Below are 57,671 nucleotides of genomic sequence, written 5' to 3'. Positions count from 1 at the left end.
TGATAACACCCGGAATGATGAGGTTCATGGAGTCTTTGACTAACTTACCAGCGACTTCATTTTCGACAATTCGCGCCCATCTTTGCTTTTTCAGTTTGGAGAGCAAAGGAACAGCATAGATTGGCAGGGTTAAGCCAACAAAGGTCAACAGAATAGAACTGGCTTGATACTCATAGCCCAACACTTTTTCCGCCACTGCAACGTAAGAGATGCAGAGCACCGCAATCGGAGGTCGGGGTAAACGCCACTGAATCGCAAGCATCATGCTAATAGATGCAGCAAAAAGGTATGGATAAAGGGAGGTCAGTGACAGTCTCAGTAGGTTCAGTTCGTGTATAAAAACGGGTGCATCCACATGAAGGAATTCGAGCATGCTCGCCACAAATCCCAGGATGCTTGACACTATTAAACAAGGGACAAGCCACAACATCCCGTCTCGCATTGCTCTGAGCGATCGCGTCACCGCCTCAAACCGATACGGATTGAGCCAATGTAAGAAAGATTGGTTGTTTAATTTTTGCTTCATTTAATTCACTGAAAGAAGGCCAACGACATTGTTGCCCATTGTCGCGATGAAAATTTAGAGCGAGTAAATATGCTAAAACAGCGATAATTTGCCGGGTATTGTAGTGTCTAGAAAACCTAAATCAACATCTCCCATAAATAAAATCGATTTTTACCAGCCATTAACATTCACCCTGCGAATGCAATATCAAATTTCATCCATTGGATCACTCATTACCAATCGTTTGCGCTGGGAACTTATTCACGTTTTCGGCAGCTTACAGCCAGAAATTAAGAGCTTGAAAGAAAAAATGAGATCTTGAGTCCAATATCAAAACATCAATTAACAACAATATTAATAATGTTATTTGTCTCGATGATTGAAAAATTATTTATTAATTATCTTTGGTAAATCGACGTTTACGATTAATTCCAATTGGAATATTTAATTAACATCCATCAAAGCATTTGATTTATGGCGTATAATTAAGTGGTTATTACCTTTATGCCTGCGAGAGAAGATGACCAATAAATCAACAGCTCACCCGCGTTTCGGGATTTCAGTCGTATTACTGACATTTCTGTTGATCCTGTCAGGCCAGACTGTCCAAGCTATGGGCAAGAAAAAGCCACATTTTGTCGATACATTGAAACTTCATGGATACATTGATAACTATGGTAACGTTCGATTAAACAATTCGCCCTTGACGGAATTACCCGAGCCTTTCGATGTGGAAGGATTTCTAGACATCGAAGGTAGTCAGATCGAACGTTTGCCCGACGGCTTAACCGTGAAAGGTTATGTCAACGCTTCCAATACAAGGCTGACCCGATTCCCTAAAATTGATGTAGGCGGATACATCAACCTCACCAACTCAAAAGTCGCTGTTTTGCCACAAGGATTTAAAGTAAACGGCGATCTCAGCTTGAGCGGTACACCAATCGCTGCCTTGCCAAGACGATTAAACGTGAAAGGAAATCTTTACCTAAGCAACACACGCGTGAAGTCGCTGCCACCTGATTTAAGCGTTGGCGGGGATCTATATTTAAGGGGCTCTCCGGTTAGTACCATTCCGGAAACCGTTCGGGTGGGAGGAAGGATTTACCGCTGAGCACTTGTGACATTTCTCCGTCAACGTTTGTGCTCAAGCGGCGCGTTTGATTTGAGAGAGTTGGACTGCATGAAGTTTGCGGCGTAGGGCGAGTCCATAGCGATAACGTACACGACCGCCAATCTTTACTTCCCCTTTATGCTTGATTTCGACACGGAGTTTCGGCATGGAGTTGATTTTCAGCTCACCAATGCCCTCTTCCAGCTTCCACTCTGAAGTAAAACCCATACCCCGTTCTGAGATATCCGTAATTTGAATACTCACCTTCGGGAAAATTTTATGTGCCCAATACAGGGTTCCTTTCACCCTAGATTGGCACTTGTATCTTTGCCAACGGCGTACTTCGCTCATCGCCCTACTTCTCTCTCATATAAATACTCAATGAGATTCACTAAACCTGAGTGAATCACTCAGATATAGTACGGACGAGGACGATAAAATTTCGTCTTATTTTAGAAACAACTTAAGTTTAACTTACGGAAGCTCTCGTTAGTGAGGCACTTCATAGAGTTCCAATGGCAAACCATCAGGATCCTGAAAGAAGGTAAAACGGGCTTGAGTATAAGGGTCGACACGCACAGGCTCGCATTGAACACCCTGCGATTCCAGATAGGCGGTAGCCTCATCGATATTCTGCGTGGAAAAAGCAAGATGTCGCAGCCCTTGAGCTTCAGGGAAAGAAGGACGTGAAGGACTTTCCGGAAAAGAAAACAGCTCCAGCTGTCTGCCATCGGGGAGTTGCAAATCAACTTTCCAGGAATTCCGCGCTTTACGGTAATTCTCCGCCAGAATTTCAAACCCCAGCACCTCATGATAAAAGCGCTTTGACACGACAATATCGCTGGCAATCAAAGCGACGTGATGAATTCCTTGAATCATTGGCGAAAACTCCTATTAGTTAGTCATTTTTGCCAACCATTATTAGGTTGACTGACCGACACGTATCTAACTCTTTGAAAATACGGCTATCATAATTGGCATCAGATTTGCTGAATAGTACGTTAAAGCAATAACAAGGATAGAAATGATGACGCTAACAGCAAAACGTAAGAACCAGTATAAAGCAGGTTTTTCAGTGTTTATGTTCGGCTTTTCCTTTGGAGTCGCGCTTCTCGCGTCCGTTTGTTAAGTACAGTTATACCCGAGAAATGCCGTATCACTGCCTGTCGGCATTTCTCCTTTTTCTTCCCCATCAAGCTTATCGACAATCCTGCCTTACAGCGCTAAGGTTATGAAAATACGTTGCTTCCGGTAGGGTACCCATGTCTCACATCGATTTCAGGAAGAAAATCAGCCTCGCCCGTCCCAGACCTTATGGCACCCATCTCCAACGGGCTCTTGAAAGTGACCGTGGGCGCATTATCAATTCCGCCCCCATTCGCCGCCTGCAGCAAAAAACGCAAGTCTTCCCACTGGAACGAAACTCTGCAGTACGAAGCCGACTCACTCATTCCATGGAAGTGCAGCAAGTTGGCCGATTTATCGTCCACTCTATTTTGATCGCCTCTCAGACAATGAAATCAAAGCCTATGGCTTGGCGGAGCTTGAGCGTCCGATTGAATCTTTGGTGGAAATAGCCTGCCTGATGCATGACATGGGCAACCCGCCATTCGGGCATTGCGGTGAAGACGCGATTAACCGTTGGTTTAGCAAACACCTCAACGATCTCGCGCCCATGCGTCGGCTTCTTGAGGAACTTCCAACGTCAACAACAGACCCCATTCTCCATGAGCTTTGTCATTTCGATGGCAACGCGCAGGCAATCCGTCTGGTGCAATCACTGCATCGCTTCAATCTTACCTACAGTCAGGCAGCGGCAGTGCTGAAATACACCCGTCCAGCGACTGAGCGCGCCGAGGAAGTGCCGGTAGATAAAAGCTATCTCACCAAGAAAGTCGGTTACTACATCACTGAAAACCGCTACGTGAATGCTTTAATGGACGAGTTGGAAATCAGTAAATATTGCCGTCATCCTCTCAGCTACATCATGGAAGCGGCAGACGACATTTCTTACTGTCTGGCTGACTTGGAAGACGCGGTCGAGAAACGCATTCTTTCTCTGGAAACCCTGACTGAACATCTCAAACGCACGTTTGCCGAACTTGAGCCGGATAACCGCCCGATAAAAGGCAGACACTGTTTCGACGCCCTGCTCGATAACGTTTATCGTGATGCGCAAAACGACGAGATCAGCCCTACCCACAAATTCTTCATCAAACTTCGTGTGGAAATGGTTCATCCACTGGTCAATCACGCGTCAGAGCAGTTCACGCAGAACCTTGAAGCGGTATTCAATGGAGATCTGAACCGTGCGTTAATCGAAGACAACAGCCAGTTCCACGCATTGGCGAAGACTTTCAAACAGGTGGCAATTAATCACGTATTCAACGATCCCGAAGTCGAAAATCTGGAACTTCAAGGTTACAAAATCATTGGTGGGTTATTGGAAGAATATCGACCCCTGCTGGATTTAGACCAAGATACCTTCCAGAAAATCGTTCGCGGTGAAGGACGAAAATTGCCCGTGGAAAGAAGGTTATTCAACAAGCTTTCCAGAAAACATGTAGCGGCATACGAAATTGCCCTGAAGGAAGAAGCACCAGTGAATCATCCGACGCTTTGGGAGTTCTACTTGAGATGCCGATTACTGCAGGATTACATCAGTGGCATGACCGATCAGTTCGCGTTTGATGAATACAAAACCCTGCTGGTTAGCGATTAAAGTCTCTCAGTTGGATAGCCGTATCCTCGCAAAAACAGATCCACGCAGGAATGCACGTAAGTGCGTCGTGTTTCTGCGTCTTCTTCTGAGTCAAACCCCAGTAACGCCCAATACACCGCACGACCGTGCAACATCAGCAAGAGCTGCATAGCCGCAGATTCAGTGTTGTCACACAGGGGCAGCTCCCCCCTTTTGACCAATAGGGAAAGGTAATCGCTGATTCGGTTGATGTTGCGGATAGGACCCTGTTCTAGAAAGATGCGGGCGATTTCAGGATGGGTACCAGACTGACGAATCGTATTCTGAAACGTATTACGCGCCTCTTCCCCCAGCAGCATGTTTTGGAACAGCCAGCCAAACTCACGGAGCACGACGTGTGCAGCACGTGATTCGTGTTCCAGATCCAGCTCCAACCCCGCCGAGATGCATTTTTCAATGATGCAGGTTTCGAACAACTGATCTTTACTACTGAAGTGCGCGTAAACCGTTTGTTTACTGACATTTGCATGCACTGCAATTGCATCCATAGAGATGCCATAGCCTTGCTTGGAAAAGAGCTCAACAGCTGCCGAAAGGATTTGTTGGCGCTTTTGCTCTTTTCGCTGCGAGATATGCGTTGTCATAGTCTTCCCTGGTTGAGTTGCTGTGCATTTATTAGCCTAATCAAACTGGACAGTCTAGTTTGATTGCTTTATTTTTAATCTAATTGGACTGGACAGTCTAGTCCACTAAATAATCGTAACGGACGACGAGAAATTTTCCATGCAAAAGTGCATTCCATCTGTCGCTATCGCGGCCACTATCACTCTCCTCACTGCCTGCAATTCGCAGACAGAAGAAGCCGCGGCACAGCCTGAGCATAACTTACCGACCGTTAATGTACTGACCGTAGAACTTGCGCCGGGTTACTCCGTTAACCGCGAATATGTCGGTACTGTTCAGGCGGGTCAAAGTGCCAACCTGGGTTTTGAACTCGGCGGCAAGGTGAACAGCTTATTTGTCGACGAGGGCGATACTGTTGTTAAAGGCCAGCCCCTGATCAGACTGGATACCCAGTTACTCGAAACCGAAGCCCAGCAGTTGGGCGCGCAATTGGAACAACTCGACGCCCAACTGGACCTCACCCGTACCAACCTACAACGCCAACGCCAGTTGAAAAAGAAAGGCTTCAGTGCGGATGCAGAAATCGATTCACTGATCAGCCAACGTGACGCCCTGTTGGCAAATGTTCGACAACTCAATGCGTCACTTTCCTCGAATAAACTTCGTCAGGAAAAATCCACCATCTACGCCCCTTACAACGGCAAGATAAGCCAGCGCTATGTCTCCCAAGGGGACGTTGTGAATGTCGGTGCTCCGACCCTCACCCTATTGGCAGATGATCTAAAAGAAGCGCGTATTGGTGTGCCTATCAAATACCTCGAAGCACTGACTGCCAATTCATCCGCCAAGGTCCGTGTCGCTTCAGATGTTTATCCAGCGACGTTACTGAATCCCGGCGCTGCACTGGATATGCGCTCGCGCACCGTGACGCTTCGTTACCTGCTTCCTGAAGGCTCAAATGCCCTCGACGGCCAACTCGCTTATTTGCAGTTTTCCTTTGAAACACCGCAAGAAGGTTTCTGGATGCCATTGACAGGACTGACTGATGGACTACGTGGAACTTGGAATGTCTATGCTGTGGTACCGGGCGATTCGGGCAGTCAGTTTGTATCACGCCGTTCAGTGCAAGTTCTCCATGCTGATGAGAAGAAGGCCTATGTCTCCGGTGCAATTGGCGACGGTGACAAAGTATTAGTGGATGGCGTTCACCGCGTGGTTTCCGGTCAATCCGTAAACGTAGCGGCGGAGTAACTTCCATGGAAAAGTTACTCAAAAACACCCGATTATTGGTCCTGTTTACTGTCCTGTTGTTGGTTTCAGGGCTTTCAGCGCTCTCTACTCTTCCCCGCGCAGAAGACCCTGCACTCATCAATCGCTGGGCAACGATTACGACGGCTTATCCTGGCGCCAGTGCAGAGCGTGTAGAAGCCTTGGTCACAGAGGAGCTTGAAAACGAGCTACGTGCACTCGATGAAATTAAGTTGATTGAATCCCAGTCGCGCCCTGGTATTTCTGTCATCACGATAGAACTTCATGACGAGCTCACCGAAACTGAACCGGTTTGGTCAAAGGTACGTGACAAAATTGGAGATGCGTCGCCTAACCTGCCTTCCGGCGCTCAAGAACCCGCCTTCGACAATGATCATTCTAATGCTTTCACCTACATCACTGCCCTGCAGTGGGATGACGATAGCGATGTTGACCCACTGATCCTCGGCCGTTATGCCAAAGAGCTTGCCAAACGTTGGCGAAACCTTGCTGGTACCGAATTTGTGGAAACCCACGGTGCGCCGGACGAAGAGATTCTCGTTACTCTCGACGTGGCATCTGCCAGTGTGCTTGGGCAATCTGCCCTTTCCATCTCGAACGCCATTTCAGCAGCCGATGCTAAAAACGCGGCAGGTGAACTTCACAATGAACGTAACCGCTTCCAACTGGAAGTCGCAGGCGAACTCGACTCAGTTGATCGGGTAAAGCGTGTTCCTGTCGCGATTGATGAGAATGGCTTTCTTGTCCGGTTGGAAGATGTCGCTTCCGTTGTGCGGGCGCAGGCTTTGCCACTCAAACAAATTGCACTGATTGATGGCAAACCCGCGGTATTGGTTTCTGCACGGATGCAAGGAACGATTCGGGTTGATAACTGGACGGCGTCTGCCGATGCACTTATCGACGGATTCCGAGCAGATCTCCCCTCCAACATCAGCATCAAACCCATTTTCAAGCAGGCAAAATACACCGAAACCCGACTGTCAGAGTTGGTCGATAGCTTACTGCTCGGTTTCGGGCTGGTATTAATTGTGCTGTTTATCACTTTGGGCTTTCGATCTGCGATTTTGGTTGCCCTGTCCCTACCCATCGCCTCTGCTTTTACGCTGGCATTAATGAGCTTTACGGGCTTGCCTATAAACCAGATGTCTGTCACGGGTCTTATCGTGTCACTCGGCATCATGGTCGATAACGCCATTGTCATGGTCGATACTATCCAGCATTACCGCCAACAAGGTGTGAAGCGACTGGAAGCGGCAGTGAACGCCATCAAACACCTTTGGTTACCGCTGCTGGGTTCGACATTGACGACGATCCTCGCCTTTGCGCCCATCTTCCTCATGCCGGGGCCTGCAGGTGAATTCGTCGGCGCGATTGCCATTACCGTCAGCTTCTCGCTGATTGGCTCCTATATCGTTTCGCATTTTCTGGTGTCGGGCTTTGCTGCGCGCTGGTTGCCTTCTGGCGAAAGCCACAACCATTGGTATCAATCAGGCTTGACCATTCCTTGGTTAAGTGAGGCTTTCCGCGCGTCAGTCCGAGCCGCGGTTAGGTTCCCGTGGCTTGCGATCCCAATTGTGTTTATGGTGCCATTTTCCGGCTTTTGGGCTGCTGGTCAGCTCACCGAACAATTCTTCCCACCATCAGACAGAGATATGTTTGAGATTCAGGTGTTCCTGTCTCCTCAAGCGAGTATTAATGCAACATTAGAAACCACGCGACAGATTGAAGCGCTGCTAGAAGAAACCGAAGGCGTTGAGCAAGTAGGCTGGGTGGTTGGTGAGAACTTCCCATCGTTTTACTACAACATGATGGGACGCCAACGTGGCGCGCCTAATTTCGCGCAAGCCATGGTGAAAGCCGAAGACTTCCGTGCCGCGAATGACATGATCCCATTACTTCAGGGGCAACTTTCCGAGCAATTTCCCCACGCGCAAATTCTGGTGAGAAAGCTGGAGCAAGGCCCTCCTTTCAATGCGCCACTGGAAGTGCGTGTGTATGGCCCGAACCTTGACCGTCTTCGGGATATCAGTGAGAACATTCGCCTGCTGATGGCTTCCACACCTGATGTCATTAACACCCGCGAAACCCTGCAACCTGGCACCCCTAAGATCGCCGTTAAGGTGAATGAAGAAGCCAGTCAACTCACAGGCATGTCACTCAGTGATATTGCCATGCTGCTTAATGCCTCCATGTCGGGCATTGTTCAGGGAAGCGTCGTCGAAGAAACTGAATCCATTCCTGTCCGTGTGCGCGTCGCTGATGACTCACGCACCAGCATCAACGAATTGAACAAACTGAGATTGCCTTTGGCTGGCAGTGAAGGTCAGGCTGACTTGCCTATCACCGCCATTGCAGATTTGGCGATCGAGCCTAGCCGTGGTGCCATTCCCCACCGCAATGGTGAACGTGTCAATGTGATTGAAGGTTACATCACTGCCGGCGTGCTACCCCAAACTGCATTGAACGCTTTTACTGAGAAACTGGAAAACGCTGACCTGCGTTTACCGCCGGGTTATCGCCTCGAATTTGGTGGCGAATCTGCTGAGCGGAACGATTCCGTCAATCAGCTTTTGGCCAATCTCACCATCGTTATCACCCTATTAATTGCGGTCGTCGTGGTCTCGTTCAATTCATTCCGTCTGAGTGGGATTATTTTCTTGGTCGGCGTTCAGGCTGCAGGTTTGGGTCTGTTGTCGGTTTGGGTGTTTGGCTACCCATTTGGCTTTACGGTGATCATTGGATTACTTGGTTTGGTCGGTCTGGCGATCAACGCCTCGATAGTGATTCTGGCAGAGCTAAAATCCTGCCCAGAGGCCAAATCGGGGAAACGAGAAGCCATTGTTGAAGCGGTAAGCAGTTGTGGCCGACACATAACCTCCACGACCATCACAACAATTGGCGGTTTCCTGCCGTTAATCCTGGCTGGCGGTGGCTTCTGGCCACCTTTCGCTATCGCCATTGCAGGCGGCACATTGCTGACAACCCTGTTGTCATTCTACTTCGTGCCAGCAGCATTCAGGATTGCAGTTGCGTTTCGCCCTTTAGACAAACCCAACTCTCTGGAACCCACTGAGGCATAAGGTGAACAGTAGGCATAAAAAAACAGCCACCTCCCGGTGGCTGTTTTTTTCTTCAATGGTTGAATCGTATCCGCAAAAGCTAAAACGCAGAAAGAACAGGGCTAGCCATTAAGCCCATCAGCAGCAAAATTGGAAACATGATCTTAATGATGAACGGAATCCGCATTATCACATTCCTTTTCTAATAGTACGGCTTTAGCAACCCGCGACTCTCCCACACGGTTTGCACTCCGCCAAGCCAACAGCAGCAAAGCTTGTTAATTATAGACGCAAACTTTTAACAAGACATACAGCATTGCATACCTTTTTGGACAAAAACTTAGACAACCAGCAGTTCTATATGAAATATAAGGAATATTTTCTCCGAATTTTTTTGCGACTCATCACGCTTTTATAGCAGATACCATACAAAATCGGATGCTCATTACCTTCGATGCGCTTCTATTAATCTGGCCAGTACCAGTTTGGTGTGTCTAACAATCCCTGACCTTGCACTTCGGTTTGGCCCAAGATTTTTTCCAGCTCGATGGCATGACAATCTGGATGCTGGTTCAGGGCATTGATCAAGCGGTTCGCATGGGAAATCACCCAAACCTGCGAATGCTGTGAGGCGTGGGTGATCAGTCTTGCAAGCGCAGGCAAAAGATCAGGATGCAGACTGGTTTCCGGTTCGTTGAGCACCATCAGCGCTGGTGGCCTTGGCGTCAGCAATGCAGCGACCCAAAGCACGAATCGCAATGTTCCGTCAGAAAGCTCGGCACCACTCAAGGGACGCAACAAGCCTTTCTGGTAGAATTCGATGGAAAAACGACCATCATCCTTAGTCACCACACGCAGCTTACAACCTGGAAATGCATCTTCGATGGCACGGTCTAGCGCTTCCTTGTCACCGATTTCGATAACGGTTTGAAGTGCGGCAGCAACATCCCTTCCATCGTGATGAAGCACCGGCGTTCGGGTGCCTAACTGAGGTTTCCTTGCAGGTGCATCGGCGTCTGTGCGGAAATGATCGTAAAACCGCCAGCTCCGAATCATTTCGCGGGTATGAAAAACTTCGGCAGCAGAGCTTGGATCAGCATGAGCATCAAACATGCTGTCATAACTAGGTATATGCTGGGAGGCCACTTCCCAGCTACGTCCATTGCGAATTCTAACCATGTTACCTTTTCGCTCTACCAGAGAGCTGGCTGGACGATAGTACGGGCCATTGAAAATGCATTCACGCTTGATTTCGGGATCGAAACAAAATGCACTTTGCTGGGGTTCAGGTAATCCAAGCGAAATCGTATACCCAAAGGTTTCACTCGAGAACCCAAGTTTTAACCTTATCACATCTTTACGTACCACTGGCTCCACTTCGACATCCCCACGGCGCATCGCCTCAGAGATTTCTTCGGGACCTGCCCAGAAGGTCGATTGCAATCCCCCTTCTTCCGCAAGCGAGTTGACCACGCCCCCGGATGCAGTTTTCGCCAGCAACCGAAGCGCCTTGTACAAGTTCGATTTGCCACTGCCGTTCGGCCCGGTGATCAGATTTAACGGCCCGAGGGGGATAGTGAGAGACTGGATGGAGCGGTAGTTGGCAATGGAAAGCGTGGTAAGCATGGCGAGCCCGGATAAATGACTAATGCGCTCATGTTATCAATTGACTACACCCAATCAACCCAGAGTACACAGTTTCATATCCAAAGCTCCTTCCAATGGATGATTGAGGTTTCATCACTGTAAGTCGAAAATATGCGTTCGAACATGGAGGTTAGTGCAATGCAGAATTGCAAGAATGCAGACCCATTATGGAATGACCTGAAAATCTATAACGCTGTCGTGTGCGAAGGATCGTTATCGGGCGCATCAAGACGATTGAGCATCAGTCATTCCACAGTGTGCCGCAGAATTTCGCGTCTCGAAGATATCGTCGGTGTCCCGTTAATCCGAAGGCGGTCTAATGGCATCGCATTTACCAAAAATGGAGAGCAGTTGGGTGGCTTTGTCAGGGAAATGGATGAACGCGCCAACGACATCATGTTCTGGATTAAACAGAAGAAAGATGACCTCGCTGGCGTCCTGTCACTCAGTTGCTGCGATATCGCCTTGCAGAGCCTGTCGCGTATCGTAGGAGATCTTTCCGTCTCCAATCCCGGCATTCAATTCGATATTAAAGTCAGCGCGATGAATGCAGATTTACGGCTTGCCAGCACAGATCTCGCCATTCGTGCCACCACCTCTCCCGATGAGTCGCTGGTTGGCGTAAAGCTCAGTCACTTTCAGTTCCAACTGGCGAAATGCGCGGGAGTGAACTCTCCTTCCCATGCGAACTGGATTTGCCTGAACGACGCGTTTTCCCACCTTCCTGCTGAACGTTGGCTAGGGGAACAAAAATCAGAGAGCCAAAGCCAAATCAAAGTCGACAGCTATATGAGCGCGGCGGAATTGATTCGCACCGGGACAGGCATTGGATTGTTGCCAGATTTCGTGGTGGAAAATGATCCCTACCTTGAAGCCATCGACGTTGAAGAAACACTCCCCACTTGGGATTTATGGTTGGTTTATCACCGTTCTCAAATCAACAACGGTCTGGTAAAAGCATTTACTAATCACCTGAAAAGTCATTGGTGCGAAAACCAATCCATCCCCCTACCTCCGGAAGTAAGCAGCACCGATCTTTCTTGGCAAAAGTGAATTGCGCTCTCATTCTTCGTTCAAACTGGACGGCAGCCCTCACACTAGGCTCAATGGATAGGAAGCAGACACAAGTACTCACCTATTGTTAAATAGCGTGGATTGTTTTCAGGGAAGGAAACATGAAAAGGGAAGTCATCACAGCACTAGAAGGCATTGTCGGCAGCAAATTTGTCATTACCGACGAAGAAACCATGCGCCCCTATGAATGTGATGGCCTCTCGGTCTATACCGAAATACCAGTGTGTGTCGTGCTTCCTGCATCGACAGAAGAAGTCATGGCGGTCATGTCGCTCTGCTACAAGCACAAGATCAACGTCGTCGTCCGAGGTGCAGGAACCGGCCTTTCTGCTGGCGCCTTACCGCTAAGCGACGGCCTGCTGCTTTCCCTCGCCAGACTCAATCAAATACTGGATATCGACAAAACCACCTCACTAGCCGTGGTTCAACCCGGCGTTCGTAACCTGGCTATATCAGAACAAGCCAGCCTTGAAGGTTTGTATTATGCGCCTGACCCTTCTTCCCAGATAGCTTGCTCAATTGGCGGGAACGTCGCCGAAAACGCAGGCGGTGTGCATTGCCTGAAATATGGCTTAACCGTCCACAATGTGGTGTCTGCTGTGGTCGTCACCGTCGAAGGCGAAAAACTGGTTTTAGGCGGCGCTGCGTATGACTTACCCGGTTTCGATTTGATGGCTTTAATGACTGGCTCTGAAGGCATGTTAGGCATAGTCACTGAAATCACCGTGCGCTTACTTCCTCTGCCCGACGTGGCCCGCGTGATCCTTGCTGGTTTTGATTCGGTGGAAAACGCTGCAAATGCAGTGAACGATATCATCGCCAACGGCATTATTCCCGCTGGTTTAGAAATGATGGATGCTTACGCCATTTCCGCCGCTGAAGACTTTGCCAAAGCGGGTTATCCCAAAGAGGCCGATGCCCTGTTGCTTTGCGAGCTGGATGGCAGCGAAGAAGATGTGAATCACCAGCTTTTACAAACTCAGCAAATATTGCAGCAGGCAGGTGCAACAACTCTCAAGATCTCGGAAAGCGAAGATGAACGGGCAAGAATGTGGAAGGGCCGCAAATCTGCATTCCCTGCTGTAGGGCGTATTTCACCTGATTATTACTGTATGGATGGCACCATTCCGCGCAGTGAACTTGCCAGCGTGCTAAATCAAATCCACCAGCTTTCACGATTCTATGGCCTACGCGTCGCCAATGTCTTTCATGCAGGGGACGGTAACCTCCACCCTTTGATTCTGTTTGATGCCAATGTGCAGGGGGAACTTGAAAAGACCGAAGAATTCGGCGCGGAGATACTCAGAATTTGTGTGGAAGCCGGCGGCTGTATCACTGGGGAGCATGGTGTTGGCGTAGAGAAAATCAACCAGATGCACCACCAGTTTAATGACGCTGAGTTAGCGCAGTTTCATCGCGTAAAAGCAGCCTGGGACGCGGAAGGATTGCTCAATCCCGGCAAAGGAATTCCCGAGCCAAAGCATTGTCAGGAACACAAAACGCTTATCCACTCTCACAATACGGAGGGGAGCTCAAATGGCTGATATCACCTCCAACCTGATTGAACAGGTCAACGATGCGATAGCGGATAAAACAGCATTAAATTTGATTGGCGGAAATACAAAACATTTCATCGGCCGTCAGCCTTTCGGTCAGGCAGTTTCCCTGAAAAACCATACAGGCGTGATTTCCTATCGCCCGAGCGAGCTTGTGATTACCGCCCGTGCGGGCACGACCATTGCAGAGATCCAGGCACTGCTGGCGAATAACAACCAGACCTTAGTGGGTGAACCACCGGCCTTTAACGGCAAAGCCACGCTCGGAGGTTCTGTTGCTGCTGGCATCAGCGGTGCTTCACGCCCTTTTTGGGGCTCACTGCGCGATGCCATACTGGGGGTGAAACTCATCAATGGCTACGGGGAACATCTTCGCTTTGGCGGACAAGTGATGAAAAACGTCGCTGGTTACGATGTTTCCAGACTGCAAGCCGGGGCGTTTGGTGCGTTTGGCATTGTCACTGAAGTCAGTCTGCGTGTGCGTCCAAAATCAGAAAGCACCACCACCCTGGTGTTTGAATGTGATGCGCCCTCTGCTATCGGGCGAATGCGCGATCTTTCGGTATCGGCACTTCCTTTGTCGGCCATTGCTTGGTGTTCAGGCCAACTCTTCATCCGGCTTTCCGGCAGTCAACTGGCTATCAATCACAGCATAGAAACGCTTGGTGGAGAACGGCTGGAAAATCAGGATTTGTTCTGGCGGTCCATCAGAAATTTCCGTCACCCATTTTTTTCTCATCGTGCGCAGCCGTTATATCGGCTCTCCCTCTCTCCCGCCGCACCGCACTATGAGCAATTGGGCGATACACTGATCGACTGGGCAGGTGGCGTCCGATGGGTCTATTTGGACCAATCACTCTCCACCCTCGCCAATCTTGCTGCTCTGCAAGGTGGACATGCCGCTTGTTATCGTCCCATTGATCGTCATGCCGAGTGTTTTCATCCGCCGTCGGACACAGCCAAACGCATACACCAGAACCTGAAAATGGCTTTTGACCCACACAGTCTGTTTAATCCCGGCCGCATGTATTCATGGTTAGGGCGAGATGAAGCTCAGGGAGACAATAGCCAATGAAGACATCACTGAAAGATGAGTTTCTAAGCACGCTGGATGGCAAAAAGGCCGAAGAAATCCTACGCCGATGCGTTCATTGCGGCTTCTGCAATGCTACCTGCCCAACCTACCAAGAACTCAGCGATGAGCGGGACGGACCGCGCGGGCGAATTTACCTCATCAAACAAATGCTGGAAAACGGCGAAGCCACAGAGAAAACACGAACGCATCTGGATAGGTGCCTGACTTGCCGAAGTTGTGAAACCACCTGTCCCTCCGGCGTCGAATACAGCCAGCTGTTGGATATCGGCAAGCAGCACATTGAAAAGCTTGTGCCGCGTTCGTTTAGCGATAGAACACTACGTTACGGCGTCACACGAATCCTACCCAATGCTTCATGGAACAAGGTAATGTTCAGGCTCGCACGCCAGTTTACGTTTCTCATGCCGGACACTTTCCGCGAGCAAATTCCAACGGAGCAACCGCTAAAGTCCTATCCTTCCGCAACGAAAACCAACCGCACCATGATTGCCTTCAGAGGCTGCGTGCAGCAAACCGCTACGCCCAATACTGTCAAAGCTGCCAAAGCGGTGTTAAGTCATTTGGGGATTGAGCTGATTGAAGTGGCTCAGGAAGGCTGTTGTGGCGCAGTCAATCTTCACCTTTCAGAACATGAACGCGCCGTACAACAAGCCAAACGAAACATCGATGTCTGGTGGCGCTATCTCGAACATGGTGCTGAAGCCATTGTCATGTCTGCATCAGGCTGTGGTGTCACTATCAAGGATTACCCGCAGCTTCTGGTCGAATCCCCTTACTATCGAGAGAGGGCTTTGGTTATTGCGGAAAAAGCCAAGGATTTGAGTGAAATCTTACTCGCGGAAGATCTCACCCAATTGCCGCTTAAGACCAGCAACGAGCGAGTTGCCGTGCACTGCCCCTGCACGTTACAACATGGCATGAAAAACAAGGAAACCTATTACGAGGTATTGAGGCGACTAGGTGTCGAACAAACCCGTAAGTCAGAAGACCATCTTTGTTGTGGTTCGGCCGGCACCTACTCCCTCTTCCAACCAGAGCTGAGTCAACAACTCTTGAAACGCAAGATGAAGGCACTCAGTGAAGGGGATCCTGAAGGGATTGTCACAGCCAACATTGGCTGCCAATTGCATTTGGGCTCGAAAGCCCAAGTGCCGGTGAAACATTGGATTGAATTGATTGCGGAACGTTTGGAAAACTGAGCGGTTAAATCCAGCGTCTTACCTTGGTCATGTATTCAGGAAAAGCATCTGGGAATTGACCCGCCAGGTACTCTTCTTCCGGCTCAATCTGAAAGCGGTTCATGTAAAACACAAACGCCAAACAGCCCAACGCCGTGAACACGTTAGCCCAATAGAAAACGCCACCCACCAACGCCAGCAGCATTCCAAGGTACATAGGGTTTCGGGTGATTTTGTATATGCCACCGGAGACAAGTGCTGTGGCTTCCGTCGTCAGCATGGGGTTTACTGTGGTTTTATGGCGACGAAACTCGACCACACCGCTCACAGCAACAAACGCACCAATAGCCACAAATAACAGCGGCAACCCAGAAGGAAGGGAAGCCAGCCACTCGCTGGCAGGGGTAAACAGGGAAATGACCTTCATTAATACGAGTACCAGTGCGACAACAATGACAGGGGGGATTTTCAGTTTTAGGCTATTCATTACATCTTATCCATGGGCTAATTTCATTAGCTCATACTAACGTTTTGTGTAGCCCTTAGCGCTCCTACCAGACATTAACCTGTTGAAATAAATCTGCTTACGCGAGGTAACTCAAGTGTTTGGATTTACGTAATAAAAAAGAGTGAAGAAAAGCGCCAGAATGAAGTTCACCTGCCACAGTCCGTTTCCCCAGAACGTCAACGGCTCTTCAGACCATATCCGCAATGACAATACGAACATCTCTCCTTTGACCGTGACAACAAGCAATGCGGCAAGATAGGTTTTGATAAAACTCGCCACACCCAGCCGAGCGTAACCCAGAAGCTTCTCCACCCCCGTCACATTCATAGTATTGGCAGGTAGATATCAGTGATCATTTCGCGCTCTGGCACTTCAGGGAACAAGTTGATTCGTTCAAAAAACACAGGAAAGTCACGAAGCTTTTCACCCGATTGCTCCAGCCACGGGGAATACAGGTAACGAACAGCAACACCGATGGCATCAGTGCTGCCAATAAACCGAAGCTTTGCGCATCGGCCGCCTTCAATGGTTTTCACTTTGATACGTGGATCGGAAAAATCCGCTTTTTCAGGGAGCTCACAGCCAATGTCAAAGCGAAAAGAAGAGTCGGTTACCGCATCAGGGTCATCAAAAACCAGATTGAAGGTGCGATATTTCGACGGCGGACAATGATTGGCACGTCGCCACTCAATAAACTCACCTACCGTTCCACCCAGTCGATTAGGTGAATCTCGGTGCTCGATAGCAGCAATCGTGACGCTCGGGACATCCACAATCTCTACCTCAAAGTCAGCACCATTCATATAAACCTCATTCCTTACCCGAACAATGGCATCAAAATGGGTTTCCCATGACGCCCAGTCTGGATCCTGTCTGAAAGCTGAAGGGGAAACACCAAACACTTTCCTGAACGCGCGGGAGAAGGATTCACTGTTTTCGTAGTTACAGTCGAGTGCAATATCAGTCACAGAGATATCAGGGCGATAGACCAATTGATAAGAGGCTTTTTTCAGGCGAAGTAGCCTGACGTAGGTGGCAACGTTGACGCCATAGCGGATGGAGAACTGACGGTGGAAGTGAAACTTAGATAAGCATGCAACGCCGGAGAGTGCATCTAAATCAATGTCGCTATCAAGGTTGAGTTCAATAAATTCGCGCGCTCTTTCCAGTTTTTCCGCTAAGTGATGCATCTTGGTTCTATTTGCCGTTTCATCCATGTTCAGTGTCATTCTGAGTCTGCCATTTGCACGGCAAACCAGTCAGACCAAACTATCCTGAAACCGAAAATAAAACATGACCAAAATTGCTGAGCTTCGATCCACACTGGGCTTTATCATGCATCGGAAATGGAAAGAGCAGAGTCTCCCCTGCTCTTGTCGCACTATTTCAGATGTTTATTGATGGCAGCTTCTGCGCAGGCAACATCGAGATGACCGCCAGGCGCACCGCCAACACCGATCCCACCAACAATCATGTCTTTCTCTTTCAGCGGAATACCGCCAGCCAAAAACAATAGGTTTTCATCCATATATTGAAGGGGCTGCAGAATGGGCTTGTCATTGATGGTTTTCATCAGATCCGCCGTTGGGCGTTTCATGCTGACGGATGTGAACGCTTTCTGGCGCGAGCTCTCCAGTGTATGGGTCCCTGCTTTGTTATCACGAACCTGCGCTAACACCCGTCCGGTCGGGTCAACCACGGTTGCCGTCACCGCGTAGCCGTCTTTCTTACACTGATTCATCGCTTCCACTGCAAGGTTAAAAGCGACAGAAGAAGAGAGTTCTGATTTCTGAATGCTGACGTCCTTGGCCATTACGCCAAAGGAGGTAAAACAGGTTGCGCCAATAACCAGTGCCAAATGTTTCATTGAGAATTTCATGAGCATTTTCCTTTCTGTTCATCCTAGATGAACAAGGTACCCAGAACCCAATTACCCAAAACTTTCCAAACCATTACATACTTGTAATGAAAGCCAATTCACCAACACGCTCTGATAAATTACAGAAAAGACAAATACGGAGTCATGGATTGAATTTACTGATCGTCGAAGATGACGCGCACATCCAGCAGTTTCTCCAGCAAGGGTTCGAGCAGGAAGGTTGCTCAACCACGCTGGCAAAAACTGGCGTTGAAGGTCTCCACTACGCCACTCTGGAACATTACGACGTCGTGATTCTGGATTTGATGCTGCCAGAAATGGATGGCATGACCTTGCTCCGCCAACTACGGGGACAAGGCCACAACGTGCCCGTGATCATTCTCAGTGCGAAGCATTCGGTTCAAGAGCGCGTGACTGGATTACAATGTGGCGCAGACGACTACCTCGTTAAGCCCTTTGCCTTTACCGAACTGATGGCAAGATGCCAGTCTATTTCACGTCGCGGAGCCCGAGAACCCGCCTCTCCCACATCATTGAGTTTTGACGAACTCAGCCTTGATTTGATCCGACGCGAACTGGTCAGGGGCGAAGAACGTATATCCCTCAATAAAAGAGAATTTGCACTCGCAGAGCTTTTTCTCAGAAATCCAGAAAAAGTGATGTCGAAAACAGCCATTCTTGAACAAGTGTGGGGCTATCAGTTCGATCCCCAAACTAACGTGGTTGATGTGCTCGTTTGCCGGCTGAGGAACAAAGTCGACAAGTCCTTTGACCATTCGCTGATACACACGATACGAGGAGTCGGCTATGTCCTCAGAAAAGAGTGTTAGCCAGTCGCTATCCAAAACACAGCGCCACTTGTTCTTGCGCTTTGTCCTGGTGCTTACGCTGTGCTTGGTGTTCGTTCAAATCACCATTGCAGTGATGTTGCTTTATGGGTCTTATCGCAATGACGTAAAGCTACTCAGCTCAATGCAGGCCGAGTATCAACGGATTATCACTTTCAACGACGACAAAAAATTCCTTCATGTCATCACTTCCAACCCACAGCGATTGGAAGAAAATCAAATTGCCATTTTCTGGCAGGCCGATAATCAAAAAGAGGTAAAAAGAATCGGAGGGTTTGACCTGCTAGCCCCAACCAAACCCTTGAATACCTATCTAGCTAATGGAAGAAGCTGGATAACCCAAGTGACCAGCGTGCCTTATATCTCCTTACCTATGCAGGCAAAAACAGGAACCTATTGGATGGTGCAGCCTACCTTGGTACATTTTCCGACCGTGTTCAGCGAATGGACGAGGATTGGCATGGCCTTAGCCTTGTTAGCATTCGTCTGTACGGGCTTTGTCTGGAAGCTGATCCACTCAACGCTTGCTCCGCTTTTCTCGCTTGCCCACCAGTTGGATGAAGCCAGTATTGCGTCACTCGACACTTTATATATTGCTTTTAATGTCTCTGAAGGAAACAAATCAGGGCAGCTTTCTGCGATGAGCCAAAGCATCAACAAACTGTTGACCAGACTGAGCATGGTGATTGAAAGCATGGAAAATACGCTTCACGCCATTGCCCACGATCTACGAACACCGCTGTCACGCATCAGGCTATCTGCAGAAAGCGCGCTGATCGGCTCCAAGTCCCAAACCGAGAACGAAGCAGCTTTAAAAGCTGCATTAACGGACTGTCTGGAATCATCCGAAATTGCCAGTCAAATGCTGACAACCTTAATGAAAATTAATGATGAAGCGGCAGGTCGAAGCATGCCCTCTTTTCATTCCATTGATGTCAAACACACCTTAGATAAGGTGGTGGAATGGTACGAGGAAGCCGCGGAGGAAAAATCAATTACGCTCATTATTGACTGCCCAAAAGGTCAACAGTTGGTGAGTGATGAAAGTAAATTGATTCAGGTGCTTGTAAACCTTCTTGATAACGCCATTAAGTTCACGCCTGAAGATGGAACCGTTGTGCTCGCATACGAGGTGGACGCTAAATCTGCACGCATTACGGTCAGCGATACGGGAATGGGGATTGCGGAAGAGCATCAATCGCTCATTTTTTCACGATTGTTCAGAACAGAACAAAGCCGCTCAACAGAAGGCTATGGACTTGGGCTGTCGTTAGCCAAAGCAATCACGACGACAATTCGAGGAGAACTCAGTGTTACCTCAGAATTAGGAAAAGGCAGTATTTTTACCCTCTGTTTCCCACAAAAAAGAGCAGCCTAAGCTGCTCTTTTCTTCAAATTACTCTTTCGTGAGTCAAGCAAGAACACCCTCACCCTTTTCGTTCATTGACTCCTGATGGATAGCCATCAGTTTCTTCGAAGACTCGCTGATCATTTTCACTGGTACGGTAGCAAAATAAACCGAAGCCAGAATCACCATCATTGGGTCGGCATACACCGCATATTCTTCCAGACCACTCATCATCAAACCTGCGGCCACCAGGAAACCCAACAACACGGCAGCACTGATCACTGTATCCATCAGCCATTGGCTTGATTCTGCTTTCAGAATCGCTGAAGGACGTTTACCGGATTGTTTGCGCACCGCCATGTAGGTTGCCAGACAACCCACCACATTGATCACACCAAACACCAGCGCAAAACCTGCGTTGACTTCACGGCCACCGTCAAACATGGCCTGCATTGCTGAAGCGAATGACACCAGACAAACAATGCCCACCACAAGGCCTTTAGTGAGAACCACCAGCGATTCAATCACTGCAGCCTTTCGCGCAGATACTAGCTTCTCATTTTTACCTGATTTTTTCACAGGCTTACGAATGTACATGGTTGCTGCAAGCGCCATCAGAGAAAGAGCCAGACTGACAAGAGAGTAAGCGCCATCGAACACAATAACCATAGATCCCGCCCAGATGCCCAGGCCGATACCCATCGCTGCGAAACCTAAACAAGCAAGGGTAGAAAACTTCAATAAGTTACGTTCTTTCGTATATTCACAAGACATAAATCCCCACAAAGTGACAAAAATTTTGACAGTAGCGAGAATAACCAAACCACCTCTTACCATTTAGCGCAGTTCTTATTGGCTTAAAACAGCCGTTTATACGAGGTAATTTGGGTATTCCTTAACGCTCTGGAAACACAATAACCGCTTTGGACAAAATCAAAGAGTTGCTGAGCGACAACTTTTTCGTCACCAGGTCTTTTCACTGAAATATTTAGGCGTAGAATCAATTTCCACAAGATTAATGAAACGGTATGCAGATATGCGTAGCAGCCAAATAGAAATGTTTCTTACCGCAGTTGAAGAAGGCTCGATTGCCGGCGCTGCCCGAGAGCTCGACAAAAGCCGCACCACGGTGAGTGCGGCGATCAGCGCCTTGGAAGACAGTTTAGGTGTTGAGTTACTTGCCCGTTCCGGTAACAGCGTAAAACTGACGGATGTTGGCCGAATGGTGCATGACGATTGCGAACGCCTTTTGCAAGCCGCTGTGGATATCGAAGCAAAATGCCGACAATTCGAAAGTGGCATTGAATCTGCCCTCCGCATCGGCCGTGATGATGCACTGCCGGAATCATTCTGGCGCGCCACCATGCGGGAAATTCAGCAGCAGTTCCCCGATTCCAGCGTTTCGATTTACGTGGCTCCCCCACCAGAGCTTTACGAAATGGTGGATGAAAACATGGTAGATGTGGCTTTCGGCCTGTTGCCAGAAACCCGCGCCTTTGGCCGCATTAACTCAAAGAAACTGGGTCAGGTACGCATGATGTCTGTGGTGCGAAAAGATCATCCATTGGCGTCGATGAAACGTATACAACGTGCAGACTTGGAACGGTATACCGAAATCACCCTCGCTTACGTGGATGACGAAGGCCTTAAGGCGCTCGACCCAATCTCACCACACTACATCGCATTGCCATTTTACGAGCACCTTCGAGATGCGGTGTTGGACGGTTCAGGTTGGTCAAATGTGCCATCTATGCTGTTGAGGAAGTATCTTCGTAGTGGCACGTTGCAGGTCATGCGCCATTCCAACGCGATGCAATGGCAACCTTATGGTGAAATTACCGCCATGGATGCACGTGGCGGTGCACTGACAGCCTGGCTTTCAGACAGGTTGGAAAGTTTTCTCGTGGCAGATGCAGAGTAAATAAAACAATTGTCAGTAGATAAAACAATTGTCAGTAGATAAAAAGTTTGCCTCAAAAGGGGAAGGTGCGAATAATCTCATCGACAAAGTAACAGGAGAACAGTAACAAGCATGTCTAACGCATACCCGATCGGTACACCAGGTCAACCTTGGGGCAAAAAAGAAAGAGTTCAGTGGTTGCACACTGTAAGCATCAAACGCAGCTATCAAGAAGAAGTGCTTGGAAAAATCAATGCACTAAAAGATCGTTTCGATGTCGAGCAATACGGCGCGCTATCTTACAACAAGGCTCGCTATCCACAGTTCGGTATTCGCAGCCGGAATTTCGAGACTTCCAAACCTACCATTTTGATCACGGGTGGCGTGCATGGCTATGAAACCAGCGGTGTTCATGGCGCACTGAAGTTTCTTGATACAGAGGCACTAAACTACACCGAGCATTTCAACTTGGTGGTTGCGCCGTGTGTCAGCCCTTGGGGTTACGAAACCATCAACCGATGGAACCCGCAAACCGTCGACCCTAACCGCTCATTCTATGAAAACAGCCCTTCAGAAGAAGCGGCGAATGTGATGGCTTGGGTAAAAGGTCTGGGTGTGGAAATCTTCACCCATATCGATCTGCATGAAACCACAGATACCGACGAGTCTGAATTCCGCCCTGCGCTGGCTGCGCGTGACGGCAAGGAATATGAACCAGATACGGTGCCAGACGGTTTCTACACCGTTGGCGACACTGACATGCCGAACACGGAATTCCAAACCGCCATCATCAATGAAGTGCGTAAAGTCACTCACATTGCGCCAGCCGATGAAAATGGCAATATCATTGGCACTCCGGTAGAGCAGGAAGGCGTGATTAACTACCCAACAAAGAAATTGGGCCTGTGTAGTGGCTTTACCAATTGCCAATACGGTACGACCACAGAAGTGTACCCAGACAGCCCGAAAGTGACCGACGAAGAATGTAATGATGCGCAGGTTGCTGCTGTTCGCGGTGCGTTAAACTACCTGCTTTCTGTTCGATAACAGCCACTTCAAACGCTCCTCATAATCGCACTCCTTCAATATTGAAGGGGTGTGCTCTTGTCAATGAGACGGCACAGCTGTAAAGCTTCTCGCTACACTGCCATTTTACCCAAGGATGGTGGTGAAAATGCCCAAGAACAAAAATACGTCTAAAGTCATACACTTTATGGAAAACTGCGTGCTGGTACTGATTGTGATCGCCACAATCTATGCCATTGGCGAAGAAATCCATTTAGTCATCGTTAACCGCACCGTATCAGTCGGCGATCTTCTGCTGATGTTCATCTACCTCGAAGTACTTGCCATGGTGCATAGCTTCTTCGAATCTGGGAAAGTACCCGTCCGCATGCCACTTTACATCGGAATAGTTGCACTGGCGCGTTACCTTATCCTCGACATGAAAAACATGGATGACTGGCGGATCCTGTCTATCACTTTTGCTGGTCTTATCCTCGCCATTACCGTGTTTGTTATCAGAATCGGCCATATCAAATTCCCCTACCCCAAAGTGCCGGGTGGTGAGGAATAGAAAAACGCCTTTTCTGATCGAGTTCGCTCGCATAGCCACAAGAGCATGTTGAAAGCCTCATGTGGCTATGCATAACTGATTTTTCTTAATCCACGCTAGGGGCTGTTGACCTTTGGTGATGATTTTTGCAGCAGTTTGTGGGGGCTTTATACAAGGCAGAGGCTTCGATGTGTAGCTAGCCTACATGAGAAGCCGATAACGCAGCAGAAATTCCCCACAAACGCTGCCCGAAGGGTTCTGCCCTAAGCGTTTTATGCTTTGTTGAGGTGTATTTGCTTAGAATAACTAGGCGGCACACACCTCGCCGCGCCTAAAACGCTTAGGGTTAGAACAAAATTTAACCACCAAAAGTCAACAGCCCCTATCCACTCAACAAGGCTCAATAAAAGAAAAATCATTGATGAATGTTTTGGTAAGGAATGCATCGCTCGAGGATGCCAGTAACATCGCCCAAGTCCATGTTGACGCATGGATACAAACCATCGAGCAATCAACTTTTACAACAAGCTTGGTTTTGAAGCGACAGGGAAATCCAACAAGGAACGCAGTGGGAATAGCACACTGAATGATTTAGAAATGGTCAAACGGCTAGATATCTCTTGAGAAGCTCGCTGTAAAGCAGCGAACCAAAAGGAACTGCAATGCAAATTACCCTCCGCAAAGCCACTGAATCTGATATGGATTTTCTTTTCGAATTCAGAGACCTGACGATGCGAAAGTACCTCGAACAAGTCGGTATGCCAACGTCCAGAGAGAATTACGAAGCACGGATTCGCTACCAGTTCGACTGCGCAGAAATCATCGAGTATTCAGGCAAGCCGATTGGTTTGATAAAAGCCGCGTATTGTTTAGAGACCAATATGTGGAAGCTGATTCAGATCCAGGTTCACCCTGACTATCAAGGCAGGGGTATTGGAGAGAGTGTAATTAAAAACCTATTGGGTGTTGCTAAAGAAACGAATACGACTGTCCAATTAAGTGTTATCAAAACCAATCCAGCACAACAACTCTACTCAAAGCTCGGCTTTATTCGTATTGAAGAACTTGAACAAGAATTCATAATGATATGTAAGCCATAATTCGTGTTCATCTCTCTTATTAGTGCTTTTTATTGACCTAGCCACACAACACTACCAACTCGAATTTGAAGCAATTTCTAAATTCAAGTTTACAATTCTTTTATACACTTGACTTCCACCTCAAAAAAACCACCAAATTATTCACCCAATCAAAGCGACACCTATCTTTTGCTGTATGGAATAATAGACATAAGAATTAACTAAACCAGCGAAAGAAAAAGCCAAATTCTACAAGACGTTATCTAAAGATAGACTCTATGGCGACCAGAACTCCAACCTCAATGAGCCATAAAATATTTTAATTCAACTACTTATATAGACAAGCAATTATAATCCTCCCCCATTGATTAAAATAAATTATCACCGCCGATTAGAATAAGTTGTCACCTTTAAAAGTAAAAATTTAAAATTAACAATTTACAACCCAATGCTTTATTAATGAAACACAAATGAATTTAAATCCTCGTTCTCAAAATAAAAACAAGAACTACCCATCTCGATTGTTAATTTAAACCCTCTACATCAGGACAATAATAATCAGGAAGAAAATATGCCTTCAACTATGTTGGATTCTACAGATAATTCATCAAAAACCAGTGATGAGACTTCAGCGCAAACACAATTTCTCTATTCAGCGGATACCATACTCTCTCAGTCCGGTACTGAAGGTGCCGATGCCATCGAAGGCACCGATGGTAACGATTTCTTATATGGGCTCGGTGGCTCTGATTTACTATCTGGTAATGCTGGAGATGACTTTATTGATGGTGGAGCAGGCCACGATAGTATTCGCGGTGGGTCAGGAAATGACCAAGCTTATGGCGGCGAAGGAAATGACCAAATCACAAACAGCGAAAAGGCTGTCGGCGGTGCGGGCAACGACATGTTAATCGGCAATGTCGACGCTAGCTACACTTTGATAGGCGGCGCTGGCAGAGATTGGATTGAAGGTTATGGAAACGACACGCTCCGCGGTGGCTCAGATAACGACGTTCTGATCAGCCTAGGGAACCAGGACAAGGCATTAGGTGGCACGGGAGACGACGCGTTACTTGTTGTCGGCAGCCTCGGTCAGGGCACCCACCTTTGGGGCGGTGATGGTAATGACTTACTGGCTGGTAACCACAACGACCAACTGCTGTTTGGAGGTTCTGGAAGCGATACTTTCTTCTTTGGAGCTAACGTCTTAAATAGAGATTTGTACTTTACCTTAGAAAAAGGTACCGATATTTCGATAAGCTCAGGCCACGATCGAATTGTTGATTTCGAACTCGATAAAGACGTGATCAGTATCGATAATCAAATTGCCTCGGACTTTAGCGAACTAACGATCGACCAGGTAGGTATGACTACTGTCATCACGCTTTCTGAAGATTCAACAATCACCTTAAATAGCACTGATGCGACTTCTCTGACTTCTGCACACTTTTCGTTTAATGACGCCATCGTTCACAGTGGTATGGTGAGCTATTCACAAAATGCCATTGATAGGTTCTTAGCGTTTCGCTCAACCGACAATCAATTCGTCGAAACTCAGTCAGGGATTAGTGGCCCCAGAGAATTCCGTTACACAGATGCAGGTGACGGCAATGATGCGCGTTTTGCAAGCGACGTCTCTACTGGCGGTTTAGGTGAAGACACTTTCGTGTTTAATGTTGAGGGTGGTGACAATTCGCCGCAGTATATCACCGACTTTCAACCCGGTATCGATCATCTTCGATTTAATGCCGACCCCGACCTAGAAGGTTTGAATGTTGACGCCTCATCATATGCCATTGATGTTACTCAGGATGGTGATAATACGATTGTGTCGTTAAATGGAAAAGAGACTGTTCTGATGGGTGTAGATGCGTCAGATTTCTCCATCGAACGTGACATTTCCTTCAACATATCGGCTCCACAGTACAGCGGCCTTCCTCAGCAAAATAATGTTTTTGTCGGAGGGAGTGGTGATGACGCTCTCAATGGCTATGACGGTAATGACAGGCTGAGTGGTGGTAGAGGTGATGACATACTCATCGGTGGTGAGCATGGCGACGTCCTAAAAGGAGAAGATGGAAACGACATTCTTGTCGCGGGTCCCGATAATTCCAGTGGTTACAACAACGATATATTGAATGGCGGGAACGGTGATGACCAGCTTTACGCTGGCTTGGGTAGTGATACCTTAACAGGTGGTCAAGGTGCAGATACTTTCTATATCGGTGATTGGAATGCCTCCACCACGGGGGTTGGTAATACAGAGTTTATTGTCACCACATGGCGTTCTGGCGACTATGACCATACAATCCGAGATTTCAACGCCACTGAAGACGCTTTGGTGATTTCTCATCGCGTTTTCGGAACCCAAGACATTGATCTGTCCTCATTGCAATTCGCTCAATCTGGTTCTGACACTGTCATCGATATCGCCGAAGGTCATTCTGTGACACTACTGAATACAGATATCTCGGAATTAACCTCTGCGAATACTGAATTCTTCCTGAACGGCAATAACGTTGTTGGCACTGACTTCAATGACCATATTGAAGGGAGTGGTGTGTTAGATGGAGGAAAAGGCAATGATACGCTGCAAGGAATCTGGAGCAATGACTTGCTGACAGGTGGTGAAGGTAGTGACATCTTCATGTTCCATCATACGACACAGTTCGAGAACGACATCGGACACGACACCATTACAGATTTTGACGTGAATGAAGACTTCATTGCATTCAAGCTTCATGAAGCAACACTGGATTACAGTCAGCTGCAAATCTCCCAGCAAGGCACCGACACTGTCATCGAAGCAACGGTAGATAACGCTTCGAATGAAGAGCCGTTTACCATCACACTGAGCAACACTGACGCTGCGTACCTAACAGAAGATCACTTTATATTCGGTTAATCCGTGAAACTAACTTTGACGTCATTTAGGAAAATCCCACGCAATCGCGTGGGATTTTTTATGTGCATCGAAGTCATTAGCCAAAACAACAAAGAACTCATCATGGCGTTCAGGCCATAAATCGAATGTGACTCCCTATTCCCTGAACCCTCATACATTCACTTAACAACGCAATACCATCTAGCTCGCAATTGACGTGCTTTAAAATCTAGTCCTCATATTCTTCTATACACTGCCCACTCATCTTGCTGGGTCGAATGGTCACTCTCGAACCGATTTGCTCTCTTTGTCGTGGAATCAAAAGGCGTGAATAAATTGAATGGATTAACAGTAGATAAAATGGTCGTAATCACGAGCTGTGCAGTTTTGCTTTTGACTGTTTTCTTGCTGGGATCACCGAGTAGCGACCATTTGAAAGCAGCCCAATCTGGTTCTCCCAAGACAGAAGCTTGGGGGGTAGAGCTATTGGATGTAAAGACAACGCCAGTTGAATCTCAGCTGGACTCGACTCCCGCTATTAAAGCCTCTAACAATGTGCATCAACAATTCGTATTTGAATTAGAAAAGACAATGGTTAATTCATCCGATAGAGAAACACAGTTAACGATGGCCCATAAATAGAAGCGTTTCTCACCACAGCAAATCAACGAGGCACGGCGCCACTTCCACAAAATCGTATTTTTCCAAGTTTTTTCAGGTCTTTACTTAAATCTCCGCAATAGGTATTTAGGGGGGAATTAGTAAAAATCGGGCCTTCAGTGAAACCTAGATCGACCTGAGTTTTAAGAAGCGTATGTTTACCAGTTCACTAACCTATCTTCTTCAATATCACGGTTAGTGTTAGACGCCTCTTTCTTCAAAGAATAAGACGATGCTCTCTCATAAGATCTCAGTGAGTCCATAGCTGCGCACCAACCTACGTCTGTTGGCAGTGGCGTTGCGTCCGCGTACAGTGGAAATAAATTATTAGATACATCCGTTCCCAAGATTCTTTCTGCGACAAAAGCAGCTCTTTGCTCGACATAACGATCCGCAAGCCTAGCTCTTTGGCCCCATCCAATGACATAGTCGTCACACGATGCGTTGTCTCTGTCTTCTGGAACGCTAACAAAGGCGACATCTGACACAGCATAATATCTCTTTAACATCATCAGAGATTCTAACAGCATTGCGACATCTTCTTGAGGCGTGTAATAGCTGTACAAATCCTCCGCACCATCGTAGTTAAAAAAGACGCCTGCATATGAAGGTTCAATCGAGCGGATGAATTCGCTTGCGTTTGCGCCTCCAAACATCACATCAGCAATTTCCCGAAGCGTATCATCAGTTAGCGGTATACTGCTTTCCAGCTCCTGATGCACTGGCGTGATGTCATTCATCGCTTCACGAATAGTTCCGCTATCACCAAGAGAAGACAATGAATCATGTGGTAAATAGTCATTCGCATGAGCAAGTTCATGAGCTAAAAGCCTTAGCAATCCCGGCGCGATTTGATAAGAAGAACGCGACTCATAAGTGTTTGTCCTGAAAGTATTTGACCATGTTACATAGTCGCCATTCCAGTCGACATAACGCCTAAACGCGTCAAACCTAAGTCCATCTCCATAGTCGGAACGAAAATCATCTTGTTTAAAAATAGAGTCCCATTCATCTTTATTGCGCCAAAGATAGCGAGGATCGATATACATAGAAGCGGTAAATGAGTGATAAAACGAAGGACGGATATCGTAACTGATTACAATGGCGTTAACTGATTTGAAAAGGTTATTGAGGTCCGGAGACGAAATGTCTTCCATTGCTTCGAGAAAGCTTTGCGCCATCCAGTCATGTGAAACCACAAGGCGAGACTCAATGTCAGAGAGAGAAACTGAGGAGGTCGAAACACCTAATGGTTTTATCTCACTCAAGCTGCACGACTCATCGTTTAGAAAAGCCTTTGAGCATGAAACCAAGTTAGGTGGAGAGTTTGTAGAAAACGCCGAGAGGCTGTTCAAAGAAGGAACGCCATTGACGTTGACAGATGAACCTCCATCGTCTGGCGTATTTTGTGGACGTTCATTAGAGCCGCCCCCGCCACCACATCCGAGAAAAAGAGAACAAGAAGCTAAAAAAACTAGCTTTGGTACTGATTTAAATACTGCCATCTGCGTCATCATCCATGAAATAAAGGTTCTTCCGAGCCAGATATAAGCCTGCTGCTTAATTACTGATCAATTGCCTTCTAATTAGACAGCATACGGTATGCACTATCTGGCCTCATCTTCCTAAAATGAGACGCACTGTAAATTAAAATACCGACTGTGACTCAGTTCATCTTTTGAAAAGAATTGAGTCACACGACAAATAGTTTGGGGGGCTCGGTCAAAAGTAGAATCTTATCAACTACCCCTAAACACCAACGAATCCAGCGCGCCCATTCCACTGTGAACGCCGCCTTCCGTCACTTTGGAGGATTTGCTGCGGATGAGGTATCCGGCATAGCCGTCATTATCAACCACTGGCTCTCCATTCAGGTGCACGGTGAACAAGCCGATTTCACTAATCAAATCATCCACCACATAGATTTCGCCTTTGCGCACCAAATGCGCTGGCTTAACTCTTGGCTTTGGGTGGAGACGGCGCATCAATGCCCAGGCTTGGTATTCTTGTGGATCGAGCGTTTTTAGCTTGGCGATAATGTCATCACCGAATACACAATGCCCGCCACCTTCTCCCTGATTTTTCAGCACCCAGTCATCCACATCGCTTTCCGCCACAAGCTGGGCGCTGTTTTCGTCAACCGCGACCATCTCACCGAGGAAATGCTTCACGGTCTGCGCTTCTTCTTCCGTCAGCCCGAACTGCATCAAGGATTCTGCAGATGCTGAGGAAAGTAGCATTTGAACACGTTTGCTGGTCGCCAATTGCTGGCTAACCGTTGCGTTCACCGCCACATGGTGCTTTTCAATCATCACGCGGGTTTGGGACAACGCTTCACAGCAGGCGACATCAATGATGTCATGCGCCACATAATCGCTGAACTGATAGCCCGCGCGCAGGTAAACACAATCAATCGGGCCAATCCCGTCTAACAATAAGCGATGTCCTTTACCGGTAAACAGCCCATCATAGAGTTCACGGAAGGTACGACGCACAGTTCTTATGCCGCGGGCTTGCAGTGCATGTTCCAGTAAGTGTTGGTCATACACATTGTCTTCATGGTCTTGCACCACCATCAAAAACGTTGGTCTGCCTTCGTCACCAAAGTGCGATTTGATTGATTTGGTTGCCGTCGCGACGCCGTCTGCCAGCCCTTCCAGAGCGCGGTTTTCCACCAACTCCCCGTGGTTTTCAGCCGCCCATTCTTCATAGGGCGCAGGCCACTGAACCGTCAGATAATCATGCAATTCATGGATTCGCTGACCAAACGGCCCCATACCCGCTGCGATACCATTGAACTCCACCAGCTTCGGGCCAAGTTCGGCGTCATCCATAAAATCACTGCGCATCATGAGCAGCGGAACCCGGCGCGCAGGTTCATCACCGCTGTGGATTTGCTGGTGCATTTTTAACAACGCGCGGAAGAAGATATTGCCCGTCGTAATAGGGGAAATCGCGTGATGAAGAAAATGCGAATCTTCCGACACCGCATGCACCAGTTTGCCCAGCAAGTGAACGGAAGAGGTCAGGTGCTCATAGCGGGATTGATCAATAGCCGTCGGTGTAAGAGTAAATGCAGGATGCCTTGCAGAATCCGCAGTTTGTTTGAGTGCCATTCCATGGGTTAAGGCCCATTCAACCGCTTCATTCTTCGCTTTTTCAGTATTTCGGTATGCCATGATTTCGCCTCGGCTTATCAATGCGCCGCGCAGAACTGGCGGCTATTACCCCGTTATTTGTTCCACCAACGCATAATTCAAGGCCTCAGATTTCGCTCCCTGTTCAAGTGCATGAAATCTAGGCAAGTGTTTCATACTCGCAAGTCGCTTTATCTTTTCCTTTGCGTTTTTCCATAGTCGATCTGTCACCACTTTATCCCTTATGTGGCGCGTTATAGTCGTGTATATGCCTTCTTGGGCGCTCAACACAAACTTCATATACACCCCCAATTAGCCAGGGGCATCACCACTTAATAAGAACAATATCAACCACTGGAGATAAGCAATGACGTCAATCAACAAGCTTTCGGTCGGCCCCATTGTCGGTCACGTAGACGAAAACACGGCCCGTATATTTGGCCGTGCAGATCACCAGAAACTTGATAACGGACAGCCAAGACGAGCCTTTGGTGTAGCGCGAATACGCAAAGCTGGCAGTAGTTTTCGCTCCCCTTCCATCTTCAAAATGAACCCAAACTTCGATATGACGGGGATTGCCGTCTTTCAGGACTTAGAGCCTGACACCAAATACATCTATCAAGTTGGCTGGATCTTCTCTGATAAAGAACTCGATGAATTCAAAGCATCCACAAAGTGGGATTGGAAAGATGCAGACCAAGGCGAATTCCAAACCGCCAGCAACGATATCCATGCGCCAAAACAATTTGTCTTCGGCTCATGCCGTTACCTATTGCGCCTCTTTGGTGGAAGTTGGTTTGATAATCGTGGTGACAAAACATTCCGATCGATTTTAAAGCAGATGCAAGATGGGGAATCGGTCGACAGATTTTTGATGGTCGGCGACCAAATCTATGCCGATGACCTCAACTTTATCAGCCCCGATGAATGTGTCGACCAGTACCTTGCGCGTTATCGAGATGCCTTCAGCCAAAAACACATTCGAAAACTGATGAGCTCCGTCCCGACATACATGACGCTGGATGATCATGAAATTGAAGACAACTGGCCGAGCAAAGCCACTTCAAAAGACATGACGACCAAATACCCTGCTGCCATCCACTCCTATCAGATTTATCAAATGAGCCACAGTCCGCTGCTCTCAATTAATAACGATGGAAAGCTGTCTGGCTCAACAGAGCGTTATTACTATGCCTTCCAAGATGGCTGCTGTGATTTCTTCGTGACGGACACTCGCACTGAGCGGGACCCAGAAGATGGAGAGATGATAAGTGAAGCACAAATGGACGCACTGTTGGCTTGGTTGGCGGATGGCTCTGGACGCGTAAAATTCGTCGCGACCTCTGTCCCCTTCTTCCCGGACTTAAAGAAAGAAAACGACGACAAGTGGAGCGCCTACAGACAGCAACGCGACCAAATCATCAACTGCATCCGCGACAACAATGTACAGAAAGTCGTTTTTCTCGCGGGTGATGTCCACTGCTCCATGTCTGCTGAGCTCAATATCGCCGAACCGGGAGAAGCCCCATTAAACATCTACTCTATTATTTCTTCGGCCTTCTACTGGCCATATCCGCACATGAAACGGAGCAAGTTCAAACTCAAAGGCTCCGTTGCTTCTGCCACTGATGACAACGCCTATCCGTTAGGTGCCGTTTCTGATGTTTACTCGGGCGATAACTTCACCAAAGTGAGCGTGACTCAGGAGCGCATCCAAATTCGGGTTTACGAGCGCAAAGGCGATTTGAAAAGCACGATGGAATTTGTTTTCTAATTACCACTAAAACGCTTGGCTCGCATCACTCTGATTAACCACAAGGGATAATGTTGTCCCTTGTGGTTATTCAGCCAACGTCCGAAACCAATCAGCAGGTCTGCGCTTTCCGCCACCACTGGAACGGGCGAATATTTCGGTTCATCGCAAAGCCCGCGAAGAGAATGGCTAGCATACCGAGCGTCATCAGTGGCGTGATGGCATTGCCATAAACCAGATAATCCACCATCACGGTCGCGACCGGGTAAACATAGGCCAGCACCGCAATCATTGGGGTTTCCAGCTTCTGGAATGCGCCATAAAGCAAAATGTACATCACTGTCGTCTGCAAGAATCCCAACGCCAGCAACCAATACCAATGATCGCCTGCTGCCGGCACTTCCTGAACGGGCGCGAAAGTTGCCATCATTAGTGTACCGAGAGCTAAATGTACCGTTGCGATTAAATGCGGTTTGATATGACTTAACCGACGGGTGATCAAAGTGGTTATCGCATACAACACAGCTGCTACCATGGCGCTGCCAATCCCCCAGAGCAGGTTTTCGCTCCAACCACTGGAGAACGGATCCACAATCATCAGCACGCCGGAAAATGCCACCAACACCCAAAACCAGTTATGCGCTTCAAACCGCTCGCGCAAAAAAAGCGCTGCAATCAACAACACAAAAATGGGTTGGGTGTGATAAGCCACCGTCGTCATCCCAATCGGTGCAAAGCTGAAAGAGGTAAACAGAAAACACCAGTTCAGTACCAGAGTGACGCCACCAGCCAGCATCAACAGCCACTCTTTCCCCGTCACCTTCGAAGCATCGAGATAACCGCTTACCCAAGCGTAGAAACCGAGAAACATGAACCCAAACAGACAGCGATAAAACACCGCATTGAGCGCTGACTGCCCCGACTCATACACAAACACGCCGATGGTGCTCGAAAGCATCATCGCCAGAATCATTTCAACTTTACCGATAGTATTTGGCTGCATCATTTCGTCTCCTTGTGCTCGCTTCACCTGTGTGCGAGCATCATGAAGACGTTAACGGCAAAGCGCCTTTCGCGATATTTATCAAAGTTAACGGGCATTAAGCGCAGCTAAACACCTGCTATCGCAAAGGAAGACGAGGAAGAAAAATGGACGAGAGCAAGTTTCAGGATATTCCACCGATGAACGCCATGGTGTCGTTTGATGCAGTGATAAAAAGCGGCACCATCGCTGGCGCAGCGCAGATGCTTAACCTCACTTCTTCAGCTGTCAGCCAACGCATCAAACAACTGGAATCCTGGTTTCGTGCACCATTGTTTCATCGCAACGGAGGCAAACTGGAACTGACAGACATCGGCCGCCAACTTGCCGCCTCCAGCACCACCGCCTTTGACCAGTTGCTCGCCACCACTCATCAAATTCGTTCTGCCGCTGCCAGCAGTGAAATTACCGTGAGTGCCATTTCATCCTTCGCCTATTTACGATTGATGGAAGCCCTGCCCGACTTCTACGCCGCCTGCCCAGACCTCAGCCTGACGCTGGACGCCAACAACAGCAAAGTCGACTTCCGCGCTCAATCCCTCGATCTTGCCATTCGTTATACCTATCAGCCTTATGATGACGGCTTGGTATTCGAAAAAATCGCCGATGAAGAGATCTTCCCCTGCGTCAGCCCAGAATTGTTGGAGCGCGTGCAAAGCGACGATTTAAAAACCCTGCTCGACCACTCCGCCATGATTATCGATTCGAGCCCACAGTTGGTGAACGTCCAACCCGGTTGGCAGCAATGGCTCAGTAAATTCGAAAACTTCGATGTGGAAGGCTACAAAAGCCTAAGGTTCAACGAATACCAATACGCTCAAAAGACAGCCATTGAAGGACACGGCGTGTTGTTCGCCCGCAGCGTATTGGCAGAGTCCGCCATTGCCAGCGGAGAGCTGATAAGAATCGGCGAACACTCTATGCCTTCGGCATCCAGCTACTATTTAGTATCGAGAAAAGACGTGCCGCTAAAACCACCTGCGCGCGAGTTCGCCAAATGGTTCAGGGAGTGGTTTGAGATGAAGGAAGCCTGATGAAAGCACCCTCAATTGCCGACCTGATTGATGAGTTGGAAAGAGAAGTCAACAACGGCGAATTCGACCAATTCTTCTTCAATTCCGCGGGCGATTTCACCCAAGAAACCATTGCGGCGCTTGAATGTATCAACGCTCACCATACAGCAAACCTCTTAAAACAAGCCGCTATGCGGTTCCCCAAGAGAATGCCATCCAGAAACCGTTTTGAACGTCAGGAAGAATTAGAAAGTATCAGCGAAGGGTTCGGTGATTTAGACAACACCTTCTATGAATACACAGACGATATTTCAGGATTGTTGAAACAATATCAGTCGACAGACAGTAAGACGTAACGCGTCGCAAATATCCCTTCTAACCTAGCCGCAAGATGACCCCACTCGTACTTCAACCTACCAGTAAGTGACTATTTTTTAAGCCAAATCCATATTGGTGAAACCACACACAATATAGGTTTTTTATTATGAATCTCATCAACAACAAGCGCTTTTTATATGGCGCTATGCTTCTTACCACTATGCTCTTTGCGGTATTGATATCCCCGCTCGCACAGGCCGCTGATGGCATCAAAGGAAAGAATCTACTTCATGTTGCGAATTGGAAAGCGGCGACTGATAGTTTTGGCTCCAGCTTCCGCGCGGCAGACCCATTAATTCAAGATGGTGAGATTCAGGTAGAGTTCACTTTATCCGCCAAGCAGGAAGGGAAAAATTGGCCGTTTGTCGAAATAATTTGTGATACCGATACAGCGCTGTCTGGCGTGTCGGTGGTAGAAATTACTTACCGCTCAGAATCAGATGTGTCAGTGAAGTTCTCTCAATCAGACTTCGGCTCAAGTGGCGATGGTTCTTACGCTCACTATCAAACCGTTATCCCAGCTTCTGATCAATGGACGACGGTTCAACTGAACGCCGATGACTTCCAACAACCAAGCTGGGCGCCAGAAAGCACCAAGAAGATTGCACTGAACCTGGATAACGTTCAAGACATCTATCTCTCACCGAGACTGAACTTTGAAACCGGTGAAACCAGCAACATCTGGATTAAGAGTCTTCGCGTTTTGTAATCGCGAACACTATCCAACAAGAGTTAACAACTATGAACCAAAAACGCTGCCCATCAGTTTCTAAACGGGCAGCGTTTTGCTGTTCTGCTCTCAATCATCACGGCGCAGATAAATATTCAGCACAATCAACAGCAGCAAAAACAACGGGAAGCCGATAAAGCCAAACATCTTGCTGGTGTCGGCCTGTTCTTGAAATTCTGATTGAGTTCGATATTGATAAATCACGGTATCCGCTAACGCGATTTGCGCGATCATGTTCGACAGATGCGGATAACCGAAATACGGACATTGTGTAATGGAGACGGTCTGCCCTTTTCTGGCTTTCAGCTGATTTCTATCACCAGCCCAATAACCCAAGCTGCCTTCAATGGTCATAGAAAAAGTTTGCTGGCTTTTCGCCAAATCCAAAACATCTGTGTTTTTTGGGGTGCGGTAATCTCGCAGTTCATAGTCTGTGGTTTCGCACTGCTCTAGTGGCAAGTAGTCAGAAACCAGAATATGCGGCGTCGCGAGTGGATAAGAACAGATGGCGATACCTATCACCAACACAATCGAGGCCCCAAACCATAAAGGACTTCGTTTGTCTTTCGGTACACTGAACATCAGGTAGCTGACGATAACGCCAACCACCAATGAAACAATAATCAGCCCCACGTGTTACCCCTGCCCGTTTTCATTATCTCTTTGATCAATAGTCTAAATGCTAAACCAAGATCGAGTAGATGCAGGTTAGAAGATTCAGGCTGATGTCATTAAAACCGCCCTGCAACTTCTCTTTGTTTCAGGGATTTAAATGGTTTCAATTTCTTGAGTTCACGCGAAGGTTCTCGACAGGCGCTTTGACCCACAAAATAGAGAATGAAAAAGTGTCGGTATCAATTGAAGATGCCCCAATGCCCGAGGAAGACCCTGCCATGTTGAAAGAAGACGACTTTAAAATCGACCAAGAATTCTTCCACTTCCGCAAAGACCAATATGCGCTTTGGAAAATCAAAGATGCCAGAGTCAAAGAGCTCTCCCTGCTGGATAATCTGCTCTACATCTTCTTCTGGATTTGGATATTCTCCGGCGGTGTCTGGCTCGCCTACTCCCAGTTTCAGAACAAAGGTGTGCTGGGGTTGGCTCTTGTTTTGACTGGCTTAGGTGCATTATCCATCTTCAAGCGCGCCAAGTATTCCCTGCAATTAGAAATCAACCATGGTGACACTGCAGGTGTGCAGTGGGTGAATGTTAAAAAGACCAATAGTGAGGCTGAGAGATTGGTGTTGGAGAAGCAGGTGATGGTGATTAAAGAGATGAAAACGAGCTAATTGAGGCAAAGACTATAGTCATAGCAAGCCTGTTACATTACTTGAGGTAAAGGTCGATGGCTTAAAGCGGTTTTGCCCCATTTCGTGCTGGTGAAAGCTAACGGAATCCATCTCACCCCGAGAGTTTTCCATAGAATTTCTAATACTTGTCGTGAGGTGTATAGAAAATACCCATCTTTGTTGTAATTCTCGTTCCTGTTTCGGATTCTACTTATGATACCCTCATTAAAACAATCGCTTGTGCTCGAAATATGTACTAGTTGGAGGGCGTTTGAGCAGGTATATAACGCAAATTTGTTTAGTCTTCGCTGGCTTTTATCTTTTCGCTATTTTGTTTTCAGCAGTCGAGTCAAGTTCGCAGGACCTGATTTCGGTGCTCAACTCTCTTGGCAGTTTCGTTTCAGCTGGAGGAGCTTTAGCTGCCATTTTAGCAGTGATTCAAGTAGCTAGAAATCGAGAAGCTGATTCAAAGTATAATTCTAGCTTGGATATGATTACTCAAATCAATACCTACTTAGACGATGTTGTGCATTGCCTTTTTGACAATCATGGTAAGCCAAAAAACGACCGTGTTGAATGGATCCAAGCAGCTCGTGCAATTCTGGATAGTGAAGAACTCGCAAAACAAGTTCTCGTCATAGCAAAAAAATATGAGTTACCCGAACTGGAGACTCAGCTGAATGCAAAAATGAATAGAGTGAGGTTACACATATATAAGAATCTATGTGTTAAATCTGATAATCGAAGTGGCTCTTTACCTCCTTCATTTTTCTTTGGAGTTGCCGACTGGGAAGAAAAGTCATTTGAGGATGCGGAATACGAAGCCAACCGTTTAAACTCAATCTGCTACCGACACAATGGAAGGGAAGTTACCCCCATATGGGGAAGCACAGAACTTGATAAACGTTCAGTGTTTGTCGTAGGGCGCTTTATGATAGGGCATGGTCACCGTACATCTTTAGAGTCAATATCCGATGAATTGTATGGAGAAATACCTGAGTTTGGTCCTTACGAGGGAATGGCTATTTATCTTAAGGAAAGCACATAACAATAATGAACGGAACGTTTATCCGTGGAACAATTCTTCATGGAAATGTGGTGATATATGCGTTTCAATCAGTTTTGGTTAGTAAACGTTCGTTATTCTAACGTTAGTTTCTTGAAGAGTATCAAGTTTACATGGAGGTTTTATGTCTAATAAAAGATCTGAAGAAGACAATACAAGAACGACTGGCTCTGCCGTTGGCGGAGCAATATTGGGGGCATCTTTAGGTGGACCTTTTGGGGCAATTATTGGTGGTGTGATTGGCGCTGCTCTTGGCGAATCAGTCAACGATTCCAAACGAGCGGAAAAGAGAAAAACACCATCAAATAGTAATAAGCCAAAGGGAGGAAATCGTGGATAAAGTAATGCTTATTCCTTCTGCGATCTTGGGGCTACTTCTAGTTGTTTTATATCTATGTCGCTGCTTGAAAACTGGTACGGAGTTTAATCACGCAGTTATGATAAATAGCGTGTTTCAAGCAAGTGGTATCGTATGCGGTATTTTTTTGATTGCAGGTGTATTTTTTCCCGAAGCTAAGGAAATGATTTCAGGTATAGATATCTATATTTTCGTAAGTGGTCTCGCGGTTTTTGCCGTATCAGCACAAGGCTTTCATCGTGACGCTATACAGCCAACTAAAGAACGCGAAAATAGTAATGACCAAGTGCCAGCAGAAGAAAATAACTAATAAATAAGAATAAGTGTCGCGCAGTCGACACTTAATTTGGGTATTGAACAAGCCTGTCGCTGCCTTATTAAGTAAATTGCTCGGATGCGTACAGGAAGGTAGCTCGCCCCCATCCCAGAATGACAGGCGAGCGCAGCCCACCACCTTATCCCAATCTGAAGTTATCCGAAGCAGACTGATTCGATCGAAATCTCTAACTCAGAGATGTCCCAATCCAATTCAGAGCAATCTCGGCAACATGAATCAAACCAGAGCCAATAGGCATAAACGCTGAGTTCTAGCTTGACTCATTTAACGAGAACCATTGTTGTAAGGCTTCAGCGGTGACTTTAATGGCTTCATTTTTGCGGTCGGATTTACGGCTAATGATGTACCAGGTTAACGGTAACCCTTTTTTAGTGACTGACACTGGTGCCACCAGCGCTTGTCTTATCGAGCGTTTCAGCGCCCAGCGGGAAAGGATGCTCACGCCTAAATCGACGGCGATCATTTCTACAATGGCATCGGTCATTTCTACGACCTGCATGTGAGGAAGACGAATACCGGATGGACGGATAAAGCGTTCGTATTCAAAACCAGGAAGCGCGTCCAGACTGTAGGTCAGGTAATCTACATCCACTAAATCCTGCGCTTCAATCCAAGGTTTGGCGGTTAATGGGTGATTGGGGTGAGTCACCAGTACCAGCTCGTCTTCCATCAAGGTTTTGCAATCCAGTGCTGGGTTTTCTGAACGTGCAGGCGAAATGATGATGTCGGTTTTTCCGGTTATCAGCGTCGCTTCAGCTTCTCGTGTTGCCGCCGCCACAAAATCAATTTGCAGCTTTTCTCTGCTGAACGCGAGTGATTTCAGAAATCCCGGTACCCAGTGATAAGCGGAGTATTCTGCTACCCCAATCCGCACTAAATGACTGGCATCGGCGGCGGTGCGTTCGAATTCGTCTTCCGCCCGTGATAGCTCTGGCAGGATGGATGATGCTGTTTGGATCAATGCTTGTCCGGCGGGAGTTGGTTTGAGTCTTCGTCCTTCCCGCTCAAATATCGCACTACCCAGTCTTCGCTCCGCTTCTGCAAGGCGATGGCTCATGGCAGGCTGTGTGACGCCAATGGCGTCTGCGGCAGCACCTAGACTCCCGTATTTTCCAATCGCATCAAGCAACTGCCAGTGGCGGATCTCTAATCTCATGCATGCACCATATTTATGTATTTACAGAGTTATTCATTAATAATTCTACATAAAAACCACTAGCATTCTCTTGTTGTTGTTAGAAAGCATGACATGGCTTCTTAACAAAATGGTTCCTTAAAAGCAGGAGGGAAACAGATGATGGGCATTTGGATGGTATTGGCCGCTGCGTTGGGTTTTAGCTCGAACCCTTTACTGGCGCAGTTGCTGCTGAGTCAGGGGTTCTCGCCAAATACTGTTACCCTGTACCGCTTTGCTATTCCAACTTTCATTATGCTGTTGTTACTGAGAAAGCGTCCGGTGTTGGATGGCGAATTTCTGCGTTTTATCGCAGTGGGCGGTTTATCAGCCTTGGGCATGTTGGCTTTTATGTCGAGCCTCTCCAAGCTTGAGCCAAATACAGTTATCCTGACTTACTACGCCTACCCCATGTTCGCGATTCTGATTGGCTGGCTTTGCTTTAACAAAACCATGAGCCGCAACCGGATGATCGCGGCCATGCTAATTGCTATCGCCGTTTGCATTATGCAGGAATCAAAAGGCTTTGGAGCGTCTTGGCAAGATTTGCTGGTTTGCCTCGCCGCGCCTGTGTCGTTCGCCGTGGTGATCAACATGTTCTCACTGCCTGAAAAAATCACGACGCTACAGCCAGGATGTTTGCCGCTTTGCTGGGTCATATGGCGATTCTTGTGCCTGTAGCATTCGTCAGTCAGGAAACGTTTTCTGTCCCTTCCTCGTTTGACGAACTTGGGCTGATTCTGGCTCTCGGCGTGCTTTCCGCTGCCCTGCCCCAATACCTGTTTTCCAAAGGGGCACAGTTGGCCGATATGGAGCAGACCACCATGATTAGCAGTTGTGAAGTGGTGTTTGCTTTGGGTCTGGCTTGGGTTTTTCTGGGAGATGCAGTGAGCCTGAACGATATGATAGCTGCAACCCTGATTTTACTGGCAGGATTGATTCGCTATGAGGGAATGCCAACGCCAAGGGATGGTGATAATGCTAGGGATGAGTTCAGCAAAAAAGACAGCGCTGTTTTTATCCCAAAACGTTCAGAGAATCATTCAAGCTGATGTTTGCGCGTTTGAGGTCTTTACTGATTTCAGATAAAAAAATACCGCTCACTGGGAGCGGTATTGTCTGTACTCGTTCTAACTCGCTGTGGTGATTAAGCGATGTCGAAACGGTCTGCGTTCATCACTTTGGTCCATACAGCAACGAAGTCCTTCACGAATTTCTCTTTGCTGTCGTCCTGCGCGTAGATTTCTGCATACGCACGCAGGATGGAGTTTGAACCGAACACCAAATCAACACGGCTTGCGGTGTATTTCACTTCGCCGCTCTTACGGGAAACGATGTCGTAAGAGTTACGGCCTGTTGGTTTCCACGCGTAGTTCATGTCGGTCAGGGTCACGAAGAAGTCGTTACTCAGGGTGCCGACGCGATCCGTGAATACGCCGTGTGCAGAATCACCGTGGTTGGTGCCCAGAACACGCATACCACCCAGCAGCACTGTCATTTCTGGTGCGGTTAAGCCCAGCAGCTGTGCACGGTCCAGCAGCATTTCTTCTGGTGCGACCGCGTAGTGCTGTTTCTGCCAGTTGCGGAAACCATCTGCCAGCGGTTCCAGCACAGCGAAGGATTCCACATCAGTTTGTTCTGCGGTTGCATCACCGCGACCTGCTGCGAATGGCACTTCCAGTTCGAAACCAGCGGCTTTCGCAGCTTGCTCCACACCCAGATTACCCGCCAGAACAATCACGTCTGCGACGCTGATACCGAACTCGTCTGCGATTGGCTCAAGCACAGACAGCACTTTTGCCAGACGCTCGGGTTCGTTGCCCTGCCAGTCTTTCTGAGGCGCAAGGCGGATACGTGCGCCGTTTGCACCACCACGTTTGTCAGAGCCACGGAAGGTGCGTGCGCTGTCCCACGCAGTAGACACCATTTCACTTATAGACAGGCCGCTTTCTGCGATTCTCGCTTTCACAGCTGCAACATCGTAGTCCGCTTTACCTGCTGGGATTGGGTCTTGCCAAATCAGATCTTCTGCCGGTACATCTGGACCTACATAGCGAGATTTAGGCCCCAAATCACGGTGCGTCAGTTTGAACCAGGCACGTGCGAAGACTTCTGAGAAATAAGCCGGGTCAGCGTGGAATTTCTCCGAAATCTTGAGGTAATCCGGGTCGATTTTCAGCGCCATGTCCGCATCTGTCATCAATGGGTTATGACGAATGCTTGGGTCTTCGACATCTACCGGCTTGTCTTCTTCTTTAATATCGACAGGTTTCCACTGCCACGCGCCTGCTGGGCTCTTGGTCAGTTCCCACTCATGCTTCAAAAGCATATCGAAGAAACCGTTGTCCCATTGCGTTGGGTTGGTCGTCCACGCACCTTCAATACCACTGGTGACAGTGTCGCGACCCACGCTACGGGTCGTGTGGTTCTGCCAACCCAAACCTTGCTCATGGATATCTGCGCCTTCTGGCGCTGGGCCCAGATTTGCTGCATCGCCATTACCGTGTGCTTTACCTACAGTGTGGCCACCAGCTGTCAGCGCGACGGTTTCTTCGTCGTCCATACCCATGCGAGCGAACGTCACACGCATATCCTGCGCGGTTTTCAGAGGATCTGGGTTACCGTCTACCCCTTCTGGGTTGACGTAGATAAGCCCCATCATCACGGCAGCCAGTGGGTTTTCCAGATCGCGCTCGCCTTCTGCCGCGTAACGACCATTCTCACCACCGCTTGGTGCCAGCCACTCTTGCTCTGATCCCCAGTAGATGTCTTTTTCTGGGTGCCAGATATCTTCACGGCCAAACGCAAAGCCGAAGGTTTTCAGACCCATGGACTCATACGCCATGTTACCCGCCAGGATCATCAGATCACCCCAGCTGATTTTGTTGCCGTACTTTTGTTTGATAGGCCAAAGTAAGCGGCGTGCTTTATCTAAGTTGGCGTTGTCTGGCCATGAGTTAAGGGGAGCAAAACGCTGATTACCTGTGCTCGCACCACCGCGGCCATCACCGATACGGTAAGAACCTGCTGAGTGCCACGCCATGCGGATCATTAAACCGCCGTAGTGACCCCAGTCGGCAGGCCACCATTCCTGGCTTTCTGTCATCAGCGCTTTCAGGTCAGCTTTCAGCGCTTCTACGTCAAGCGTTTTGAGTGCCTCTCGGTAATCAAAGTCTTCACCAAGAGGGTTAGATTTGTTGTCGTGTTGGTGGAGGATGTCCAGGTTGAGCGCCTTCGGCCACCACGCCACGTTTGAGGTTCCGGTACTAGTCATTGCGCCATGTACCACAGGACATTTTCCTGATGTATTGTGTTTATTTTCCATAATCCCGCCTTTTGTTTATTGTCACTGTTGGTTTAAAGGTAGTCTTGCTACTTACCTCAGCAATGCATCAAAAATAATCCCTTATTGATAATGGTAACAATTGCTTTTTCCTATACCTGCAATTGGCTTGATCTATGTTAATTTTTAGAGGGGTTTTGGACACTTTCAATACACTGTATTCGTTAGTTTTCTGTCGTAAAGGAAGTGCTGCTTACTTAGGCAGTGGAGAGTGTGAGTGGGTGTTTGGAGCTGGTCTGTGCAGGTGAAAGCGAGTAAAAAATTGGATGTTGAGTGAAAGGCCGCTTCACGAAGAGCATGAAGCAGCCAATGGCATTATTTATCTACGTCATTTATCAATGTCGCCAGCCACACCTTCATGTGAAAGATCGCCTGAAAGCTCTGCTTGGATTTCTGCCAGGCTTTCTTTTTCAGCGGCTACGATTTTGCCACTGACTGCATCAACTTCCACTTCGTAAGCTTGCTCGCCAGATCTGACAAACACGTCCCACTGGGTGTCTGGCTCGTCAAAGCGGATGCCCAGTACCTCAACACCTACTTCCGCCAGTGCGGCTTTGATTGCCGCTTCTTCAGTAATAACTTTGGCGTCTGCTGCGTAGCTAGAAACGCTGAATGCGCCCACAGAAGCCAGAAGTGCACTACCTAAGATCAGTTTTTTCATTTTGTCTGTCCTTAATTCCGTTTTAATTAAAGTACCTTGCCTCATGAGATGTTGAAGGTTTGAGTTCCTGAGAGCGCCTTCAGCAAAAATGGACAATGCCTCGTATCAACAATGGCAGACTAAATGACGTGGTGTGAAAAAAAAGTGAAAGCGATTTCTTGCGATTTCCACAAGGCGTAGGTGAGAGTATTGGAAGGCATTAACCGGTTGAAAACAGAAGAAGTAAAAAGACAGTCACTCTTTGGCATCGAGTGACTGTCCTTATTTGTCTAAAGATTACTTACTGGTATTGCATTCAGGCAGTAAGTTCTTTTCTGATGATTTCCGCACCTGCACTCAGTGCATTGAGCTTGGCTGTTGCCACTTCGCGGGAAAGCGGTGCCATACCACAGTTGGTGCATGGGTAGAGTTTGTCGGCATCGACATATTTCAGCGCTTCGCGCAGCGTGTCAGCTACTTCTTCCGGTGTTTCGATGGTGTTTGTCGCCACATCAATCGCACCTACCATGACTTTCTTACCGCGAATGAGTGACAGCAACTCGATTGGCACGCGGGAGTTATGACATTCCAGCGAGATAATATCGATGTTGGATTGCTGCAGCTTAGGGAAGACTTCTTCATACTGTCGCCATTCTGAACCCAGCGTCTTTTTCCAGTCGGTGTTGGCTTTAATGCCGTAGCCATAACAGATGTGAACAGCGGTTTCACATTTCAGCCCTTCGATGGCGCGTTCCAGCGTGGCGATACCCCACTCGTTCACTTCATCAAAGAAGACGTTAAATGCGGGCTCATCGAACTGAATGATATCCACGCCGGCCGCTTCCAATTCTTTCGCTTCCTGGTTCAGGATTTTCGCAAATTCCCAAGCCAGCTTTTCGCGGTCTTGGTAGTAGCCATCGTAAAGGGTATCGATCATGGTCATAGGACCTGGTAGCGCCCATTTGATTGGCTTGTCGGTTTGCTTGCGAAGGAACTTGGCATCTTCCACAAATACGGACTTTGGACGGGAAACTGGCCCCACTACTGAAGGTACACTCGCTTCATAGCGGTTACGGATTGTCACGGTTTCGCGCTTTTCAAAATCAACGCCATTTAAATGTTCAATAAATGTGGTCACGAAATGTTGTCGTGTTTGTTCGCCATCGCTGACAATATCGACACCTGCGACTTGTTGTTCCTGCAATGCCACACGAAGTGCGTCTTGTTTGCCATCAATTAATGCATCACCTTCTAATTTCCATGGTGACCATAATTTTTCTGGTTCTGCCAGCCACGAAGGTTTCGGTAAGCTTCCTGCTGTTGAAGTTGGTAATAGTGTTTTCATAATAAATACTGTCTTTTCTCTTTATTCGTTATTTATTGATCGTGATTAGGCGTAATTCGCAGACCATTGCTCCAGAAAATTTTGGTAAGGCTTGATGAAGTTCTCTTCTGCAAACTTACCTTGTTCAATCGCTAATCGGCTGCGCTCTTCACGGTCATATACAATTTGCGTTAAAGAGTGGTCAGCATTTTTCAAGTTTGGCTGATAACGTTTTCCCGCTACTGCATTGGCATTGTAAATTTCAGGGCGATAGATTTTCTGGAATGTTTCCATGGTACTAATTGTGCTGATTAACTCAAGGTTGGTGTAATCGTTCAGCAAATCACCAAAGAAATAGAAAGCTAAAGGTGCAACGCTGTTTGGTGGCATAAAGTAGCGAACCTGAAGGCCCATTTTCTTGAAGTATTGCTCGGTGAGTGAAGACTCATTTGGCTGATATTCGACGCCCAACACCGGATGTTGGTTTTCAGTCTGGCTGTAAACTTTGTTGTCTGACACGCTCAAACAGATCACTGGTGGCTTCTTGAAGTTTTGCTTGTAAGCCTCTGAGTTCACGAAGTGTTTGAACAGCTTGCCATGGAGCTCACCAAAGTTCTCTGGGATGCTGAACTTAGGCTGGTCCTTGTTGTGGTCAAGCAGTAAGACGCTGAAATCATAATCACGCACGTAAGATGAGAAATTGTTACCCACAATGCCGTCAATGCGCTCGTTGGTTCGGCGATCAAGAATGTTGGTTTTCAGAATCTCAATCGACGGGAATGTCTCACCACTGCCTTCGATATCCATATCAACGGAGATAATTTCCAATTCCAAAGAATAACGATCGCCTTTTGGATTATCCCAATTAGCGAGAGAGTTAAAACTGTTATCAATCATTCGCAGTGCATTGCGCAGATTGCTCTGGCGGCTATCACCTCGCGCTAAATTAGCGAAGTTAGTGGTAATTCGGGTGTTGTCTTTTGGCTGATAGTTTTCATCAAAACTAATGCTGTTAATCGCGAACGTAAAATTCTTATTCATGGTGATCGGGTTCCTGATCTAAAACTGACTTAATTCCTTACTGTTACTGGGCTTTATTTTTATTTATCACTTTCCCAGTCAGTCGTATTCACTGTTTTTCAGTGATACTTGCATAGTGAGATTTATACGTGCCTCATGGATTTAATGAAAACTCTTTTCCTTCACCTTCATCATGAGAAATCTTCATGATCTATTTTTATTTGTTCGTGTAGGATTTCAGCCTCTTGAAAATAAGCAGAGATGAAATGGATGAGTGATTTGCTTTTATTGTTTATATATTGTGCGCTGCTCGGCAGCGGCGTAGGTTTTCTGGCGGGATTGTTAGGTATTGGCGGCGGATTGGTGATTGTGCCGATTCTCAGCGTGATTTTGCTTCACTTTGACGTATTGCCCGCACAGCAGGTCGTGGTTGCGGCCATCGCGACTTCATTAGCTTCGATACTCTTTACTTCTACTTCTTCGGCTATCGCTCATCATAAAAACGGTAATGTTCCCTGGGATTTGGCCCCTTGGATCATGACTGGCGTGGCGCTTGGCGCACTCATCAGCGGTTTTCTGGCCGCCTTGTTACCTGAGCAAATTGTTCGCATGGTGTTTGCGGTGAGTGTGGTGCTCATTGCATTGAAGATGATTTTCAGCGGCAAGAACGATGATGACGCCGAGCGTAAACTACCAAACAAAGGCCTACTGACTTTCTTCACCACGATTGTCGGTGGCTTATCAGCCATGATTGGTATCGGCGGTGGTGCTCTTTTGGTGCCTATGTTGAGCTTCTTTTCTATCGACATGAAGAAAGCGATTGGTTGTGCTTCAGCCTGTGGCATCGTTATCGCTTTGTTTGGTTCGGTGGGTTACATAACATCTGGCAGTGCCCACTTTGCATTAAGCGACGGTTTCGCTGGCTTTGTGTATTTACCTGCGCTGCTGGGTATCGTCTGCACGTCTTGGTTCACGGCGCCTTTAGGCGCGAAGGCGACCCAAACCTTGCCTGTTGCCACGATAAAGAAAGTCTTCGCGCTACTTTTGCTGGCGATGGCGGCGAATATGGCACTGCGTTAAGCATTTGAGGGGCGATTCGCCCCTTCTTTTCCTTCCTTTTTTTTGACATTTTTAGTCACCTCCCGGCTAACATTCGTCTCTTTGCGGAAAACTGCTGCTTATCTTCCAATCTTATGATTTAAATAACAAAACATCGATAATTGGGAGCTGCTTCTAATATGCGCTTTTACCCACAATGTTAAATTCATCGACTGATTCCCATTGAAGATCGAGAGGGTAATGTTTTCAGCACTTTGCTTTTGCTGTCGGACAACGCCGTATTCTCCAACTCTTCCAAATGACATGTGGTTTACCGATGAAAAAACTCTTTGTTGCTTTACTCCTTTTTAGCTGCCATTCCTTTGCTGATAACTACTTCTATGCAGGCACCAATCTCTCTGTTTACGACGATACGGAGCTGAAATACAACGACCTTAAGGTGGACGAAAACAACGCATTCGGCCTAAGCGGTTTTGTAGGGTACGGTCTGGAAATTTCAACGGGCATGGAGCTTGGACTGGAAGTGGAATACCAACACTTCGGTAAAGCGGACTTCGCACAAGATGTATCCATGGACGGTGAAGCCTACTATTTCAACCTAAGACCAAAATGGGTTGAGCCAGGAAACAATCTATACAGTGCATTGATCCTGGGTGTCGGCGGTATTAAAGCTCAAACCGACATTTACGGCGTTTCCCGCTCACAAACTGAGTTGGCATATCAGGCAGGCTTCGAGCTGGGTTATATGTTCGATCAATTGGATGTTGGCATCGGCTACCGATATCAAACTGGCGACTTCAATGATGTAGACCTGTCGATTCAAGGCGTATTGCTGACTGCACGTTATAACTTCTGAATCAAATCGTCTTAGGGTCAGATTCGGTCAGTGTTGACTGAGTCTGACTTGTTTTGATATCCACCCACCTATCAAGCCCTCTTCGAGATTCAATGAAGCCCGTTTTATCCAGCCATCGCCTTGTATTGCGTTCTCTCGCTCACTCTGACGCCGAAGATTTGTTTGAGATTTATGGTAACGAGCAAGTCATGGAGTTTGCGTCTGACCCTGTATTCACCTCAATTAAAATGGTTCATCAAATGCTTGAAAGCGTGGCTCGATTGGAAGCCACAGAGGAATCCTTTGAATGGGCGATTGTTGAGAAAGCTTCAAACAAAGTTATTGGGACCTGCGGATTGCATAGCTTTAACCAAGCCCGTTCCGAATGCGAAGTCGGGTGTTTATTACATCGCGCTTATTGGAAAAAAGGCTTTATGTCAGAAGCACTCCCCTTACTGTTCGAGCATGCCGAAACAATGGGTATCCGGCAGTTGAGAGCAGATATCGACCAGCCTAATGTCAGGTCTCAGAGGCTTTTCGGAAAACTTGCTTTTGTTCCAGTCGGACAACTATATCGCCTTGATTTACCAAGCTAACTGCATTATCTATGCACTGGCGGTTGATAATTCAAAGACGCATCATTCTTCATAAAAATATTGCTCGCCACTAAGCTCCCGACACAAACAAACCCCAGCGCAGACATAGTCACCATATCCGGCACTTCGTTGAAGATGGGGATCGCGAGCAAAGTCGCAATGACCGGTGTCGCACTGCCGAATGCCGCACTTCGCTCTGCGCCGAGTTGTTTAACGGCATACAGATAAGTGCAAGACGACACTATCCCTGCCCCGACACCTTGCAACAAGGTATGGGCAAACACTTGCTGCCATGGCCAATGTGATACTGGGGTTTGATGGAGTGTGCTCGGCAGACATCCAAGACTGACTGCCCCAAACAAAACCAAACAAGACATGATGGCTAACACACCAGAACAAGCGAGAGCATTCAGGTTCGCCACCCGCGCACTGATCGTGAAAATGGCCCACATCAAACTGCCCAAAAGAAAGAGAATATGTCCTTTGGACTGTGCCCAATCATAAGCCCCCTCCGAACTGGTGATATTGCTTCCGAGAAACAGCGCTGTGCCTATCGCTATTGCGGCAAGTCCAAGTTTGCGGTGTAAGCTTAGTGGCTGCTGATAAAAGAGCACAGCAATAGCGGTGACAAATAAAGGTAAAGTACCCGGTACCAATGCACTGCCGTGGGAGACTGGGACATATTGCATCGCGTTACTTGCCACCAGAAGATACGGTAGTCCGCTGCCGACAAACATACCCAGCATATATTTCGCCGGAATAGCTGCGATTTGCTCTCGTGCCTGATAGACAAAAGGAGTCAGTAACAGTGCAGGAACCAGAAAGCGCATGAGTGCCAGATCAGCAGGCAGCAAATCTGAATTCGCGCCACCTTTTAGAGAGAGGAAAAAACCTGCCCAAACCAATAGCGTTGCCATCATCGACAAGTAACCTATCGTCTTACTCTGTGTCGTTGCGTTTTCTGCGTTCGAAGCCATCACTGTTCATTCCTGTCCTTGATGTTGAATGGCTATTATCTGGCACAGTGATTAGCGTTAGTTGGCAAATTTCCATATCAATCACAAAAACATTGATGGTTTCCGCTAATATTTCTAAAAATATTGACTAGTAAAAGCTCACTCATGATGGACCGCATAGATAAACAGCTTCTGGAACTGATGCAAAAGGACGCGAGACTGACAACAGCAGAACTTGCAGATTTAGTTGGTCTTTCCCCCTCCCCTTGCGCAAGACGTATTAAAAGGCTGGAGAAAGAAAAGATTGTCGCGGGTTATCACGCTTCGTTAACGCGGGATAAAGTCGGCATTGCGATGACGATGTTTGTAGAAGTCAGCCTTAACAATCACCAAGTGACGTCAGTCGATGATTTTGAACAAGCGATCAGTGATATGCAGGAAGTGGTCAGCTGTCACGTGGTGTCTGGTACTTATGATTACCTACTTGAAGTGGTGGCTAAAGATCTCAGCGGCTATGAGCAATTCACCCGAAAACTCCAATGCCTGCAAAACGTGAAAGACATTCACACTCAGTTAGCGATTCGTAAGGTGAAAGACCGTGGGGCGTTGCCGATATATGTCTAAAAATGACTAAAGTTTAGAACGGTAATACTTCACCGGACGTTCTTTGCCCTGCATGCGATTGGTTCGTGTGTCAGTATATTCCACACCCAGTTTCTCGATCACCGACTGGGACTGCTGATTCTCTACCAGGTGCATAACTTCCAAATACTTCATACCGAGGTGTTCTTTCGCAAAATCTATAAGCGCACGAGACGCTTCAACAGCATAACCATTTCCCCAATAAGGCACTCCAATCCAGTACCCTAGAACGCCTACATCCTCTTCAATGCTGGGAAAACTGACGGTACCGATAAGCTGTTGATCGCTTTTCAATGTGACCGCATAAACAGCCCCCTTGCCTGATTCCCATTGGGCTTGGTGAGTCGCTATCCAAGTCTTTGCCATGTTCAATTCGTAAGGATGGGGAATATTGGCAGTCATATCCGCAATGCGTTTGTCGCCCGCTAACTTAGCAACGATTTCGCTATCGCTCAGGGTGAAAGGACGAAGGACGAGTCTTTTGGTTTCTAATTGAGGTTGGGGCAACAACACAAACTCCTACTAAGATTTTGTCACTAGATACCTATGTTTTGACACAAATAGTCAATCTAAGGCGAACCTGAGAGCAAGACCCTGAGACACCTAACAAAAAGAGCAACACCAATTAAATAGTTGGTGTTGCTCTTTATCGAGATTTCAGTTTAGAGGGATTTGCCGTTGATTGTGGCTGCCGTGAGTTCTCGAATTGAGCGGTAGGAATTACCATCACTATATTTAGCGTCAAAGGTCGACTTTAAATTTATTCCATTACCTACACCAAGATAATACACGTAAGTTGATTCTGACGTGAAATCTGAGTATGCAATCGTTCGGCTTCTCTGCATTTTACAAGCTTGATAGCTTTTGCCATTGACTGTAATGTTTTGAACACCTAAAAACTTCGTGGCTTGCTCAATGGTAATGTCGCCTTCATATTCACCATCGATAAATGTTCTTCTGGTTATCGTACCAGATGAATATTCTTCATTTGTCTCAAGGTCATATCGCTCTTCAAGACCAGTAGGGAGATACACATTCTCATAATATTGGGCGCTGGTTCCATCATTAGAAGGCACATAATACGCATACCCAAGATTCGTTAGTATCTTGTTATCGTCATCAAACTTATAAAAATCAAATTCAGGGTCTGTCGAGTTCTCAACCAAGTTACCATTAATATCTGGGTCACGATAGAAAATGGATAATTGATGAATATCTGGCTCATTATTAAACGTCACTTGTGACCCGTTAGAAACACGAAAACCATAGATTTCGGATTCTAAGGTGCTTAGGTCGACTAACTCTTCACCTTCTTGCGCATATTGCCCGCGGAAAGAATAATCGACAGTAAACTCAGCCCCTTGAGCTGACAGGTCTTCGTTATAGCAAACTGAGGCATTTCTCTGTGGACTAGGGCTATTATCGCCACCTCCTCCACCGCCACAAGCCGAAACAAGAAGACCGAGTAATACTGTATTTCCATATTGATACAACTTCATACTACTTCCTTTATTGATACAGCCAACTGCATGCTCAGTTTAAAAAGAAAGCGCTTTACATTTTACTCTCAATAATGAGAAGAGATGATTTTATGAAACCTGACACCATAAAGTTTCACTTTAAAGACAAAGAAAGGGAGAGGTTCAACTAGTTTCTGCCATCAAAAGACAACACCTCATCCTCAATCCAACGATGCAGCATTTGACCAAACTCAACCGACACATCCACATCTGGAAATTGCGCTTGCAATTGAGCGCCTAGGTTATTGAGGTTAATTCCTGTTTGAATCATCGAGATCGCAGCAGATTCCAATGGCGAAATACTTCGGAAATGCGGAGAGTGCCCTTTTCGCCAAATCAGTACATCAACAGCTTGAGGTAATGGCTCTACTGTTGGCGGTGTTTCTTCTTTGTCGATGGCATGCCAGATATCAAGGGTATTACAGGTATGTGTGGTTAAGGTGAGGGTCGGCACTGCACACAACTGGATATTTTCCGGTTCTGCAGCAGCCTTTACCTGAAGTGTTTCCATTGTCAGTACTTCACTGTCTTCACCGTCAAACGCTCTCCTAAGCGTCCAATCCAGTTCCGCCAGCTCTGCCACTTCAAGATCATCAGGCAGCTGCTCGGCAATAAAGCCGGCAAACAAGTGTCCGTAGTAACCAATGTTGGTGTAAGTCGATGGATGGGTTTGCACGTAGTCCGCAGCCAGTTGGTTAAACCAATCATCACCTAAGTAAACCGCAGTATGTTCAAAGTTGTCACGCAGCACATCGATAAGTCGGATTCGGTAAGCGTTGTAATAAATCGCCAAGCGATCTTTTGATGGCAGGCTGCCTTCCCTCTCGTTTACCCAGTCAGCCTCGGTACATTGCTGGCTGAGCAAGATGGTTTGGAAACTGTCCTGAAGGGATTGAAGGCTCATGCCGCTCCCTCCGTTTTCAGAACATCTCCAGCGATTTTTCGGGCAATATCCAACTCGTCCAACAATTCTGCTAAAGGTGGCACATTGTCGTCACGTTCAATCATGGTCGGTACATTGCCGTAGCGGGTCAATGCATATTCATATAAATCCCACACACCTGCACAAACCGGGTGGTCATGGGTATCAATCAGGTGATCGCCGTTGTTTTGGTGTCCGGCGAGATGGAACTGGCAGATGTGCTCTTTCGGTACGCCGTCAATAAATTCAAACGGTGAGAAGCCGTGGTTAAATGCGCTCACATAGATATTGTTGATATCCAATAGAAGCTGGCAACCCGTCGCATTGCAAATCTCGCTTAGAAATTCCCACTCAGTCATCTCTGAATCTTTGAATTCAACATAGCTTGAGACATTTTCTACCACCAAAGGACGCTTCAAAACATCCTGAGCGTGGTGAATATTTCTCGCCACCACATCCAGCGCTTCCTGCGTGAATGGCAATGGCATTAAATCGTGAAGTTTGCGTCCATGAACGCCGCCCCAACAGAGGTGATCTGAAACCCACATGGGTTCGATTCGTTGTTCGAGCGCTTTGAGGCGTTTGAGATAGTCTTCATCCAGGCCATTCACCGAACCAATCGACATGGAAACGCCATGCATAGTCATCGGGTAGTCAGCGCGGATGCGGTCGAGTATGGCCAATGGCTTACCACCATTGACCATAAAGTTGTCAGAAATGACTTCCAGCCAATCGACAGGTTGTCGTGCATTCAGAAAATCGTTGTAATGCTGAGTGCGTAAACCCAGCCCAAAGCTCGAAGTCATTTCATTCACTCCAGGCAATCAATTAGAGATCAGAGATCACGCCACCTTGATCAAGGCATTCTTTCGCTTTCATCGCTTTAAAACCATGGCCGCCACAGGCGTTTTGACCTTTGCACTGGTGCTCAGCAGTTTTACAGTCTGACTGACCTTTACAAGAGTGGATGCCATAACAGTGAACTTTGTCACCAGCACCAATTGCAGCACCTGTGCTGCCTGCTGGTGATTCTGCTGCGAATGCGCTCGCGCTCATTGCTACTGCCAGTGCTACTGATGCGAAAGTGGCGCTCTTTTCAATCTTATTCATTGTCTGTACTCCAGTATTTGTAGGTTGGGTAACCGACAAATTGTCCATTCACGGGTGTTCGGTTACCTTGAGGTTAAGACGCATGTCTAACTCCCTCAAACAGACCCCAGCATTTTCGTGAATATTTCGCGGATGAATAAGCTTCGCGCCCAATTTAAGGCTATCCTATTGTTTTATATAAATTAAAAAGTTTGAAAAAATTTATATATGAACATCTATTCATAATATTTTTTCTTAATGGAATGACTAAAAAGAGAGAATATTGAGACAATGGTGAAGTTAGAAACTGGCACCATTGATGTATCGAACGGGAAGGTTTTCGAGCGTATGTTTGTCGGCCATTCGCATGTTGATGGCAATAATTTTGGCTGCGCATTTGGGCGTGGTGACATAGTGGGTAACACATCCGCAATTCGGACAGTAATGGAATTCGATATCTTCGTCGCCCCAGGAATAGGTTTTGGGTGAGCTCTCCCTGACCGAAACGTTCACTTCATCCAACCCGTAATAAGACCAGGCTGCCGCATATCGCCGACATATTGAGCAATTACAATGAGTCACTTCTGTGGGTGGGTATTCAGCGGAAAGCGATACATTGCCGCAGTGGCATTGGACTTGGATCATCATGTCTTCCTGCAAAACCCGAGATACGGATAATCCTAGCGTTGTTAAGCTATTCGTCGCGGAAGCAGGCGCTCATTTTTCACATAAAGACTGGTCAAATTGGCTCAAATCTATTGGGTGTAGTGCTGAAGCCTGAAAGTAGCCCCAAACTGACAGAGCCAACACCAAAATGGCAGGCAGCATTTGAAACACAGAGAAAAGTCTCCCCTGAACACCAATTCTAATACGTGTGCGACGAAAGACCTTTGTGCCTGCTGGCGGGAACTGACCCTGCTTCCACCCTTTCACTCCCGACGGGATAAGTAACATCGTGGGAATGAATATCATTAAAGGAATTCCGACAAAGACGAGATACCAAAAGTAGTCAACAAGCTGGATGCCAAAAATCGAATAGCAATGTGGGCGTTCAGCGAAGTTGTCTATCATCGTCAACAGCCAAAATTGCGCAGTTAGAAACAACAAAAAGCCGCCGCAACCAATCAAAATTAGTCGCTGCAGCTTTTCCCGTTTGGAGAATTCCGGTGCGTATTCGATGAGATTATTTTCCGCTCAACAATCCGTTTAATTTCTCTTGATCCAGATGCTCCGCGTAGTTGGAAATGGTTGCCATGACTTCTGGGTTTGTCATCAATTCCTGCATGGCGACTTTACCAACAAACTCGAATGCCTGATTCACCGCCAATGGGTTTTGGTTAAAGGCAACCACCAATTCTTCAGAGCAATCTTCAATCAACAGCCGGTTGACCAAATCCCCCATCACTTTGTCAGAAGCCAATCGGTTTTGATCCGTCACTTTCGCAAAAGGTGCCATTTCTGGGTGCGCCGCAATCGCGAAGTACACCCACTGTGCGAGCTGCTTGCGCTCTTTGCCATTCAACGAATCCACCATACAAGTCGCAAATGCATCAACATTGGCTTTCGCTGGCATTGCCAACATCATCATTGCGCTGACTGCTGCTACTGCGATTTTCTTGAGCATCTTAATCGTCCTTGTTTGCATCAATTCAGACAATAGTGACGAAGTTTTCGACAGCCTCCTACTGTTGAAAACCAAAATACACGCCAGCTCTCGTTTATTTCCCACCAAGCGTTTCATTTCGATAAGAATAAGAATCCGATCGTTGATTAGGTCTTAAACTGCATGGTGAGCTTAGACAGCTCACTCGACTGACTACTTAGCTGACCACTGACATGACTGGTGGTGTTGATGGCATCAGTCAATGACTGGCTTCCGCGTTTCAACTCCCTTCTTCGCTCTGTCAGTTGCTCTATCTCGCGGTGCTGGGAAGTCAGCGCCACGCCAGCTTCTGCACTGAGTTGTTCCAAGCCTTCAAAGGTGCGGTGCATTTCACTGAGATATTGTTGAAGCTGCACACTCGCTTGCTGGTTGTTTTCACTCGCCACCTTAGTCTCACTCAATAGCGAGCTTGCAGCTTCAACCTGTGAAATCAGATCGTTAATCCAGTTTCGAATGTCTCCTGTCGACTCAGACGTACGTATCGACAAACTACGAACTTCGTCTGCGACAACAGCAAACCCTCTGCCCTGCTCGCCAGCGCGCGCAGCTTCAATAGCCGCATTGAGCGCCAACAGATTGGTTTGCTCAGCAATGGACTCAATCACATCAGTCACCCCAGAGATTTTCTCACTGGTGGCTCTCAGCGTTTCCATCGTGATTGCCGCTTTGCCGACAGCATCGACACTGTAAGCAATTGACCTCTCTGTCGCGGTCATCTGCGTCTGAAGATCGCCATTGTCCTTAGCCATTTTGCCGATACATTCGCGCGTGTCGTTCACTGCCGACACGATGTCTGAGGTCGCCGTTTCCATAACACTCAAAGACTGAGCCACTTCATTGATTTGTGACTGAGTGTCTTTGTTAATGTCCGACACCCTGTGGCTCTGGCCGTCGAGCGTACCGGATTGCTCATCCAGCTCCCCAGTTCTGGTGTGAATGTGCGTGACGAAATGATTGAACTTCTCTAGCAAATTGTTGGATGCCCGGACAATCGCGGAGACTTCATCTTTGTAATGGTCTTCAAGACGCACAGTAAGATCAGATTCCGTATCAATGTTGGTCAGCGCCATCGAAATCCTATTCATGCGAATAATGACGGTGTGGTGCAGCCACAGCATCAAGATCGCGGCGACAATGGTCGCTATACCGATTGCAGCCATGATGAACATCGACTGCTGCTTTAAAAAGGCGATCAATCCACCTGCAGATATATTTGCATATTCGCGCCGCTCCGCCAGCTTTTCACTGAGCGCGGCTAACATTGGGTCTACCGCGGGATACAAATCAAAGTCGACCACTCGCCC

The 57,671-nt window shown here is 47.4% G+C and carries 57 protein-coding genes and 1 pseudogene (2 of these 58 cut by a window edge); 30 read left to right on the top strand and 28 right to left on the bottom strand.

The window, feature by feature from the left end:
* On the bottom strand, nt 1–526 hold the 5' portion of the coding sequence (locus G5S52_RS05870; protein WP_165012215.1) for a PTS sugar transporter subunit IIC/EAL domain-containing protein. 1,592 nt of this gene lie to the left of the window's left edge; only the first 526 of its 2,118 coding nucleotides appear in the window; its start codon is at nt 524–526; its stop codon lies beyond the left edge, outside the window.
* 499 nt (nt 527–1,025) lie between these two features.
* On the opposite strand from G5S52_RS05870, the gene G5S52_RS05865 reads away from it, so the two are divergent.
* Nucleotides 1,026–1,616 carry a leucine-rich repeat domain-containing protein gene (locus tag G5S52_RS05865; protein WP_052737530.1) on the top strand — a complete coding sequence of 197 codons (591 nt, stop codon included), beginning with the start codon at nt 1,026–1,028 and terminating at the stop codon, nt 1,614–1,616.
* A 33-nt stretch (nt 1,617–1,649) separates the two neighbouring features.
* On the opposite strand, the gene G5S52_RS23830 is transcribed toward G5S52_RS05865, so the two are convergent.
* Nucleotides 1,650–1,844, bottom strand: a complete 195-nt coding sequence (locus tag G5S52_RS23830) for a hypothetical protein (protein ID WP_002536200.1) — start codon at nt 1,842–1,844, stop codon at nt 1,650–1,652.
* A gap of 261 nt (nt 1,845–2,105) precedes the next feature.
* The gene (gene gloA2, locus G5S52_RS05855) at nt 2,106–2,495 is read right to left on the bottom strand and encodes an SMU1112c/YaeR family gloxylase I-like metalloprotein (protein ID WP_165012214.1); all 390 of its coding nucleotides are present in this window, start codon (nt 2,493–2,495) and stop codon (nt 2,106–2,108) included.
* A gap of 383 nt (nt 2,496–2,878) precedes the next feature.
* Here gloA2 and dgt point away from each other — a divergent pair.
* Nucleotides 2,879–4,338 (top strand): annotated as a pseudogene (dgt, locus tag G5S52_RS05850) (dGTPase).
* Here dgt and G5S52_RS05845 read toward each other — a convergent pair.
* Nucleotides 4,335–4,961 carry a TetR/AcrR family transcriptional regulator gene (locus tag G5S52_RS05845; RefSeq protein WP_002536205.1) on the bottom strand — a complete coding sequence of 209 codons (627 nt, stop codon included), beginning with the start codon at nt 4,959–4,961 and terminating at the stop codon, nt 4,335–4,337. The pseudogene dgt and the gene G5S52_RS05845 overlap by 4 nt on opposite strands.
* A 139-nt stretch (nt 4,962–5,100) precedes the next feature.
* Here G5S52_RS05845 and G5S52_RS05840 point away from each other — a divergent pair, with 139 nt between their 5' ends.
* Nucleotides 5,101–6,192: an efflux RND transporter periplasmic adaptor subunit gene (locus G5S52_RS05840; RefSeq protein WP_165012213.1), complete on the top strand. Its 1,092-nt coding sequence runs from the start codon at nt 5,101–5,103 to the stop codon at nt 6,190–6,192.
* 5 nt (nt 6,193–6,197) lie between these two features.
* The gene (locus G5S52_RS05835) at nt 6,198–9,290 is read left to right on the top strand and encodes an efflux RND transporter permease subunit (protein WP_165012212.1); all 3,093 of its coding nucleotides are present in this window, start codon (nt 6,198–6,200) and stop codon (nt 9,288–9,290) included.
* Nucleotides 9,291–9,734: 444 nt separating this feature from the next.
* Here G5S52_RS05835 and G5S52_RS05830 read toward each other — a convergent pair whose 3' ends face one another.
* On the bottom strand, nt 9,735–10,895 hold the full coding sequence (locus G5S52_RS05830) for an AAA family ATPase (RefSeq protein ID WP_165012211.1): 1,161 nt from the start codon (nt 10,893–10,895) through the stop codon (nt 9,735–9,737).
* Nucleotides 10,896–11,054: 159 nt separating this feature from the next.
* Here G5S52_RS05830 and G5S52_RS05825 point away from each other — a divergent pair, with 159 nt between their 5' ends.
* From G5S52_RS05825 to glcF, 4 genes are all read left to right on the top strand, one after another.
* A complete protein-coding gene (locus tag G5S52_RS05825) occupies nt 11,055–11,969 on the top strand; it encodes a LysR family transcriptional regulator (RefSeq protein ID WP_235956112.1) in 915 nt (304 codons plus the stop codon).
* 122 nt (nt 11,970–12,091) lie between these two features.
* A complete protein-coding gene (locus tag G5S52_RS05820; protein WP_165012210.1) occupies nt 12,092–13,534 on the top strand; it encodes an FAD-linked oxidase C-terminal domain-containing protein in 1,443 nt (480 codons plus the stop codon).
* Nucleotides 13,527–14,621: a glycolate oxidase subunit GlcE gene (glcE, locus tag G5S52_RS05815; protein WP_165012209.1), complete on the top strand. Its 1,095-nt coding sequence runs from the start codon at nt 13,527–13,529 to the stop codon at nt 14,619–14,621. Before G5S52_RS05820 ends, glcE begins: the two co-directional genes overlap by 8 nt.
* Complete coding sequence (glcF, locus tag G5S52_RS05810) at nt 14,618–15,841, top strand: glycolate oxidase subunit GlcF (protein ID WP_165012208.1); 1,224 nt, start codon at nt 14,618–14,620, stop codon at nt 15,839–15,841. The genes glcE and glcF overlap by 4 nt, the downstream gene beginning before the upstream one ends.
* A 4-nt stretch (nt 15,842–15,845) precedes the next feature.
* On the opposite strand, the gene G5S52_RS05805 is transcribed toward glcF, so the two are convergent.
* From G5S52_RS05805 to G5S52_RS05790, 4 genes are all read right to left on the bottom strand, one after another.
* A complete protein-coding gene (locus tag G5S52_RS05805; RefSeq protein WP_165012207.1) occupies nt 15,846–16,307 on the bottom strand; it encodes a methyltransferase family protein in 462 nt (153 codons plus the stop codon).
* 111 nt (nt 16,308–16,418) lie between these two features.
* Nucleotides 16,419–16,640 carry a hypothetical protein gene (locus G5S52_RS05800; protein WP_165012206.1) on the bottom strand — a complete coding sequence of 74 codons (222 nt, stop codon included), beginning with the start codon at nt 16,638–16,640 and terminating at the stop codon, nt 16,419–16,421.
* 11 nt (nt 16,641–16,651) lie between these two features.
* On the bottom strand, nt 16,652–17,557 hold the full coding sequence (locus G5S52_RS05795) for an AraC family transcriptional regulator (protein WP_165012205.1): 906 nt from the start codon (nt 17,555–17,557) through the stop codon (nt 16,652–16,654).
* A gap of 152 nt (nt 17,558–17,709) precedes the next feature.
* Entirely contained in the window at nt 17,710–18,141 is a 432-nt protein-coding gene (locus G5S52_RS05790) for a GlcG/HbpS family heme-binding protein (RefSeq protein ID WP_235956127.1), read from the bottom strand.
* Between the two features lie 215 nt (nt 18,142–18,356).
* On the opposite strand from G5S52_RS05790, the gene G5S52_RS05785 reads away from it, so the two are divergent.
* Nucleotides 18,357–19,037 carry a response regulator transcription factor gene (locus tag G5S52_RS05785; protein ID WP_165012203.1) on the top strand — a complete coding sequence of 227 codons (681 nt, stop codon included), beginning with the start codon at nt 18,357–18,359 and terminating at the stop codon, nt 19,035–19,037.
* Entirely contained in the window at nt 19,015–20,433 is a 1,419-nt protein-coding gene (locus tag G5S52_RS05780; RefSeq protein ID WP_165012202.1) for a sensor histidine kinase, read from the top strand. Before G5S52_RS05785 ends, G5S52_RS05780 begins: the two co-directional genes overlap by 23 nt.
* Before the next feature lie 33 nt (nt 20,434–20,466).
* On the opposite strand, the gene G5S52_RS05775 is transcribed toward G5S52_RS05780, so the two are convergent.
* Nucleotides 20,467–21,177, bottom strand: a complete 711-nt coding sequence (locus G5S52_RS05775) for a cation efflux transmembrane domain-containing protein (RefSeq protein WP_165012201.1) — start codon at nt 21,175–21,177, stop codon at nt 20,467–20,469.
* Between the two features lie 262 nt (nt 21,178–21,439).
* Here G5S52_RS05775 and G5S52_RS05770 point away from each other — a divergent pair, with 262 nt between their 5' ends.
* The 6 genes from G5S52_RS05770 (at nt 21,440) to G5S52_RS05745 (ending at nt 28,463) form a co-directional block, all read left to right on the top strand.
* Nucleotides 21,440–22,324 (top strand): LysR family transcriptional regulator, encoded by an 885-nt coding sequence (locus tag G5S52_RS05770; protein WP_165012200.1) that lies wholly within the window; start codon nt 21,440–21,442, stop codon nt 22,322–22,324.
* Between the two features lie 111 nt (nt 22,325–22,435).
* Nucleotides 22,436–23,350, top strand: coding sequence for a M14 family metallopeptidase (locus G5S52_RS05765; RefSeq protein ID WP_165012199.1), 915 nt, complete (start codon nt 22,436–22,438; stop codon nt 23,348–23,350).
* 127 nt (nt 23,351–23,477) lie between these two features.
* Nucleotides 23,478–23,879: a phosphate-starvation-inducible protein PsiE gene (locus tag G5S52_RS05760; protein WP_165012198.1), complete on the top strand. Its 402-nt coding sequence runs from the start codon at nt 23,478–23,480 to the stop codon at nt 23,877–23,879.
* Between the two features lie 641 nt (nt 23,880–24,520).
* Entirely contained in the window at nt 24,521–24,958 is a 438-nt protein-coding gene (locus G5S52_RS05755; protein WP_165012197.1) for a GNAT family N-acetyltransferase, read from the top strand.
* A 550-nt stretch (nt 24,959–25,508) separates the two neighbouring features.
* Nucleotides 25,509–27,842: a calcium-binding protein gene (locus G5S52_RS05750; protein ID WP_165012196.1), complete on the top strand. Its 2,334-nt coding sequence runs from the start codon at nt 25,509–25,511 to the stop codon at nt 27,840–27,842.
* A gap of 306 nt (nt 27,843–28,148) precedes the next feature.
* Nucleotides 28,149–28,463, top strand: coding sequence for a hypothetical protein (locus G5S52_RS05745; RefSeq protein WP_165012195.1), 315 nt, complete (start codon nt 28,149–28,151; stop codon nt 28,461–28,463).
* 176 nt (nt 28,464–28,639) lie between these two features.
* Here G5S52_RS05745 and G5S52_RS05740 read toward each other — a convergent pair whose 3' ends face one another.
* Nucleotides 28,640–29,986 (bottom strand): hypothetical protein, encoded by a 1,347-nt coding sequence (locus G5S52_RS05740; RefSeq protein WP_165012194.1) that lies wholly within the window; start codon nt 29,984–29,986, stop codon nt 28,640–28,642.
* A 234-nt stretch (nt 29,987–30,220) separates the two neighbouring features.
* Nucleotides 30,221–31,660, bottom strand: a complete 1,440-nt coding sequence (locus G5S52_RS05735) for a glutathione synthase (RefSeq protein WP_165012193.1) — start codon at nt 31,658–31,660, stop codon at nt 30,221–30,223.
* A 325-nt stretch (nt 31,661–31,985) separates the two neighbouring features.
* Here G5S52_RS05735 and G5S52_RS05730 point away from each other — a divergent pair, with 325 nt between their 5' ends.
* Nucleotides 31,986–33,392, top strand: a complete 1,407-nt coding sequence (locus G5S52_RS05730) for an alkaline phosphatase D family protein (protein ID WP_165012192.1) — start codon at nt 31,986–31,988, stop codon at nt 33,390–33,392.
* Between the two features lie 91 nt (nt 33,393–33,483).
* Here the strand turns inward: G5S52_RS05730 and G5S52_RS05725 are convergent, their stop codons facing one another.
* Entirely contained in the window at nt 33,484–34,377 is an 894-nt protein-coding gene (locus tag G5S52_RS05725; protein ID WP_165012191.1) for a DMT family transporter, read from the bottom strand.
* Between the two features lie 143 nt (nt 34,378–34,520).
* Between G5S52_RS05725 and G5S52_RS05720 the strand changes: the two genes are divergently transcribed.
* The 3 genes from G5S52_RS05720 to G5S52_RS05710 all read left to right on the top strand — a co-directional run bounded on the left by G5S52_RS05720 (nt 34,521) and on the right by G5S52_RS05710 (nt 36,513).
* A complete protein-coding gene (locus G5S52_RS05720; RefSeq protein ID WP_165012190.1) occupies nt 34,521–35,447 on the top strand; it encodes a LysR substrate-binding domain-containing protein in 927 nt (308 codons plus the stop codon).
* Nucleotides 35,447–35,782, top strand: coding sequence for a DMP19 family protein (locus tag G5S52_RS05715; protein ID WP_165012189.1), 336 nt, complete (start codon nt 35,447–35,449; stop codon nt 35,780–35,782). The genes G5S52_RS05720 and G5S52_RS05715 overlap by 1 nt, the downstream gene beginning before the upstream one ends.
* 128 nt (nt 35,783–35,910) lie before the next feature.
* Nucleotides 35,911–36,513, top strand: coding sequence for a hypothetical protein (locus tag G5S52_RS05710; RefSeq protein WP_165012188.1), 603 nt, complete (start codon nt 35,911–35,913; stop codon nt 36,511–36,513).
* A gap of 90 nt (nt 36,514–36,603) precedes the next feature.
* Here the strand turns inward: G5S52_RS05710 and G5S52_RS05705 are convergent, their stop codons facing one another.
* Nucleotides 36,604–37,167: a hypothetical protein gene (locus G5S52_RS05705; protein WP_165012187.1), complete on the bottom strand. Its 564-nt coding sequence runs from the start codon at nt 37,165–37,167 to the stop codon at nt 36,604–36,606.
* A gap of 212 nt (nt 37,168–37,379) precedes the next feature.
* On the opposite strand from G5S52_RS05705, the gene G5S52_RS05700 reads away from it, so the two are divergent.
* From G5S52_RS05700 to G5S52_RS05685, 4 genes are all read left to right on the top strand, one after another.
* Nucleotides 37,380–37,823, top strand: a complete 444-nt coding sequence (locus G5S52_RS05700; RefSeq protein ID WP_165012186.1) for a hypothetical protein — start codon at nt 37,380–37,382, stop codon at nt 37,821–37,823.
* A 271-nt stretch (nt 37,824–38,094) separates the two neighbouring features.
* Nucleotides 38,095–38,871 carry a hypothetical protein gene (locus G5S52_RS05695; protein WP_165012185.1) on the top strand — a complete coding sequence of 259 codons (777 nt, stop codon included), beginning with the start codon at nt 38,095–38,097 and terminating at the stop codon, nt 38,869–38,871.
* Between the two features lie 142 nt (nt 38,872–39,013).
* A complete protein-coding gene (locus tag G5S52_RS05690) occupies nt 39,014–39,229 on the top strand; it encodes a DUF456 domain-containing protein (RefSeq protein ID WP_165012184.1) in 216 nt (71 codons plus the stop codon).
* Complete coding sequence (locus G5S52_RS05685; RefSeq protein ID WP_165012183.1) at nt 39,222–39,557, top strand: threonyl-tRNA synthetase; 336 nt, start codon at nt 39,222–39,224, stop codon at nt 39,555–39,557. The genes G5S52_RS05690 and G5S52_RS05685 overlap by 8 nt, the downstream gene beginning before the upstream one ends.
* A 277-nt stretch (nt 39,558–39,834) precedes the next feature.
* Here the strand turns inward: G5S52_RS05685 and G5S52_RS05680 are convergent, their stop codons facing one another.
* Nucleotides 39,835–40,740, bottom strand: a complete 906-nt coding sequence (locus G5S52_RS05680) for a LysR family transcriptional regulator (RefSeq protein ID WP_165012182.1) — start codon at nt 40,738–40,740, stop codon at nt 39,835–39,837.
* Between the two features lie 138 nt (nt 40,741–40,878).
* Here G5S52_RS05680 and G5S52_RS05675 point away from each other — a divergent pair, with 138 nt between their 5' ends.
* Together G5S52_RS05675 and G5S52_RS05670 are read left to right on the top strand one after the other, a co-directional pair.
* Nucleotides 40,879–41,439, top strand: coding sequence for an EamA family transporter (locus tag G5S52_RS05675; RefSeq protein ID WP_165012181.1), 561 nt, complete (start codon nt 40,879–40,881; stop codon nt 41,437–41,439).
* The gene (locus tag G5S52_RS05670) at nt 41,430–41,810 is read left to right on the top strand and encodes an EamA family transporter (protein WP_165012180.1); all 381 of its coding nucleotides are present in this window, start codon (nt 41,430–41,432) and stop codon (nt 41,808–41,810) included. Before G5S52_RS05675 ends, G5S52_RS05670 begins: the two co-directional genes overlap by 10 nt.
* Before the next feature lie 95 nt (nt 41,811–41,905).
* On the opposite strand, the gene katG is transcribed toward G5S52_RS05670, so the two are convergent.
* The 4 genes from katG to G5S52_RS05650 all read right to left on the bottom strand — a co-directional run bounded on the left by katG (nt 41,906) and on the right by G5S52_RS05650 (nt 47,106).
* A complete protein-coding gene (gene katG, locus G5S52_RS05665; RefSeq protein ID WP_165012179.1) occupies nt 41,906–44,083 on the bottom strand; it encodes a catalase/peroxidase HPI in 2,178 nt (725 codons plus the stop codon).
* A gap of 346 nt (nt 44,084–44,429) precedes the next feature.
* Entirely contained in the window at nt 44,430–44,762 is a 333-nt protein-coding gene (locus G5S52_RS05660; RefSeq protein ID WP_165012178.1) for a PepSY domain-containing protein, read from the bottom strand.
* 295 nt (nt 44,763–45,057) lie between these two features.
* Entirely contained in the window at nt 45,058–46,086 is a 1,029-nt protein-coding gene (locus G5S52_RS05655; RefSeq protein WP_165012177.1) for a methionine synthase, read from the bottom strand.
* A 45-nt stretch (nt 46,087–46,131) separates the two neighbouring features.
* Nucleotides 46,132–47,106 carry a DUF1852 domain-containing protein gene (locus G5S52_RS05650; RefSeq protein ID WP_165012176.1) on the bottom strand — a complete coding sequence of 325 codons (975 nt, stop codon included), beginning with the start codon at nt 47,104–47,106 and terminating at the stop codon, nt 46,132–46,134.
* 249 nt (nt 47,107–47,355) lie between these two features.
* On the opposite strand from G5S52_RS05650, the gene G5S52_RS05645 reads away from it, so the two are divergent.
* The 3 genes from G5S52_RS05645 to G5S52_RS05635 all read left to right on the top strand — a co-directional run bounded on the left by G5S52_RS05645 (nt 47,356) and on the right by G5S52_RS05635 (nt 49,575).
* Nucleotides 47,356–48,165 (top strand): sulfite exporter TauE/SafE family protein, encoded by an 810-nt coding sequence (locus tag G5S52_RS05645; RefSeq protein ID WP_165012175.1) that lies wholly within the window; start codon nt 47,356–47,358, stop codon nt 48,163–48,165.
* A gap of 295 nt (nt 48,166–48,460) precedes the next feature.
* Nucleotides 48,461–49,000: an outer membrane beta-barrel protein gene (locus G5S52_RS05640; protein ID WP_165012174.1), complete on the top strand. Its 540-nt coding sequence runs from the start codon at nt 48,461–48,463 to the stop codon at nt 48,998–49,000.
* Nucleotides 49,001–49,092: 92 nt separating this feature from the next.
* Complete coding sequence (locus G5S52_RS05635) at nt 49,093–49,575, top strand: GNAT family N-acetyltransferase (protein ID WP_165012173.1); 483 nt, start codon at nt 49,093–49,095, stop codon at nt 49,573–49,575.
* Between the two features lie 5 nt (nt 49,576–49,580).
* Here G5S52_RS05635 and G5S52_RS05630 read toward each other — a convergent pair whose 3' ends face one another.
* On the bottom strand, nt 49,581–50,552 hold the full coding sequence (locus tag G5S52_RS05630; protein WP_165012172.1) for a DMT family transporter: 972 nt from the start codon (nt 50,550–50,552) through the stop codon (nt 49,581–49,583).
* A 147-nt stretch (nt 50,553–50,699) separates the two neighbouring features.
* Here G5S52_RS05630 and G5S52_RS05625 point away from each other — a divergent pair, with 147 nt between their 5' ends.
* Complete coding sequence (locus tag G5S52_RS05625) at nt 50,700–51,155, top strand: Lrp/AsnC family transcriptional regulator (RefSeq protein ID WP_165012407.1); 456 nt, start codon at nt 50,700–50,702, stop codon at nt 51,153–51,155.
* A 6-nt stretch (nt 51,156–51,161) separates the two neighbouring features.
* On the opposite strand, the gene G5S52_RS05620 is transcribed toward G5S52_RS05625, so the two are convergent.
* From G5S52_RS05620 to G5S52_RS05585, 8 genes are all read right to left on the bottom strand, one after another.
* Entirely contained in the window at nt 51,162–51,683 is a 522-nt protein-coding gene (locus G5S52_RS05620; RefSeq protein WP_165012171.1) for a GNAT family N-acetyltransferase, read from the bottom strand.
* Between the two features lie 152 nt (nt 51,684–51,835).
* The gene (locus tag G5S52_RS05615) at nt 51,836–52,672 is read right to left on the bottom strand and encodes a hypothetical protein (protein WP_165012170.1); all 837 of its coding nucleotides are present in this window, start codon (nt 52,670–52,672) and stop codon (nt 51,836–51,838) included.
* Between the two features lie 148 nt (nt 52,673–52,820).
* Entirely contained in the window at nt 52,821–53,597 is a 777-nt protein-coding gene (locus tag G5S52_RS05610) for an HvfC/BufC N-terminal domain-containing protein (protein ID WP_165012169.1), read from the bottom strand.
* Nucleotides 53,594–54,421: an MNIO family bufferin maturase gene (gene bufB, locus G5S52_RS05605; RefSeq protein ID WP_165012168.1), complete on the bottom strand. Its 828-nt coding sequence runs from the start codon at nt 54,419–54,421 to the stop codon at nt 53,594–53,596. Before bufB ends, G5S52_RS05610 begins: the two co-directional genes overlap by 4 nt.
* Nucleotides 54,422–54,443: 22 nt before the next feature.
* Complete coding sequence (gene bufA2 / locus G5S52_RS05600) at nt 54,444–54,725, bottom strand: BufA2 family periplasmic bufferin-type metallophore (RefSeq protein WP_165012167.1); 282 nt, start codon at nt 54,723–54,725, stop codon at nt 54,444–54,446.
* 279 nt (nt 54,726–55,004) lie between these two features.
* Nucleotides 55,005–55,346, bottom strand: a complete 342-nt coding sequence (locus G5S52_RS05595) for a GFA family protein (protein ID WP_165012406.1) — start codon at nt 55,344–55,346, stop codon at nt 55,005–55,007.
* 541 nt (nt 55,347–55,887) lie between these two features.
* Nucleotides 55,888–56,328, bottom strand: coding sequence for a hypothetical protein (locus tag G5S52_RS05590; RefSeq protein ID WP_165012166.1), 441 nt, complete (start codon nt 56,326–56,328; stop codon nt 55,888–55,890).
* Between the two features lie 146 nt (nt 56,329–56,474).
* Nucleotides 56,475–57,671, bottom strand: the 3' portion of a protein-coding gene (locus G5S52_RS05585) for a methyl-accepting chemotaxis protein (RefSeq protein ID WP_165012165.1). Its footprint extends 402 nt past the window's final position; only the last 1,197 of its 1,599 coding nucleotides appear in the window; the start codon falls outside the window, past its right edge — the gene reads right to left on this strand; the stop codon is at nt 56,475–56,477.

This window comes from Grimontia sedimenti (assembly GCF_011045095.1).
Lineage (GTDB): Bacteria > Pseudomonadota > Gammaproteobacteria > Enterobacterales > Vibrionaceae > Enterovibrio > Enterovibrio sedimenti.
This window is presented reverse-complemented; position numbering and strand designations above follow the sequence as displayed.

Coding starts and splice junctions, on each gene's coding strand:
- G5S52_RS05865 (WP_052737530.1), top strand. CDS start 1,026: ATGACCAATAAATCAACAGCTCACCCGCGTTTCGGGATTTCAGTCGTA.
- G5S52_RS23830 (WP_002536200.1), bottom strand. CDS start 1,844: ATGGGTTTTACTTCAGAGTGGAAGCTGGAAGAGGGCATTGGTGAGCTG.
- gloA2 (WP_165012214.1), bottom strand. CDS start 2,495: ATGATTCAAGGAATTCATCACGTCGCTTTGATTGCCAGCGATATTGTC.
- G5S52_RS05845 (WP_002536205.1), bottom strand. CDS start 4,961: ATGACAACGCATATCTCGCAGCGAAAAGAGCAAAAGCGCCAACAAATC.
- G5S52_RS05840 (WP_165012213.1), top strand. CDS start 5,101: ATGCAAAAGTGCATTCCATCTGTCGCTATCGCGGCCACTATCACTCTC.
- G5S52_RS05835 (WP_165012212.1), top strand. CDS start 6,198: ATGGAAAAGTTACTCAAAAACACCCGATTATTGGTCCTGTTTACTGTC.
- G5S52_RS05830 (WP_165012211.1), bottom strand. CDS start 10,895: ATGCTTACCACGCTTTCCATTGCCAACTACCGCTCCATCCAGTCTCTC.
- G5S52_RS05825 (WP_235956112.1), top strand. CDS start 11,055: ATGCAGAATTGCAAGAATGCAGACCCATTATGGAATGACCTGAAAATC.
- G5S52_RS05820 (WP_165012210.1), top strand. CDS start 12,092: ATGAAAAGGGAAGTCATCACAGCACTAGAAGGCATTGTCGGCAGCAAA.
- glcE (WP_165012209.1), top strand. CDS start 13,527: ATGGCTGATATCACCTCCAACCTGATTGAACAGGTCAACGATGCGATA.
- glcF (WP_165012208.1), top strand. CDS start 14,618: ATGAAGACATCACTGAAAGATGAGTTTCTAAGCACGCTGGATGGCAAA.
- G5S52_RS05805 (WP_165012207.1), bottom strand. CDS start 16,307: ATGAATAGCCTAAAACTGAAAATCCCCCCTGTCATTGTTGTCGCACTG.
- G5S52_RS05795 (WP_165012205.1), bottom strand. CDS start 17,557: ATGACACTGAACATGGATGAAACGGCAAATAGAACCAAGATGCATCAC.
- G5S52_RS05790 (WP_235956127.1), bottom strand. CDS start 18,141: ATGGCCAAGGACGTCAGCATTCAGAAATCAGAACTCTCTTCTTCTGTC.
- G5S52_RS05780 (WP_165012202.1), top strand. CDS start 19,015: ATGTCCTCAGAAAAGAGTGTTAGCCAGTCGCTATCCAAAACACAGCGC.
- G5S52_RS05775 (WP_165012201.1), bottom strand. CDS start 21,177: ATGTCTTGTGAATATACGAAAGAACGTAACTTATTGAAGTTTTCTACC.
- G5S52_RS05770 (WP_165012200.1), top strand. CDS start 21,440: ATGCGTAGCAGCCAAATAGAAATGTTTCTTACCGCAGTTGAAGAAGGC.
- G5S52_RS05765 (WP_165012199.1), top strand. CDS start 22,436: ATGTCTAACGCATACCCGATCGGTACACCAGGTCAACCTTGGGGCAAA.
- G5S52_RS05760 (WP_165012198.1), top strand. CDS start 23,478: ATGCCCAAGAACAAAAATACGTCTAAAGTCATACACTTTATGGAAAAC.
- G5S52_RS05755 (WP_165012197.1), top strand. CDS start 24,521: ATGCAAATTACCCTCCGCAAAGCCACTGAATCTGATATGGATTTTCTT.
- G5S52_RS05750 (WP_165012196.1), top strand. CDS start 25,509: ATGCCTTCAACTATGTTGGATTCTACAGATAATTCATCAAAAACCAGT.
- G5S52_RS05740 (WP_165012194.1), bottom strand. CDS start 29,986: ATGGCAGTATTTAAATCAGTACCAAAGCTAGTTTTTTTAGCTTCTTGT.
- G5S52_RS05735 (WP_165012193.1), bottom strand. CDS start 31,660: ATGGCATACCGAAATACTGAAAAAGCGAAGAATGAAGCGGTTGAATGG.
- G5S52_RS05730 (WP_165012192.1), top strand. CDS start 31,986: ATGACGTCAATCAACAAGCTTTCGGTCGGCCCCATTGTCGGTCACGTA.
- G5S52_RS05725 (WP_165012191.1), bottom strand. CDS start 34,377: ATGATGCAGCCAAATACTATCGGTAAAGTTGAAATGATTCTGGCGATG.
- G5S52_RS05720 (WP_165012190.1), top strand. CDS start 34,521: ATGGACGAGAGCAAGTTTCAGGATATTCCACCGATGAACGCCATGGTG.
- G5S52_RS05715 (WP_165012189.1), top strand. CDS start 35,447: ATGAAAGCACCCTCAATTGCCGACCTGATTGATGAGTTGGAAAGAGAA.
- G5S52_RS05710 (WP_165012188.1), top strand. CDS start 35,911: ATGAATCTCATCAACAACAAGCGCTTTTTATATGGCGCTATGCTTCTT.
- G5S52_RS05690 (WP_165012184.1), top strand. CDS start 39,014: ATGTCTAATAAAAGATCTGAAGAAGACAATACAAGAACGACTGGCTCT.
- G5S52_RS05680 (WP_165012182.1), bottom strand. CDS start 40,740: ATGAGATTAGAGATCCGCCACTGGCAGTTGCTTGATGCGATTGGAAAA.
- G5S52_RS05675 (WP_165012181.1), top strand. CDS start 40,879: ATGATGGGCATTTGGATGGTATTGGCCGCTGCGTTGGGTTTTAGCTCG.
- katG (WP_165012179.1), bottom strand. CDS start 44,083: ATGGAAAATAAACACAATACATCAGGAAAATGTCCTGTGGTACATGGC.
- G5S52_RS05660 (WP_165012178.1), bottom strand. CDS start 44,762: ATGAAAAAACTGATCTTAGGTAGTGCACTTCTGGCTTCTGTGGGCGCA.
- G5S52_RS05655 (WP_165012177.1), bottom strand. CDS start 46,086: ATGAAAACACTATTACCAACTTCAACAGCAGGAAGCTTACCGAAACCT.
- G5S52_RS05650 (WP_165012176.1), bottom strand. CDS start 47,106: ATGAATAAGAATTTTACGTTCGCGATTAACAGCATTAGTTTTGATGAA.
- G5S52_RS05645 (WP_165012175.1), top strand. CDS start 47,356: ATGAGTGATTTGCTTTTATTGTTTATATATTGTGCGCTGCTCGGCAGC.
- G5S52_RS05640 (WP_165012174.1), top strand. CDS start 48,461: ATGAAAAAACTCTTTGTTGCTTTACTCCTTTTTAGCTGCCATTCCTTT.
- G5S52_RS05635 (WP_165012173.1), top strand. CDS start 49,093: ATGAAGCCCGTTTTATCCAGCCATCGCCTTGTATTGCGTTCTCTCGCT.
- G5S52_RS05630 (WP_165012172.1), bottom strand. CDS start 50,552: ATGGCTTCGAACGCAGAAAACGCAACGACACAGAGTAAGACGATAGGT.
- G5S52_RS05625 (WP_165012407.1), top strand. CDS start 50,700: ATGGACCGCATAGATAAACAGCTTCTGGAACTGATGCAAAAGGACGCG.
- G5S52_RS05615 (WP_165012170.1), bottom strand. CDS start 52,672: ATGAAGTTGTATCAATATGGAAATACAGTATTACTCGGTCTTCTTGTT.
- G5S52_RS05610 (WP_165012169.1), bottom strand. CDS start 53,597: ATGAGCCTTCAATCCCTTCAGGACAGTTTCCAAACCATCTTGCTCAGC.
- bufB (WP_165012168.1), bottom strand. CDS start 54,421: ATGACTTCGAGCTTTGGGCTGGGTTTACGCACTCAGCATTACAACGAT.
- bufA2 (WP_165012167.1), bottom strand. CDS start 54,725: ATGAATAAGATTGAAAAGAGCGCCACTTTCGCATCAGTAGCACTGGCA.
- G5S52_RS05590 (WP_165012166.1), bottom strand. CDS start 56,328: ATGCTCAAGAAAATCGCAGTAGCAGCAGTCAGCGCAATGATGATGTTG.